Here is a 55,190-nt window from a genome sequence, read left to right on the forward strand (position 1 = left end):
CCCGGAAGTTAAGTGCCGTCGCGCTGATGGTACTGCGGCTTAAGTCGTGGGAGAGTAAGTCGCCGCCAGACCTAGTAAAGATCCAATAAAACGATGAAATCTAAGACAAAACCGGCCGCCCCAAAAGGGCGGCCGGTTTTGCATTTGGGACAGCTACTCACGCAAGCTGAGGAGCTCTCGCCTCTCGAGGCTCTGCGCTTCGCCATGTGAGTGGTCGAGGCAGAGAGCCAGGGTCTTCCTTGCCAGGCGGCTACTGTATGGGGTGCTTGCTTCCGCCGTCTCGATCAGCCCCAGTCGCCCGGCGGGCGGGCCCAGACCTGTCCTTGTCACCCTTCGGCGCCCAGAGCAGAGGCGCTGTGCGCGTCCGTGAGGGCCTGGTCGAGCGAGGGGGCGCCTTGGAGCTACTCCAACCCAGGCGATCTTACGCGGGCCGTCCCTTCAGCTCTCCGACGTCCAGCACGGGGGAGGCGTCCATCTCGTCGGCGTCCAGCATCGCCGCGACGCGCTCCAGGGACGCGATGAGCTGCGCCTGCTCCCAGTCCTCCAGAGCCTCGAACTTGCGAACGTAGCGTTGTTGTAGGGGATCGGGGGCATTGGCCAGGGTCTCCCGACCCTTCTCGGTGACCGCGATGTTCATCTGCCGGCGGTCCACCTCGCTGCGCTCGCGGCTGACCATGCCCTGGCGCTGCAGCTTGTCCAGCAGCGCGGTGACGGTGCCCTGGGTCACTCCCATCTGCACCGACAGCCCCTTGGGCGTTGTGAGGCCCTTCTCGGCCACCAGCTGCAGCACGCGGAACTGCACGGGGCTGAGCCCCGCAGCGCTCGCCAGTTCTTTTCCGAAAAGCTCTGTCGCGCGCAGGATTCGCCGGAGCGCGATCAGGCTGTCATCCGTGCGATCCATGCCGGTTAGCCCCATCTTCAAAGGTGTACCATCGTCGCACCCTGAGCTCGGGAAGGCAATTCTTTGCCTATATGTATCAAAATCATTACGCATGACTTAAGAAAAATGGCGTGTAGCCCTTAAAATCAAGAGCAAAACACCGAAAAACCCAAGAAAATATGGGTTCGGGGAAGAAAATTACTTTGAGTGGTTGAAATAATTTCTCGTGGAGTTATTTTGATTGGCGAAGCAACAAGAGTGCGAGACACATGCTTGACGGAAGTGGAACACTACGACCGACCAACCTGACGCTGCGGAAGCCGACCTCCGAGGACGGTTCCGCCATCTGGGACCTCGTGCGCGCCTGCAAGCCGCTGGACGAGAACTCGATGTATTGCAACCTGGTGCAGTGCGATCATTTCGCCGACACCTGCGTGCTGGCCGAAGAAGCCGAGAAGGGCGTCATCGGCTGGATCTCGGGCCATATGGTCCCGAGCGATCCGGGTACGCTCTTCGTCTGGCAGGTGGCCGTTTCGGCCGAGGCGCGCGGCATGGGGCTGGGGGGCAAGATGCTCTCTCATCTCGTGAACCGCGACGGGCTGGATGTGGAACGCATCAAGACCACCATCACGGCGGACAACGAGGCCTCCTGGGCGCTCTTCCGTCGCTTCTCTGACCGTATGGGCGGCGATCTGAGCCACGCGCCCCATTACACGCGGTCCGACCACTTCGATGGCGCCCACGCCACCGAACACATGGTCACGATTGAGCTCGGCTCCGAAGCAGGCTCGGCGGCGAAGAAAGCCGCCTGAGCCCGCGCGCTCGACCCCCCATCCCCCAATCCCCCGAGGTACCCCCAATGACGACTGTTACGACAGGCGACAAATCGATCTTTACCCGACGTGAGTCCGAGGCGCGCAGCTACTGCCGCAGCTTCGACACCGTCTTCACCAAGGCCAGCGGCTCGATCATGACCGACGCCGAAGGGCGCGAGTACATCGACTTCCTGGCCGGCTGCTCCTCGCTGAACTACGGGCATAATGACCCGGACATGAAGCAGGCGCTGATCGAGCATATCTCGGCCGATGGCATCACCCATGGCCTGGACATGTACACCCAGACCAAGGCCGACTTCCTGCAGAGCTTCGAGGACAACATCCTCAAGCCGCGCGGCATGGACCACAAGGTGATGATGGTCGGCCCGACCGGCACCAATGCCGTTGAAGCTGCCATGAAGCTGGCCCGCAAGGTCACTGGCCGCTCCAACATCGTGGCCTTCACCAACGGTTTCCACGGCATGACCCTGGGCGCCCTGGCGGCGACCGGCAACGAAGGCAAGCGCGGCGGTGCAGGCATGGACCTGCACGGCGTGACCCGCATGCCCTACGAAGGCGCCTTCGGTGAAGACGTCGACACGCTGTCGATCATCGAACAGATGCTGGACAACCCCAGCTCGGGCATCGACGCCCCCGCGGCCTTCCTGCTGGAGCCCGTGCAGGGCGAAGGCGGCCTGAACGCCGCGTCGAAGGAATGGATCGAAGGGATCGCCAAGCTGGCCAAGAAGCATGGCTCGCTGCTGATCCTCGACGATATCCAGGCCGGTATCGGCCGCACCGGCACCTTCTTCTCGTTCGAGGAGATGGACGTGCAGCCCGACCTGATCCCGATGGCAAAAAGCCTCTCGGGCATGGGCCTGCCCTTCGCCGCGCTGCTGGTGCGTCCGCAGCATGACGTCTGGAAGCCCGCCGAGCACAACGGCACCTTCCGCGGCAACACCCATGCCTTCGTCACCGCCCGCGTGGCGATCGAGAAGTTCTGGGCCGACGATGCCTTCCAGAAGGAGATCGAGACCAAGTCCGCGATCCTCTCGGAAGCGATGCATGAGCTGGCCAAGGAGATTCCCGGTGCAACGGTCAAGGGCCGTGGCATGATGATGGGTGTCGACGTGGGCTCCGGCGATCTTGCCGCCGAGATCTGCGCCGAATCCTTCCGTCAGGGCCTGATCATCGAAACCTCGGGTGCCGAGGACGAGGTGGTCAAGGTGCTGGCCCCTCTCACCACGCCGGTGGAAACCTTCCGCAAGGGTCTGAAGATCCTGCTGGAAGCCGCCGCCAAACAGAACCAGATGCAAATCGCTGCGGAGTAATCCCCATGATCGTTCGTGACTTCAACAAGATCACCACTGAAGAAAAAGACCGCGTCGTTTCCGATGCCAATTGGACCTCGGTCCGCATGCTGCTGGCCGACGACGGCATGGGCTTTTCCTTCCACATCACCTTCCTGGAAGCCGGTTCGGAGCACACGTTCCACTACAAGAACCACTTCGAGAGCGTCTACTGCATGAAGGGCAAGGGCCGGATCACCGACCTGGCCACCGGCGAGACGCACGAAATCCACCCCGGTGTCATGTACGCGCTCAACGAGCACGACAAGCACACCCTGGTCGCCGATGAAGAGCTGGTCATGGCCTGCTGCTTCAACCCGCCGGTGACCGGCAACGAAGTGCACCGCGAAGACGGCTCCTACGCGCTGGAAGACGCCTGAGGCGCGGGCCGGGCGTTCTGCCCGGCCCCCTCTCTTCCCCCCATAACAAGGAGCCCGGCTGGACAGGGCCGGGAGACCCCCAAGTGACTTTTGCAAACCATACCGTTGAAAAGATCGGCGGCACCTCGATGTCGAAGGTGCACGAGCTGCGTGACAGCCTGCTGATCGGCGATTCCGAGAACCCCTATGGCCGGGTCTTTGTCGTCTCGGCCTTCGGCGGCATTACCAACCTGCTGCTCGAGCACAAGAAATCCGGTCAGCCCGGTGTCTATGCGCTGTTCTCCAACGACGACAACGCGCACGGCTGGCTCGACGCTCTGTCGGATGTGGCGCAGGCCATGCGCGAGGCGCACGGCGTCGTGCTGGACCACCCCGCCGACATCCACGCCGCGGATGAATTTGTCCGCGAGCGGATCGAGGGCGCACGCTCCTGCCTGTTCGACCTGCAGCGTCTATGCTCTTACGGCCACTTCCGCCTCAGCGACCACATGATGGACATCCGCGAGCTGCTGTCGGGGCTGGGCGAGAGCCATTCGGCCTATGTCACCACCCTGATGCTGCAACGCGCTGGCGTGAACGCCCGCTGCGTCGATCTCTCGGGCTGGCGCGACGAGAGCGAGCTGACCCTGGAAGAGCGCATCACCGCCGGTTTCGACCAGGTGGATTTCGCCACCGAGCTGCCCATCGTCACCGGCTATGCCCAGTGTACCGAAGGCCTGATGCGCGAGTTCGACCGCGGCTATTCCGAGGTGACCTTCGCCAATATCGCCGCGCTGACCAAGGCGCATGAGGCGATCATCCACAAGGAATTCCACCTCTCCTCTGCCGACCCGAAGCTGGTCGGTGCGGACGCGGTGCGCAAGCTGGGCCACACCAACTACGACGTGGCCGACCAGCTGTCGAACCTCGGCATGGAAGCGATCCATCCCAAGGCCGCCAAGATCCTGCGCAAGGCGGGCATCTCGCTGCGCGTCGCCAATGCCTTCGAGCCGAAGGACCCCGGTACGCTGATCGACGAAGAGGCCGCCGAGACCGCTTCGGTCGATATCGTCACCGGCCTCGGTGTCGTGGCGCTGGAGGTCTTCGAGCAGGACATGGTGGGCGTGAAGGGTTACGACCAGCAGATCCTGGAAGTGCTGGCCCGCCACAAGGTGCGCATCGTCTCCAAGGGCTCGAACGCCAACACGATCACCCACTACCTGGACGCGCCGCTGAAGGCGATCCGCCGCGTCGAGCGTGACCTGGTGAAGGCCTTCCCGAACGCCCAGGTCCGTATCAATCGCCTGGCGCTGGTGTCGGTTATCGGCCGCTCGCTCGATGGCCTGGAAGTCACTGAACGCGGCCTGGCCGCCCTGCGCGAGGGTGGGGTGAAATGCCTGGCCGTGCAGCATGTGCCGGGTTCGGTCGACGTGCAGTTCCTGGCCGCCTCGGATGCCGAGGACAAGGCCACGACGCTGCTGCACCGCGCCCTGGTCGAGGATCAGGCAGAGGCGCCGTCAAAGCAGCTGAAAGCTGCCTGAGAAATTCCGGCCCCGTGACACTCGGGGGCCGGTCCGGTTGGGGGAGAAGCCGTCCGCAGCGCCGCAAGGCCGCGGGCGGCTTCATTATTTCCGCTGATCTTCGCCGCCGTCACGTTTCGTTGTCCTGGACGCTCTGCCCCACGGCTTTTGTCATCGAGGTCGAGGCCCGCTGGTCGATCAGCGAGATCGTCAGCCCGGTCAGATCCGACTTGCCATCGGCATAGGGCGAGAAGGCCAGCCGGTAGTTGGCCTCTGCCGTGTCGATGGTGAATTCCTTCGGCTGGCGCAGGTTGAAGACCTCTGCCGCGGGGCTGGAAAGCGAGGGGAAGCCCTCGGGGATGGTCAGCTGCGACAGGTGCAATCCGATGGTCGGGATCTCTCCGATCTTAAAGAACTCGCGCGCCAGGTCCGAAGCGCGGCGCACCATCAGTGCCGGGTCCACCGCCAGCACCACGAAGGGCACGTCGGTCAGGATCGCATCCAGATCCGCCAGCACCGCCTGCAGCTCGGCCGAGTTGATCTGCAGCTCTTCGTTCACCGTGATCAGCTCTTCATTGGCCGACTGAAGCTCCTCGTTCGAGGTCTCGAGCTCTTCGTTGGTGGCCTGCAACTCTTCGTTGGTCGACTGCATCTCTTCGTTGACCGATTGCAGCTCTTCGTTGGTGGTCTGCAATTCCTCGACCGTCTGCTGCAAGGCCTCCTGGGTCGAGCGCATGTCGGCTTCCATCCGTTCGACATAGGCGCGGTCGTCGCTGTCCAGCCCCTGGCGCTCGTGCAGCGCTTCGTCGACATGGCGGGTCTCGATGGCAATCAGGCAGTTGTCGGCCTTCGAGGCCTGGGCGCTCATCGGGTAGCAGCGGAAGCGTACGCGATTGGTTTCGGCCAGCTCGAAGCTGTGCCAGCGAGAGCTGCGCTGGCAGCGCCCCTTGAGAGCGATGGCAATCAGGCTCATCACCTCGTCGCGCAGGGGGCGGCGCAGCAGGCGGGTGTTCATCGCCAGCGGGCCGCTTTCATTCAGCTCGATGAAGGGAGAGATATCGCCGATGATCCGCAGGATGTCGCCGCCGCGGGTGGCGATGAAGCCGGTCGGCGCGACCGATTTCACCAGCGCGTCGAACATGCCGTCTTCGCTGTCCGTACCCTCTCGCGCCGGCGGTCGTTCCCCGGCCTCGGCCACGCCCTGGCGGTAGCCCCCGGACGAGAGTTCGGGGAAACGGTAGTTCGCCACCCGGCTTGTGCGGCGCTTGGCATAGATCTTCTCGCTGCCGTGGAAGGGTTCAAAATGCGCCTCAAGCGCGCCGACGGTCTCTGAGGTGCCGAGGAACAGCATCCCCTGGGGCGCCAGTGCGTAGTGGATGCGATAGAGGACGCGCTCCTGCAACGGGGCCTCGAAGTAGATCAGGAGGTTGCGGATCGAAACGAGGTCGAGATTGATGAAGGGCGGATCCTGGAAGATGTTGTGGCGCGAGAACAGCGTCACGTCGCGCAGCTCGCGCGTCACATGCAGCTCATTGCCCGAGATATCGAAGTAGCGGGCCAGCAGGTGGCTGGGAATGTCCTGCGCCGCCGACACCGGGTATACCCCGCGCCGCGCCACGTCGAGGGCGCGGTCGTCGATATCCGTGGCGAAGATCTGCACCTGCCGCTTCTTCAGCGCCTTTGGGCCGCCCAGGGCCTCGGCAAAGAGGATGGCGATGGAATAGGCCTCTTCGCCGGTGGCGCAGCCGGTAACCCAGACCCGCAGCTGCCGTCCGCCCTCGCGGGCCACCAGCTCGTCGATCTGGATCTTGAGCTGATCGAACTGCAGCGGGTCGCGGAAGAACCGGGTGACCGAGATCAGCAGATCCTTGTAGAGCGCATCGACCTCTTCCTGCGCGGTGCGGCAATGGTCGACGTACTCGGCATAGGTCTCCAGTTGCAGCGCGGCCATCCGCCGGGCGATGCGGCGGTTGATCGTGGTTTCCTTGTAGCCGCGGAAATCCACGCCGGTGCGCGCCAGGAGGATCTGCAGAAGATCGGCCAGCTTGGTCGGGTGCTGGGCGGTGATCTTCAGGTCGTCGAAATTGCGCGGATGCACCAGGATGCGCTCGAACTGCTGACCGATCCGCTCGGGCGTCTGGGTCAGGTCGATGCAGCCGGTGGCGATGGCCGAGGCCGGCATGCCGTCGTATTTCGCCGAATCCACGTCCTGGGCGATGGTGATGCCCCCGGCCTCGCGGATCGCCTGCACCCCGTAGCTGCCATCCGAGCCGGTGCCCGACAGCACGATCCCCACGCTGCGCTCGCCGAACTGGTCCGCCAGGCTCTGGAACAGCCGGTCCGCCGAGGGCTTGGGGGTGGCGGGATGTCCGAAGGGTTCGGCCAGGCAGAGCTGGCCATCGCGGGCGATGACATCGGAATTGGGCGGGGTGACATAGATCGTGCCGGGCTCGGGCGTGACGCTGCCGCGCAGCTCGACCACCGGCAGCCTGGTCTCGCGCGAGATCAGCGAGGTCAGCAGGCTCTTGTGGGTCGGGGACATGTGCTGCGCGATCACATAGGTCGCCGGCACCTTGTCCGAGAGGTTCTGGACCAGCAGCGTCGTGGCCTCAAGCCCGCCGGCCGAGGCGGCGATACCCACCACGGTCAGCGCCGGAGGCGCGTTCTCTTCGCTGCCCTCGGGCGGGGTCCGGGCTTCCGGCGAAATCTCCGAGGTATCAGCAGCCTGCTCTAGCTTGTCCGCATCATCATCCATGGCAGCCCCCTACCGGCATGAGACTATCAAAACAGCCGTGCGTGGTGAAATACAACTAAAATTCAATGATTTACCACGAACCCGTATAAACTCGTCTGGTCTCGGGCAGGCCAGGGTAAGGACAGGTGCGGGGGCAGCTGTTGACGACAGTGTTGAATTTATCTTGCCGGGCCCGTCGCCCTTAATCTTGTCTTAAGGGTTCGGTTCAATTCTGCGGGCGCGGCGAAGCCGTGGAACCCAACCTGAGCAGGAGCGGCAAGTGGCGACACGGGCTGAGCAGACGAAATTCGCCGGATACCTGGGCTGCGACGAGGCGACGGGTCGCTATCGCGTCCGCTCCATCGACATTTCCCACACGGGTCTGCTGCACAAGCTGACCTTTCCGGACCAACCCGCCCTTGAAGAGGTCTTCGTCGAGCCCCTGGCGCTGGAGATCTGCGACACTCTCGAGGGGATGGACAGCCAGGGAGAGATGCTGTCGCGTTCGGATTACGAGCTGTTGCTGCCCGGCGCGACCTTTCGCAAGCTGCGGCTGCACACCAGCTTTCACCCGACGCGAGGCTGCGAGGCCAGCTTCTGGTTCAGCTCCTTCGAGGGCCAGCCGCTGGTGGCCCTCCGGCACTACACGGAGGCGCTGTCGCGGCTGCCCGAGATGGCCCAGGTCGGCAAGCTGGCGATCGAGACCATCGACCGGGTGCTGATCCCGGCGCTCAACGTGATCTCTTCGATCCGCGCCTCGGGGGCGCAGCATAACCTGCAGGTCTACGCCGATTACACCACGCGGCTGGTGCAGGAGGCCGATGACCTGATCCTCTACGCCGAGCTGGTCAAGCGACTGGTGCAGAACCAGGACATGTCCGGCGAGACCCTGGAGGCCGCCGAGGGCTTCCTGCCAGAGCAGCTGCGCCGGATCGCCCGCGGCGGTTAGACGTTCAGCGCCCCTTGCAGGCCAGGAAGCTCCGGGCCACGCTCTCCAGCAGTGCGGGGTAAAGCGCCGGACCGGCCTCGAGCGCGCTGCCAAGGGGGTCGATCACCTCGACCCGCAGGGCTGCATCCTCGGACAGGCTCCTTGCCAGGCCGGTGTTGAACTGGGGTTCGGCGAAGATGCAATCCACCCCGTGTTCCAGAAGTTCATCCCGCAGCTCTGCCACCCGCGCGGCACCGGGCGAAGAGGCCGCGCCGTCCGAGATGGCACCGAGGTTCTTCAGCCCGAAGCGGCTCTCGAAATACTGGTAGGCATCGTGGAAGACCATGAAGCGCACGGGACCTGCGGCCTCCAGCGATGCCGCCAGCTGCCGGCTCTGTTCGGCAAGCTCGGTCCGCGCCGCCTCGGCATTGGCGCGGTAGAGCGCGGCATGTTCGGGATCGGCCGCGGCCAGGGTCTCGGCGATGACGCTTAGCCAGGCGCGGGCGTTCTCGGGGTCCAGCCATGCGTGGGGGTCGAGGCCTTCGTGGAAATGGCCCTCGTGGCCCTCGTGCTCTTCGGCTTCGGCATCGCCCTCTTCCAGCGTTGCGCCGTGGCGGAACTGCAGTTGGGTGGTGCCGGGGGCTTCGACCAGCTCGATCAGCTGGGCCTGGCTGGCCAGGCTCTCGAGCGGCGTTTCCAGCCAGGGGGTCAGGGCCTCGCCGATCCAGAAGACGATCTGTGCCTGCTGCAGGTCCCGCGCCAGCGAGGGGCGCAGCGCATAGCCATGCGGCGATGCACCGGGCGGCAGGATCACGTCGGGGGTGCCCGCCCCCTGCATGACCTGTGCCACCAGGGAATGGACCGGGGCGATATCGGTGACCACCCGCGGCGCCTCGGCACGCAGGGGCAGGGCCCCAAGAGCCAGTGCCATCAGTCCAGCTGCCATCCGTGTCAGGATCATATCGGCCTCGATCTTGTGATAATGTAACAGAGGGCGGCTTGATAGCGGAGATACTATAACATATCAAGGGCACAAAGTTCACGAAGGAGCACGCCATGGAAACGACCGGATTCGCCCGCCATGACCACGGGGCCTGCATCCGCGACGGGGTCACCGCGGTGGCCGAGCATTGCCGCGCCGAGGGGCTGCAATTCACCCCGGTCCGTCGCCGCGTGCTCGAGCTCCTGCTGGAGGGCCACCGGGCGCTTGGCGCCTATGACATCCTCGACCGGCTGCGCGAAGAGGGGCTGGGCAGCCAGCCGCCGGTGGCCTACAGGGCGCTGGATTTCCTGGTGAAGAACGGCTTTGCCCACAAGATCGAGCGGCTGAATGCCTTTGTGGCCTGCGCCTGTCCGGGCGAGAGCCACATGCCCGCCTTCCTGATCTGCCGCAAATGCGACAAGGTGGCCGAGGCCGAGGCCGACATGCGCGAGGGCAAGCTGGCCCAGAGCGCTGCCGAGGCCGGGTTCCATATCGAACGCGCCGTGGTCGAGGCCGAAGGGCTCTGCCCCAATTGCAGCGGAGCCGCCGCGTGACCAGCCTCGTCGAGCTGCGCGGCGCGCGGGCCTCCCTGGGGGGGCGCGAGGTTCTGACCGGGGTCGACATGACCCTCGAGCGCGGAGAGATCGTCACCATCGTCGGCCCCAACGGCTCTGGCAAGTCGACGCTGATGCGGCTGATCATCGGTGCCGTACCCCTGCAGGGCGGCAGCCTGACCAGGGCGCCGGGCCTGCGCATCGGCTATGTGCCGCAGAAGTTGCAGATCGACCCGACGCTGCCGCTCTCGGTGCGCCGCTTCCTGTCGCTGCCCGCGCGGGTCAGTGACGCGGCCGCCGCCGAAGCACTGGAACACGCAGGCGGCACCGGGCTGGAGCAACGCCAGATGGCCGATCTCTCGGGCGGGCAATTCCAGCGCGTGCTGCTGGCCCGCGCCCTGTTGACCCGGCCCGACCTGCTGATCCTCGACGAGGCGACGCAGGGCCTCGACCAGCCCGGCTCGGCCCGCTTCTACCGCCTGATCGAACAGCTCCGGCAGGAGCTGGGCTGCGGCGTGCTGATGGTCAGCCACGAGCTGCACGTGGTCATGGCGGCCTCGGACCGGGTGCTGTGCCTCAACGGCCATGTCTGCTGCGAAGGTGCGCCCGAGCACGTGGCCAGCGCGCCCGAGTACCGGGCGCTCTTCGGCAGCGGCACCCAGGGGGCACTGGCGCTCTACCGGCACCAGCATGATCACGATCACGGGGTGGCCTGCGATCATGATCATGACCACGGGCATGCGCATCACGACCACCACGACCATGGAAGCCACTCCGATGCTTGACGATTTTCTTGTCCGTGCCGCCCTCGCCGGGCTTGGCGTGGGGCTGGCGGCCGCGCCGCTCGGCTGCCTCGTGGTCTGGCGCCGCATGGCCTATTTCGGCGATGCCACCGCCCATGCGGCGATCCTCGGCGTGGCGCTGTCGCTGGCCTTCGACATGTCGATCTTCACCGGCGTCCTGGTGATCGCGCTGAGCATGGCCATGCTGGTCTCGACGCTGTCGGGCAAGGGCTATGCCATGGACACCCTGCTGGGCGTCATGGCCCATTCGGCCATCGCCTTCGGCCTGGTCGCGGTCTCTTTCGTCTCGGGCGTCAGGATCGACCTCATGGCCTATCTCTTCGGAGACATCCTGGCCGTCGGAAAGACGGATCTGCTGGTGATCTGGGGCGGCGCGGCGATGGTGCTGGTGCTACTGGTCTGGCGCTGGCAGGCGCTGCTGACGGCAACGCTCAGCCCCGACCTGGCCCGAGCCTCGGGCATCAACCCCGAGCGCGAGCGCCTGGTGCTGACCCTGGCCCTGGCGCTGGTGGTGGCGGTAGCGATCAAGGTCGTGGGCACCCTGCTGATCGCGGCCATGCTGCTGATCCCGGCCGCCGCCGCGCGGCCCTTCGCCCGCACGCCCGAGGCCATGGCGCTGATCGCGGCGGTCTTCGGCGGGGTCTCGGCGCTTGGCGGGCTGCAGGCCTCGCTCTGGTTCGACACGCCGACCGGGCCCTCGGTGGTCTGCCTGGCGGCGCTGATCTTCCTCGGCGCCTCGTTTATCGACCTGCTACGACGCGGGCTGAGCGCTCAGGCGAAGTAGTCCCTGGCCGAGAGCGCGCGGTCGTAGTCCAGATAGAACTCATCCAGCTGCGGCGGCAGCACGCCGGTGGTCTGCAGCTGCACATGGGCCTGGCCCCGGTGGTGGATCTGGTGCTGGAAGACATGCAGCAGCAGGGCCTCGACCTTTTCCTCGACCGGGCCGCAATCGCGCAGGGTCACGCGGGTCTCGTCCAGGGTCTCGGGCGTCATCTCGTGGCAGAAGGTGGTCAGTGCCATGTCCACCTCGGCCTGGGCCGCCGCAAGGCTGGGCACGTCCGCCAGGTCGGGCAGATCGCGCAGGGCCTGGCCCTTGCCGCCGCCGGTAAGGGCGTCGACGTAGTAGCGATCCACCTGCAGGATGTGGTTCAGCGTCTTCTTCAGCGAGGGGAAGAACCCCGGCCGCTTCAGCGACAGCTCGACCGGGCCGACGCCCGCGAGACGGCGGTAGAAGGTGGCATTCGCCCAGGCGTTGTTCAGGGACATCAGGCGATAGGAACGGGTGGCGTCGGACATTCTTGCCTCCTTCGGGAACGGGGGTCGTGTCTTAGAAGTCTACCTTCACGCCCGGAAGGTCCAGAGCCTTGATCAGGTCGCGCATCTCCTGCCGGGCCGCGATGTTCGAGATATTGAGGCTGGAGACCCCCATATCCTTCAGGTCCAGCAGGGTCAGGCCACGCGGGAAGAGCTCACGGAAGATCACCCGCTCCGAGAAACCTGGTGCGACACGGAAGCCGATGCGCTTGGCCAGCTTCTGGATCGCGCTCTCCATCTTCTTCTTGTTGGTCATGTTCTGCGCACCCACGCGGTTGCGCAGCACCACCCAGTCGATGGGCTTCAGCCCGGCCTTGGCGCGCAGCTGGCGCGCCGCCCAGACCATCTCGGAGTAGACCGAGGGGCCGAGGATCTTCTCGCCCTCGCTGTCGATCCGCGCCAGCAGGTCGAAGTCGACGAAACTGTCGTTGAGCGGCGTGACCAGGGTATCGGCCAGCGCATGGGCGTCCTGGCTGAGACGGGTATGCGAGCCGGGGCAGTCGATCAGGATGAAGTCCGAGATCGGGTCCAGCATGTCCATGGCACGGGCCATGCGCGCATCGTTGATGTTCTCGCCCGGCTTCAGCTCCGAGGGGTCGACCTCGGGGAGGTCATGGAAGACCGGGCTGGGCAGGTTCTTGCCCTCTTTCTGCAGGGTGTGCTCCCGGTTCGAGGCATAGCGCGCGAAGCTGCGCTGGCGCAGGTCGAGGTCGAGCGCATTGACCCGGTGCCCCATGCGTGCAAGCGCCGTGGCGATATGCATGGAGACGGTGGACTTGCCCGCTCCGCCCTTTTCGTTTCCGACGACGATGATATGTGGCACGTTGGGTTCCCGGAGAAATGAGCCCCCCGGCGAGCGCCGCAGGGTGTTGCGGCAGGTCTACGGGAAAGCGGGGGCGGGCGGCAAGATATTGCCGTGCGGCAGTGCCTGAATGCGCCGGATCTGCAACGCGCGGCGCGTGGTTTTTCCGCTCCCGCGAAGCCGACCCTCACGCAGCCATTTTCGGGGCGGGGCGAAAGGCGGTGCCTAGCCCTCGACCGGCTGGCCGGTGATTGCGATGGCCAGGGCCAGCAGCATCAGCGCGCCCCAGAGCAGGCGGCGCGGCCCCTGTCCGTGGCGGGCGGCGATGGCACATTGCGCGGCGTAGTAGAGGGCGAAGGCCCGCGAGGCGAGAGAGATGATCTGGAAGACATCCGCCGTCCAGGTCAGCGCGATCCCGGCGAGGCACAGCACCAGGTAGCCCTGGCGCGGCGTGATGCGGTGATGCGAGAGCTCTGCCACCAGCCCGCCCGCGCCGCCGGTATCGGCCACGGCGGCGCTGAATTGCGCCGCCAGCGCCGCCGCGATCAGCATCAGCGGCAGCAGCGGAGAGACCTGCTGCATCATGGCGATCACGGCGGTTTCGCTGAGGTCGCCGTCAGGGATGGGCAGGGCGTAGACCAGCAGCGCGACATAGACCATGTAGATCGCCGCCGAGAGCAGCTGCGCCTGGCGCATGGAGGCGATCCGGGTGCGGGCGTTGTAGCTTTGCCCCAGGTAGCGGGCGGTCTCGAAACCCTGCACCGTCACCAGCAGGCCGAAGCCCAGGGTCAGCGCCCCGAGGCCCTGCTGGGCGGGGTCAGGCAGGATCAGCGCGTCCTGGCGGGCGGCACCGGTGAAGAACAGCGCCAGCCCGGCCAGAAGCCCGGCGATGATGGCCAGCTTCAGCGTCACGGTGATGTATTCCGCCCGCTCCAGCATCTTGAAGCCGCGCGTGTAGCCCAGCCCCAGGATCACCGCGAAGACCGCCGTGGTGACGAGGCGCGCCGGGGTGTGGCCCTGCCAGGGCGAGAGCTCGACCGCGAAGGCCCCAAAGAGGTTCAGGTAATAGGAGACCGAGATCACATAGGCGAAGGCCAGCAGGCCCGAGGCGATCTGCTCGGGCAGCGAGGCGCGGGCGGGGGCGTCTCCGATGCGGGCGATATTGGCGCGGATGGCGGCGCCGAAGCCCCAGGCGGCTAGGCAGAGCAGCGCCATGGCCAGCGGGGCCCAGGTGCCATAGCCATGGGCCAGGATCGGCCCCAGCACCAGGAAGCCCGACCCGATGATCGAGGCCAGCGGCGTGATCATCGCCCGCCAGTTGTCGTGGCGACGCAGGCCAGGCAGCCATAGCAGTGCCCCTGCGGCAAGGGCGGTGATCAGGATCAGTGGGGTCATCGGCAGGCATCCGTCAGGCGGTCCGGCCTTGAACTAGTCCCAGGGTCGCATGGGGGCAAGTCTCCGGCCGCGCGGCGTCCCGCAAGGCAAGCGCCCCCAAAGCAAAAGGGCCCGCCTGAGGCGAGCCCTTCCGTAACGCATCTGGCAGGGGCGATCAGAAGCCCAGGCCGGCGTACTTGTTCTTGAACTTCGACACGCGGCCGCCGGCATCCATCAGGCGCGAGGTGCCGCCGGTCCATGCGGGGTGCACGGTCGGGTCGATGTCGAGCGACAGGGTTTCGCCTTCGGAGCCCCAGGTGGAGCGCATCTTGATGATGGTGCCATCGGTCATCTTGACGTCGATGAAGTGGTAGTCGGGATGGGTATCCGTTTTCATGACGACTCTCCTCAGGCTTCTGCTTTGGTTTCGGCTTTGGGCTTGTAGTTCGTGACTTCCGCGATACGAGCGGATTTGCCACGACGCGAGCGCAGGTAGTACAGCTTGGCGCGACGGACGCGGCCACGGCGGACAACCTCGATGCTGTCGATGTTGGTCGAGTAGAGGGGGAACACACGTTCCACGCCTTCACCGAAGGAAATCTTGCGGACGGTGAACGAGCCGGCAATGCCCGAACCGTTCTTGCGCGAGATGCAGACGCCTTCGTAGTTCTGAACGCGGCTACGGGTGCCTTCGGTCACTTTGTAGCCGACGCGAATGGTGTCACCGGCTTTGAAATCGGGGATGTTTTTCCCCAGGGAAGCGATTTGCTCGGCTTCCAGCTGTGCGATCAGGTCCATCGCATATCTCCTAACTGCTCGCGGTTGTTCCGCGAAGGTCATTTCCGCCCCAGAGCTCCGCTCTTCGTCCGGGTCCCGCGTGATGCAGCCCGGCGGAGGTACAGGTCGCCGTTTTTATGTGTCCGTTTCTGCCCGACCGCACCGAAGACGCGAGGCCATGAGCAATTGAAACAGGTCCGGCTGGCCGATTCCGGCCCCGGACGAGCGGCGTATATGGGAATTCGCCCAACAGGGCAAGGCCGAAGGCGCTGTACACTGCTTTGCCGGCATGCGCGCCGGGCGGGTCATCGGCCCCTGTCTTCGCGGCGGGCGGGCTCAGCGCGGCTTGTGGACGTGGGCGCTCTGGATCAGGCCGAAGGCCAGCATCAGAACCAGCATCGCCGAACCGCCGTAGCTGACCAGCGGCAGCGGCACGCCCACGACCGGGGCAAGCCCCATGACCATCGACATGTTGACCGCCAGGAAGAGGAAGAATGTCGTGGAAATGCCGAGGGTCAGCAGCGCGGCATAGCGGTTCTGGTTGGTCATCGCCGAAGAGACGCAGAAGACCAGCACCAGCGCATAGAGCGCCAGCAGCGAGACCGAGCCGATGAAGCCGAACTCCTCGGCCAGGGTGGTGAAGATGAAGTCGGTGTGCTTCTCGGGCAGGAAGTTCAGCCGCGATTGGGTGCCCTGCATGTAGCCGCGCCCGGTCCAGCCGCCCGAGCCGAGGGCGATCTTCGACTGGGTGATGTGGTAGCCCGCCCCCAGCGGATCCTTCGAGGGGTCGAGGAAGGTGTCGATGCGGCGGAACTGGTAGTCCTTGATCAGCTGCCAGTCGGTGCCCCGGCTCTGGAAGACCGCGTAGACCAGGCCGACGGCTCCGGTGATCACGGTGGCGAAATAGGCCCAGTGGACCCCGGCCAGGAACATCACCGCGCCGCCGCCGGTCAGCAGCAGGATCGCGGTGCCCAGGTCGGGCTGTTTCAGCACCAGGAAGGTGGGCACCAGGATGATGATCACCGGGATCATGACGAAGACCGGGTGACTGACCTTTCGCAGGGGCAGCCAGTCGTAATAGGCCGCCAGGAACATCACCAGGCCGATCTTCATCAGCTCCGAGGGTTGCAGGCGCATGAAACCAAGGTCGATCCAGCGCTGCGCGCCCATGCCGACGGCGCCGAAGAACTCGACCAGCACCAGCAGCAGCAGGCAGGCCCCATAGGCCACGCCCGACACATTGCGCCAGAACCACACCGGCACCATGGCAACGATGAACATGGCCAGCAGGCCGATGGCGAAGCGCTTCATCTGCGGTTCGGCCCAGGGGCTGAAGCTGCCGCCGGCGACCGAGTAGAGCTGCAGGAACCCCACAGAGGCCACCGCCGTCAGGAGCAGCGCCAGCGGCCAGTTCAGGAAGAGGACCTTGCGCAGCCCGGAGGGCGTCGTCTTTACGGCATACTCTAGATAGCTCATGCGCGGCTCTTTGCCTCCCGACCCAGATCGGGGCGCAGGGCGCGCAGGCGCTCCTGCTGCTTGGCGATACGGTCACGGTCCTTGGCCGGGTAGGCCTCCAGCGGCGGGTCGCCCTGGTAAAGCGCCTGCAGGGTGATGTCGCGGGCGATGGGCGCCGCGGCGGAAGAGCCGCCGCCGCCATGTTCCACCACCACCGCCACGGCGATCTTAGGATCGTCGAAGGGCGCGAAATCGACCCAGAGCGCGTGGTCGCGGCGCTCCCAGGGAAGATCCTCGTTCGAGGTCACCCCGGCGGCGCGTTCGGCGGCCGAGATGTTGCGCACCTGGCTGGTGCCGGACTTGCCGGCCATGCGCTTGTCCTCGGCGATGATGCGGCTGGAATAGCCGGTGCCCTTGCGGTTGTTCGAGACCTCGTACATGCCATCGCGCACATAGGCGAGATGGACCGGGTTCAGGCCAAGGCTCTCGCCCGCGCCCGAGGGTTCCTCGACCCCGTCGATGGACTTGATCAGCCGCGGCGACACGGCCCGGCCCGAGGCGATGCGGGCGGTCATCACCGCCAGTTGCAGCGGTGAGGCCAGCACGTAGCCCTGGCCGATGGCGGCGTTGACGGTGTCGCCGATCAGCCAGTCCTGGTCATGCACTTCACGCTTCCAGGCCTTGGTCGGCGCCAGGCCTCCGGCGACGGCCGAGAGGGGCAGCTCGTGGCGCACCCCCAGCCCCAGCCGGTTGGCCATGGCGGTGATCTTCTCGATGCCGACCCGCGAGGCCAGCTCGTAGTAGTAGACATCGCAGCTCTCGCGCAGGGACTGGGCCATGTTCACATGGCCATGGCCGCCGCGTTTCCAGCAGTGGAAGCGCCGGTTCGAGACCTCAAGGTAGCCGCCGCACCAATAGGTGTCCTCGGGCGTGATCAAGCCCGCGTCGAGTCCGGCCAGCGCCACCACCATCTTGAAGGTCGACCCCGGCGGGTAGATGCCCTGCACGGATTTCGCCGCCAGCGGGCGATGGTTGTTCTGGGTCAGGGCGCGGTAGTCCGAGACCGAGATGCCGCGCACGAAGAGGTTGGGATCGAAGGAGGGGGCAGAGCCGACGGCCAGCAGGTCGCCGTTGGTGGTGTCGATCACCACGGCGGCCGCGCTCTCGTCGCCCAGGCGGGCCTGCACGTAGTTCTGCAGCATGACATCGGTGGTCAGCTGCAGGTTGGCGCCCGGCTCTCCCTCGCGGCGGTCGAGCTCGCGCATGACCCGGCCGACGGCGTTGACCTCGACCCGGCGGGTGCCGGCCGAACCGCGCAGCTTGTCCTCCATCTTGGCTTCCAGCCCGACCTTGCCGATCTGGAACCGCGGGATGCGCAGCAGCTGGTCCGGGTCGTCGATCTTCGACAGGTCGTAGTCCGAGACCGGGCCGACATAGCCCACGACATGGGCGAAGTCCTTCTCCAGCGGGTAGAAGCGCGACAGGCCCACGTCCGGGGTGATGCCGGGCAGGGCAGGGGTGTTGACGGCGATCTTGCTGACGTCTTCCCAGCTCACACGTTCGGCCAGGGTGATCGGCAGGAAGGGGGCAGAGCGCTTCATCTCGGACATGGCGCGCTCGATGTCCTCGGGCTCCAGCCGAATCAGCTGCGCCAGACGAGAGATGACCTCTTCCACGTTGCCGGCGTCCTCGCGGACGATGGTGATGCGGTAGGCGGGTTCGTTGCGGGCGATGGGCAGGCCGTTGCGGTCGAAGATCTCGCCCCGCGCCGGCGGGATCAGGCGCAGGTTGATGCGGTTCTCTTCCGCCAGCATGCGGAACTGGTCGGCCTGGTCGACCTGCAGGTGACGCATGCGGCCGGCGAGCAGGCCCATGAAGGCCAGCTGCGCGCCTCCCAGCACCGCCGCGCGGCGGGTGATCTTGCGGGTCGAGGCCGGGGTATCGCGGGGATTGCGGCTCATAGCCTGTGCCCCAGGCTGTCGACCTCGCCCAGAGCTGCCCGGCGCAGGCCGAAGAGCGCCGCCGAAAGCCCGGCGAGCAGCGGGTAGACGAGGATCGTGGCCGCCAGTTGCGACAGCATCACCGGCAGCGGCGGACGGTCGAGCAGGAAGAGGCCAAGGATCACCCAATAGCCCATCAGGACCAGCATGATCCCCAGCGAGGCAGTGACCCATTCGGTCATGAAGGCGCGGTCGCGCATCCGCCGGGCGCGGCGCTGCATGCGGTGGACGACGAAGGTGGCAAGGGCCGCCATCAGCCCCGGCGGGCGCATCTGCAGCAGGTCGGCAAGAAAGAAGATCCCGGCGATCACCGGCAGCGGTGCCAGCTCGGGACGGCGCAGCGACCAGACCATGGTCAGGCACAGCAGCAGGTCGGGCCCGGCCCAGAGCGCCGGGCGGGTCTGCAGCGGCAGCAGCGACCCCATGATCAGCACCAGGCAGAGCCCCGCGTAGGCGGCGCGCAGGGCCCAGCGTCGCGGGGCAGAGGCGCGGATCGGCTCAGCCATCGACGCCTCCCGCGGCCAGCGGCACCTCTGGTTGCAGCAGCGGGCCCTGCAGCGGGCCGGGCTCGGGCAGGATCAGGCCTCCGGGCTGGCTCAATTTCTCGGTGCCGAGGTGGCGCAGCACGCGCAGGAACTCCAGTCGCTCGTAATCGGCGGCGAGGCGGACGCGCATGCGGCCCTGCTTGTCCTCGGCCACCTGGCCGACCAGCAGCCCGGCGGGGAAGACCCCGCCATCGCCCGAGCTCACCACCCGGTCGCCGGGCCGCACCAGATCCGGGTCCTCGATGAAGTCGAGCGCCGGTGCCGCGGTATTGTCGCCCACCACCATGGCGGTCTGCCCCGACGGCTGGATCGTCACCGGCATCCGCGAGGAGGTATCCGTCAGCAGGATGACACGCGAGATCTTCTGCCCGACGCCCGAGATCCGCCCCACGAGGCCGATTCCGTCCATAGCCGCCCAGCCATCGACGATCCCGTCACGGGCCCCGATGTTGAGCAGCACCGACTGCCGGTAGGGCGAGCCTGCATCGGCCATCACCACGCCGGTGATATAGGTCAGCCGGGGGTCGAGCTGCACGTTGTTGAGGTCCAGCAGCCGGGCGTTCTCCTGCTCCAGCTGCAGGGCGGCCTCTTTCCAGGCCTTCATCTGCTGCAGCTCGCGGCGCAGTTCCTGGTTCTGCTGGACGATGCGCTGGTAGCTCTGGAAATCGCGCACGAGGTTCACCGCCCCGGTGACCGGCGCCATGGCCCAGTCCATCTGCGGTACCACGCGGTCGATGACCTGGGCGCGGAAACGCTCGACCCGCGGGCTGTCGATGCGCCAGACGAGGAAGATGGCGAAAAGCACAAGCACCAGCACCGACAGGATCAACCGTCGGAGCGGGGTGAGATAGTCCTCGTCCTGTGTTCTGTCCCTGGCCATCAAGCCCCCGGAAAGCTCGGAGGCGGGCCGGAAACCGGCCCCCTCTCAGGTGCCAAGCCTGAAAGGCTCAGCTGTCGTAGTCAATCGCGTGACGCAGTTGCTTTTCGTATTCCAGCGCCTTGCCGGTGCCCAGAGCCACGCAGTTCAAGCTTTCGTCAGCGATCGAGACACCAAGGCCGGTCTGCTCGCGCAGGGCAAGGTCCAGGTCGCCCAGCAGGGCACCGCCGCCGGTCAGCATGACGCCGCGGTCGACGATATCGGCGGCCAGGTCCGGCGGAGTGGCTTCCAGCGCGGTCATCACCGCTTCGCAGATCTGCTGCACCGGCTCGGCCAGCGCCTCGGCCACCTGGGCCTGGGTGATCTCGGTTTCCTTGGGCACGCCGTTCAGCAGGTCGCGGCCACGCACCTGCATCGAGGCGCCGCGTCCGTCGTCGGGCATGCGCGCCGTACCGATGGAGGTCTTGATGCGCTCGGCGGTCGATTCGCCGATCAGCAGGTTCTGCTGGCGGCGCAGGTAGCTGATGATCGCCTCGTCCATGCGGTCACCACCGACGCGCACCGAACGGGCATAGACGATGTCGCCAAGGGACAGCACGGCCACCTCGGTCGTACCGCCGCCGATGTCGACGACCATGTTGCCGGTGGGATCGGTGATCGGCATGCCGGCCCCGATGGCCGCGGCGATGGGTTCGGCGATCAGGCCGGCGCGGCGGGCGCCTGCCGACAGGACCGACTGGCGGATCGCGCGCTTTTCGACCGGGGTCGCACCATGGGGGACGCAGACGATGATCTTCGGCTTGGAGAAGGTCGAGCGCTTGTGAACCTTGCGGATGAAGTGCTTGATCATCTCTTCGGCGACGTCGAAGTCGGCGATCACGCCTTCGCGCATCGGCCGGATCGCCTCGATCGAGCCGGGGGTCCGGCCAAGCATCAGCTTGGCGTCCTCACCGACGGCCAGGACCTTCTTGACCCCATCCTTGACGTGATAGGCGACCACGGAAGGTTCCGACAGGATCACGCCCCGACCTTTCACGTAGACCAGCGTATTCGCCGTGCCGAGGTCGATCGCCATGTCCGAGGAGAAGAGCCCCGGCATCTTGTCAAAAATTCCCATGTCCTGTCCCGATATCCTTACCCGACAGCCCCGTCCCCCCGAGGCACATTATTGTTCGCCTTATATGCAGTGCAGGCGCAGTAGAAAAGGGGCGCGACGACAAGGATAAGCGCCATTTCGCCACGGAACGGGTTGTTGCGTCGTCAATGATCACTACGCGGGCCGCGTTTTGCTCCGGCAAGCGATTGGGATTGCCCGAAGGCCGGGCAGGGCGTATCGGAGACAGATGCTGTCGTACCAACATATCTACCACGCCGGGAACCCCGCTGATCTGCACAAGCATGCACTGCTGGCCGTCATGCTGGCACGCCTGACGGAAAAGCCCAAGCCCTTGAGTTACTTGGAAACCCACGCGGGCCGCGCGCTCTATGACCTTGCCTCGGACGAGGCGCGCAAGACCGGAGAGGCCGAGGCCGGGATCGGCGCGCTCTCGGGCCTCTTCGCCCCCGACCACCCCTTTGCGGAGGTGCTGTCGCGGGTCCGGGCACGCGAGGGCCGGACGGCCTACCCCGGCTCGCCCCTGATCGCCTCCGAGCTGCTGCGGGAGGGTGATTCCCTGCACCTGGCAGAGCTGCATCCGCAGGAGCAGGCGGCGCTGGCCCAGGCCATGGGGCGGCGCGCCAAGGTGCATCGCCAGGACGGCTACGAAATGGCCCTGTCGCTCTGCCCGCCCGAGCCGCGCCGGGGGCTTCTGATGATCGACCCCTCCTATGAGGTGAAGACCGAATACGACCGCGTTCCCCAGGTCATCCGGCAGCTTCATCGCGCCTGGAACGTGGGCGTGCTGGTGGTCTGGTACCCGATCCTCAAGGACGCCCGTCACCGCCCGATGCTGCGGGCGCTCGAGGCGCTGGACCTGCCCAAGGTGCTGCGCTCCGAGGTCTCCTTCCCGCCGGTGCGGGCGGGGCATGGCATGGTGGGCTCTGGCATGTTCGTGGTGAACACGCCCTATGGCACCGAGGACGAAGCCGCCCGCCTGGCGGCAGCCTTCAGGGAGATCGCATGACCGAGCTCGAGAAAATGCGCGCAGGCGAGTGGTTCGACACCCTGGACCCCGAGATCGACGACCTGCGCAGCGTCACGCGCCACGCGGTCTGGCAGCACAACCAGCTGCCCCCCGCAGAGCGCGGCCATTGCGGCCCGCTGCTGCGCGAGATGTGCGGGGCCTTCGACGACAGCGCCTATCTGGAGGCGCCGTTCCACTGCGCCTATGGTTTCAACCTGTTCCTGGGGCCGATGGTCTACCTCAACGTGGGCTGCGTGGTGCTGGACAGCGCGCCGGTGCGGATCGGCGCGCGCAGCATGCTGGGCCCGCAGGTCAAGCTGCTCTGCCCCGAGCATCACCACGATCCCAAGCTGCGCGGCGAAGGCCAGGAGATCGCCCGTCCGATCACCCTGGGCGAGGATGTCTGGATCGGTGGCGGCGCCACGGTCCTGGGCGGTGTGACGGTGGGCGATGGCGCGATCATCGGCGCGGGCGCGGTGGTGACCCGCGACGTGCCCGCGGGCGGCAAGGTGGCAGGTGTGCCCGCGCGCCCGCTCTGAGCCCCGGCTCTTCAACTTTCCCGTGGTCTGCGGCCACGGTCACGCTATCTTGCCCGGAGGCAGGAAAGGGAACTTCATGAGCGGACTTCTGGCGCTTCTCGACGACGTGGCGGCGATTGCCAAGGTGGCGGCCTCCTCGGTGGACGACGTGGTGGGGCAGGCGGTGAAGGCCTCCTCCAAGGCGGCGGGCGCGGTGATCGACGATGCCGCCGTGACGCCTAAATACGTGCAGGGCTTCTCTGCCAAGCGCGAGCTGCCGATCGTCTGGAAGATCGCCCGAGGCTCTCTTTTCAACAAGCTGGTGCTGCTCTTGCCGGTGGCCCTTCTGCTGGCCTCCTTCGCGCCCGGCCTGATCTCTCCGCTCTTGATGCTGGGCGGCTCCTACCTGTGTTTCGAGGGCGCCGAGAAGATATGGCACGTGCTGTCACCCTCCCATCATGACGTCGAAGAGCAGGTGCAGAAGAAGACCCATGGCGAGATCGGACTGGAAGAGCAGAAGGTGAAGGGGGCGATCAAGACCGACTTCATCCTCTCGGCCGAGATCATGACGATCACCCTGTCCGCCCTGCCGCCCGAACTGAACTTCTGGATCGAGGCCGGGGCGCTGGCGGTGGCCGGCATCATCATCACCCTGGTGGTCTATGGCGCGGTGGCCATCATCGTGAAGGCCGATGACCTGGGCCTGCTGATGGCCTCTTCCGGGCGGCTGGGCCTGACCCGCTGGCTGGGCCGGATGATCGTGCGCGGCATGCCCTTCCTGTTAAAATTGCTGACCATCATCGGCACGGCGGCGATGATCTGGGTCGGCGGTTCGATCATCGTGCATGGACTGCATGACCTGGGTTGGCATCTGCCCTACGAGGCGATCCACGACCTGGCCGTCAGCACCGCGGCCGGTGTCTCGGAGGCGCTGCACGGCGCGGTGGAATGGGCGGTGACGGCGGGGCTCGACGGCCTGGTGGGCCTGGCCTGGGGCGCGGTGCTGGTGGTGCTGTGGAACGGGCTGCGCGGGCTGAAGCCGGGCAAGGCGCATTGAGCAGCCCGCTGACGCCCGAGGCGCTGGGGCAAGAGCTCGCCCGGCGCGCGGGCGCGGCCTCCAGGCGCATGGTGGTGGCCATCGCCGGGCCTCCGGGGGCCGGCAAGTCCACCCTGGTGGACCAGCTTCAGGCAGCGCTGCGCGCAGATGGGCTGCCGACGCAGATCCTGCCGATGGACGGTTTCCACTACGACAACGCGATCCTCGACGCCCGTGGCCTGCGCCACCGCAAGGGTGCGCCAGAGAGCTTCGATGCCTGCGGCCTGATCCGCCTGTTGCAGGCGCTCGCCAATCCCGAGGCGCCGGATATCGCCGTGCCGGTCTTCGACCGCGCCGCCGACCTGTCGCGCGGCTCTGCCCGGATCATTCCCGCCCAGACCCGTGTGCTGCTGGCCGAGGGCAACTACCTGCTGCTGGACCGCGCGCCCTGGAATGCCCTGCGCCCCCTCGCGGATGTGACGGTGATGCTCGACTGCCCGCTGGAGGTGCTCGAGGCACGGCTGATGCGCCGCTGGCTCGCGCTTGGCCTGCCCGAGACCGAGGCCCGCGCCAGGGTCGAGGGCAACGACCTGCCCAATGCCCGCCTCGTGCTGGCCGAAAGCGCCCCGGCGGCGCTGCGGGTCTCGACCCGCTAGAATGCAGAAAGCCGCCCCGAAGGGCGGCTTTCGCAGGTCCTGCAAGGGCCTGGCGTCTCAGCCCGCGTCCTTGTAGCTGATCTCGCGCGCGTCGGTGCCGGTCTTCTCGCGGCGCACGATGAGGCGGTTCAGCGCGTGGATATAGGCCTTCACCGAGGCCACCACGGTATCGGTATCGGCGTTGGAGCCGGTGACGATCCGCCCCTCCTCGTTCAGCCGGACCGAAACGGTGGCCTGGGCATCGGTGCCCTTGGTCACGGCCGAAACCTGGTAGAGCTCGAGCTTGGCGTCATGCGGGAAGATCTCCTTCACCGCGTTGAAGGCCGCATCGACCGGGCCGTCGCCGGTGGTCTTGGCGGTCTTCTCGACGCCATCCACGGTCATCGTCATCTCGGCGGACTGGCCGCCGGTGCCGCAGACCACGACAAGATCCTTCAGCTGCAGGCTGTCCGGGGTGGCATCGTCCGAAACCCGCACCAGCGCGAGGATGTCGTCGTCGTAGACCTCCTTCTTGCGGTCGGCCAGGTCCTTGAACCGCACGAAGATGTCCTTGAGCTGGTTGTCTCCCACCTCGACGCCCAGCTGGCGCAGCTTGTCGCGCAGTGCGGCCCGGCCCGAGTGCTTGCCCATCACCAGGTTGGTGGCGGCAAGCCCCACGTCCTCGGGGCGCATGATCTCGAAGGTCTCGGCGTTCTTGAGCATCCCATCCTGGTGGATGCCGCTCTCATGCGCGAAGGCGTTCTTGCCGACGATGGCCTTGTTGAACTGCACCGGGAAGCCCGAGACAGCGGCCACGCGGCGCGAGATGTTCATCAGCTTGGTCGACTCGACGCCGGTCGTGTAGGGCATGATGTCGTGACGCACCTTGAGCGCCATCACCACTTCTTCCAGCGCCGTGTTGCCGGCACGCTCGCCCAGGCCGTTGATGGTGCATTCCACCTGGCGCGCGCCCGCTTCCACGGCGGCCAGCGAGTTGGCCGTCGCCATGCCGAGGTCGTTGTGGCAATGGGTGGCGAAGATGATCTCGTCGGCGCCCGGCACCCGCTCCAGCAACATGCGGATCAGCTCGGCGCTTTCCTTGGGCGCGGTATAGCCCACGGTGTCGGGAATGTTGATGGTGGTGGCACCGGCCTTGATGGCGATCTCCACCACGCGGCAAAGGTAATCATGCTCGGTCCGGGTGGCATCCATCGGCGACCACTGCACGTTGTCGCAGAGGTTGCGGGCATGGGTCACCGTCTCGTGAATGCGATCGGCCATCTCGTCCATCGAGAGGTTGGGAATGGCGCGGTGCAGCGGCGAGGTGCCGATAAAGGTATGGATGCGCGGGGATTTGGCGTGTTTCACGGCCTCCCAGCAGCGGTCGATATCCTTGAAGTTGGCGCGGCTCAGACCGCAGATCGTGGCGCTCTTGGACAGCTGCGCGATCTCGCTGACGGCACGGAAGTCACCCTCCGAGGCAATCGGGAAACCGGCCTCGATGATATCCACGCCCATCTCGTCGAGCAGCTGGGCGATCTCCAGCTTTTCCTCGTGGGACATGGTGGCGCCGGGGCTCTGTTCGCCGTCGCGCAGGGTGGTATCGAAGATGAGGACACGACCGGGGTCGGCGGGCACGATATTGGAAGTCATTGGAATCTCTCTTTCATTCTCCTGAGGCCTTGGCGCGATAGGCATCCTCTGAGCAGCTCGCGCCGAAACGGCACGCTCAGAGGCGAATTAGGAGAAGCAGGCCGGCAACACGAAGAGCGCCCGGAAGCGGGCGCGCAGCGTCAAGGATATGGGCCTGGGTCATCATGGGGACTTCCTTAGCGGAAGAGCCGGGGGCTTGCCAAGCCAAAATCCCCGCGAGGGGCGGCAGATTGCTTGAGAGATCAGAAAGCCCGAGAGCCGCAAGGCGGTCCCGGCGCGGGGCCGGCCCGCCAATCGCGGCCTACTTTGGCCCCAGGCGGGCCCGAGGGATGCCAGCGAGGCGGACGCCCGCCACACCGGGAAGAACCCGGCATCATCACCAGGCTGAAAGTACTCCGGGGGAGTCTCCGCAGGAGACGGGGGCAGAGCCCCCACCTCCCGCGGTGAACGCGCGCCGGTCAGGCGATCTCGGTGACCAGCTCGTCCAGGGGCTTGCGGATCTTCTTCATCGGCAGCAGCCAGTCGGCATCGGCCTGGCGATAGCCCAGGGGCAGGGTCAGCACCGCGTGCAGGCCCTTTTCCTTCAGGCCGAGGATCTCGTCGAAGCGATCGGCGTCAAAGCCCTCCATCGGGGTGCTGTCGACTTCCAGTTCGGCGGCCACGGCCAGGGCGAAGCCCAGGGCGATATAGGCCTGGCGCGCGGCGTGGTCGTGGTTGGTGCCGGCGTCGCGGGGCAGGTACATGGATTTCAGCTTGGTATAATAGTCGCGCAGGCCGGCGTTCTCACCGCGCTCGGCGATGTTGTGGTCCAGCACGGCGTCCAGGCGCTCTTCCGAGTAATTGTCCCAGGCGGCGAAAACCAGCACGTGGGAGCCGTCGGTCAGCTGCGACTGGTCGTAGGCCGCTTCACGCAGCTGGGCGCGGATCTCGGGGTTCTTCACCACGAAGAGCTCGAAGGGCTGCACGCCCGACGAGGTCGGCGCCATCTGGATGGCCTCGACGATCTGGGCGACCTTGTCCTCGGACACGGGGCGCGAGGGGTCCATTTTCTTGGTGGCATAGCGCCAGGAGAGTTTCTCGTTCAGCATTGTCTTGTTCCTTGAATCTGCTTTGGCACCCGATTTGACAATTGAACTGCCGAGTTCAAGTTTCCCCCGAGAAACCGCTGTCCCGGACGGCTCCCTTTAACCAATTGAAATAGATTGAAAAATCGCAAGATCGCGCGCCATCGCACAGTATCTTGTGCGCGAAAACCACCTCGAAACGCAGGTTTTTCACGCGCCTTCCGCAGGGGAAAGGTCGCCTCCGGGGGCATCGAGCCCCCGAAGGCGACGGGGCCCGGCCAGCGTTGCACATGGGGCAGAGAGCCGGGCAGGGCCCCATCAAATGGAGCGGCCGTAGCGCCGGCAGGGCGGCCGCGCGGGCCCTGACCTCAGTCCTGCCGCGAGGCCCGGATGATCTCGCAGGCGCGGGCCACCGCATCCTCGATCGACATCTCGGAGGTATCCAGCAGCACCGCATCCACGGCGGGCCGCAGCGGCGCGGTGGCGCGGGCCTGGTCGCGGGCGTCGCGTTCGCGCAGGTCGGCCAGCACTGCCTCGGGCGAGGTGGTGGCCCCTTTCGACACCAGCTCGCGCCAGCGCCGGTTGGCACGGATATTGTCCGAGGCGGTGACATAGAGCTTCACCTCGGCCTCGGGGCAGATCACCGTGCCGATGTCGCGCCCGTCCAGCACCGCGCCGCCCTGGCGGCGGGCGAAGGCGCGCTGGAAATCGACCAGCGCCGCGCGCACCTCGGGAATGGCGGCCACCTCGGAGGCAGCGCGGGCCACGTCGGCACTGCGCAGGTCCTCGCGCTCCAGGTCCTCGGGACGCAGCGCCTCGGCGGCCTCGATGGGGGACATGCCCTCCAGCCGCCTGGCCCCGGTGGCGCGGTAAAGCAGCCCGGTGTCCAGATGCGCCAGGCCGAAGATCCGCGCGACCTCCTTCGAGATCGTGCCCTTGCCCGCCGCGGCGGGGCCGTCGATGGCGATGGTGAAGCTCATGTCGCTCTCCCGATGGTGGATTTCCGTTCTAGCGGGGATGCGGGCATGAGGCCAGAGGGGGCGTCAGCGCTCGGTCGAAGGGCGCGGGTGCCGCAGGCGACGCACCCCCGCACGGACCAGCAGCGCGGTCATCAGCAGGGCCGAGACGGTGACCGACAGGGTCTTGATCACGGTCGCGGCCTGCAGGGCCTGCAGCAGCGCGTGGCTGGGCCCTTCGGCTGTCAGCGCAAGCCGCACCATCAGGTTTTCAGCGTAATCGGCCAGCAAGCCGCTGGCCACGGGGATCAGCGCCAGGTTCAGCCAGCGGCCCGCCAGCTGCGCCCGGAACCCCGCCGCGAAGGCCCCGGCCAGCAGGGCCGGATAGAACAGGTCCAGCAGGTGCTGTGGCCCGAGGTAGAGCGCGCGCTGATCGTCGGACAGCAGTGCCACGTAACCGAGGGCTTCGCGCAGCGGATAGCCAAGGGGCCGCATGTCGAAGGGCGGCATGGTGGCCGCGTAGAGATGCGGGATGGTCCAGATGTGCATGGCGACGAAGAGCGCCGCCGATGCCGCAAGCAGGATCCAGAACTGCCGCATCAGTCGGTTTCGAGCGTGGCGCCCAGCCCGGTCATCAGCGGGACGAAGATCGGGAAGGAGGTCGAGATCGGCCCCGAGTCGTCGATGCCCACGGGCTCTTTCGTCGACAGGCCAAGGCACATGAAGGACATGGCGATGCGGTGATCGAGGAAGGTCTCGCAGGTGAAACCACCGGGGACATTGCCGGGGCCCATGCCCTCGACGGCCCACCAGTCCTCGCCCTCTTCGACGCTCACGCCATTGCCGCGCAGCCCGCGCGCCATGGCGTCGATCCGGTCGCTTTCCTTGACCCGCAGCTCCTTGACGCCGGTCATCTCGGTGCGGCCCGTGGCATTGGCGGCGACGACCGACAGCACCGGGTATTCGTCGATCATCGAGGCGGCGCGGGCGGGCGGCACGGAAATGCCCTTCATGTCGGGCGAGTAGCGGGCGCGCAGGTCGGCGACGGGCTCACCACCCTCTTCGCGCAGGTTCTCGTAGGTCAGGTCGGCGCCCATCTCCTGCAACGTGGTGAAGAGACCGGCGCGGGTGGGGTTGAGGCCGATGTTGGGCACCAGCACGTCCGAGCCGGGCGTGATCAGTGCGGCGCAGACCGGGAAGGCGGCCGAGGACGGGTCACGCGGCACCACGATGGTCTGCGGCTTCAGCTCGGGCTGGCCCTTGAGGGTGATGACGCGGCCCTCTTCGGTGACCTCGGTGCTGATCTCGGCACCGAAGCCCGCAAGCATGCGCTCGGTATGGTCGCGGGTGGCTTCCTTCTCGATCACCACGGTCTCGCCGGGGGTGTTGAGACCGGCCAGCAGTACGGCGGATTTCACCTGGGCCGAGGGGACGGGGGTCTCGTAGCGCACCGGCACGGGGTTTTCCGCGCCGACCAGGGTCAGCGGCAAGCGGCCGCCCGAACGTCCGACGGCACGGGTTCCGAAGAGCGCCAGCGGATCGGTGACCCGCGCCATGGGGCGCGAGTTCAGCGAGGCATCGCCGGTGAAGGTGACAGAGATCGGGCAGGTCGCCACGGCGCCCATGATCAGCCGCACGCCGGTGCCGGAATTGCCGCAGTCGATGACGTGATCGGGCTCGGCGAAACCACCCGTTCCCACGCCATGGACCCGCCAGTTGCCGTCGCCGAGGTTCTCGACCGTGGCGCCGAAGCTCTGCATGGCCTTCGCGGTGTCCAGCACGTCCTGGCCTTCCAGCAGGCCCGAGATATTGGTCTCTCCCACCGCCATGGCGCCGAAGATCAGCGCGCGGTGGCTGATGGACTTGTCGCCGGGCACATGGGCCTCGCCCTTGAGGGGGCCTTTGGCATGGGACTTCATCGGGACGGGGGCGCCGTGGGACGACATGACTTCTCCTCGCGTGTTGCGCGGATCTGATAGCGCAAGCGGCAGGCGGGGTCACGTGCAAAGGCAGGCGGGCAAAGGCGAAGTGCCGGAAGGGGGCTAGAAGGGAACCGGCAGCCCGTGCTGGTCGTAGAAGCCGCCACTGTCATCCGGGGTCAGGCCCGCCAGGACATGAAGCAGCCGCCGCGCGGCCTCCGGCGCAGAGACGGCGGGATGCCGCGTGAGGTATCGGCGCGTCAGGCCGGTCTCCACGGTGCCCGGATGCAGGGCGACGCAGATCGCCTGCGGATGGCTGCGCGCCAGCTCGATGGCGCCGCAGCGGATCACCTGGTTCAGCGCGGCCTTGGCGGCCCGGTAGGAGGTCCAGCCGCCCAGCCTGTTGTCCCCGATGGACCCGACACGGGCAGAGAGCGCCGCAAAGCGCGCTGGCCTGTCCCTTGGCAGCAGGCGCAGGGCATGTTTCAGCACCAGCGCCGGGCCGATGCAATTGACCGCGAACTGCACCGCCATGGCCTCGGGCGTGAGCTGGCGCAGCGACTTCTCGGGCCCCTGCCCATTGATCTCGAGCGCCCCGCTGGCGCAGAAGACAAGGTCGAAACCGGGCGAGAGCTGCCCCAGGTGATGGGCCACCGAGGCCTCGTCGGTGATATCCAGCCCATCTTCGCGCCGCGACAACGTGGTAACCTGCACGCGCTCTTCCTGCAGCGCGGCCACCAGGGCCGCGCCGATCCCGCCGGAAGCGCCGATGATCAGGGCACGTGTCATGAAGTCTCTACGCATCGGACAGCCGGCAGGTTCACTTTTCGGGCGCGCGCCCTCGGGGGCTTCGAGCCCCCCTCGGCCGCCGGGGGCTGCGCCCCCGTAGGGCGCCCTCCTTCGGACCGGGGCACTTGGACCCTAGGCAGATCGCGCCCCGGTGCCTCGCTGGCCCTCCCCAATCGCATCACCAGGCTGGAAATACTCCGGGGGACTCCGCGTCAGCGGAGGGGGGCAGAGCCCCCGCGCCGCCTCGTGCCAGGGGCAGGCGTTGCCGTTTGAGTATTTTCAGCCTGGTGATGACATGGGCGCAGCGCCCGGATCTCAGAGCGAGAGCTTCTTGAAGAGCGGCTCGGGGATGGCGCGGATAATGGCCATGATCAGCCGCCAGACGGGGCGGGTGTAGATCACGTTGCGCCGCCGCGTGACCGCGCGCACCACGGCCGCGCCCAGCTCTTCGGGCTGGGCGGTGAGCGGCGCGGGCAGGTCCAGGCCTTCGGTCATCGCGGTCGCGACGAAGCCCGGCTTGACGGTCAGCACATGCACGCCCTCGCCCGCCAGGCGATTGCGCAACCCGGCCAGGTAGGCGGTGAAACCCGCCTTCGCCGCGCCGTAGATGTAGTTCGAGCCGCGCCCGCGATCGCCAGCGACAGAGGAGATACCGACGATCACCCCCTCGCCCTCGGCGGCAAAGAGGTTCGCCACATGGCCCAGCACCGAGGCCGGCCCCTCGAAATTGCTGCGGATGACGCGGGTGGCGGCCTCCATGTCGCGCTCGTCCTCCTGCTGGTCGCCCAGCAGACCCACGGCGCAGACCACCACGCCGGGGCGGGGCTCGAGCCCCGTCACGAAAGCCGCGTGGGTCTCCAGCGCCAGGGCGTCGAATTCATGCAGGCTGACCTCGACCCGGTGGCGCAGCGAGAGGTCCTTGCCCTGCAGCTCAAGCCCCTGCGCGTTGCGGGCGGCCAGCATGATCGGGTGGCCTTCGGCGGCAAAGGCATGGGCGATGGCCAGCCCGATATCACTGCGGCCGCCAAGGATCAGGACGGGGTCTTTCATGAAGGTCTCCGGGGGTCAGAGTTGCAGGCGGCGTGATTGGGCAGAGGCAAAGCGACTGTCCCAGCCTTCGGCCCGGCGTGTTTCGGACAGGGTGGTCAGGCGGGGATCGGCGGCATGCAGGGTCTGCGCCTTGAGGCGCGAATCCTTGGCCAGGTAGAAGCGCCCGCCGTGATCGAGGGTGATCCGGTCGAGCCGGTCGAGCAGGGCCAGGGCGGTGGGCGTGACGGGGAAGTCCAGCGCCAGCGTGTAGCCTTCCATCGGGAAGCTATGCGCCGTGGTGTCGGGGCCGAGGCGTTTCAGCACTGCCAGGAAAGAGCCCTGTCCGGCCTCGGATATCGCGGCCAGAAGCGTCTCGAGGCCCGCCCGCGCCCCGGCCAGCGGCAGCACGCATTGAAACTGCGCAAAGCCGCGCCGCCCGTAGATGCGGTTCCAGTTGGCGATGGCGTCGAGCGGGTAGAAGTAGCTGTCCCAGTCGACCAGCGAGGGCCCGGCCTTGCGCGCCCCGGCGCGGTAGTAGAGCCCGTTGAAGGCACGCAGCGTATAGCGGTTGAGCGCCAGGCCCGGCGCATCCAGCGGCACGTTGAGGCGGCGCTTCTCGGGTGTCACGAAGGGCCGGGCGCGGCGGCGCGGTTCCAGCTGCTCCAGCCGGGCGTGATCGCCCAGCATCACCAGCGAGCGGCCAAGCGTCTCGCCCTGGCCCAGGCAGTCGAACCAGGCCACCGAATAGGTGGGGCCATCCGCATCGGCGGCGGCTTCCTCGAAGATCGCCATGGCTTCGGCCAGGTCACGGGCCGGGCGCATGTCCTGGGCGATCCAGCCGGTTTCCACGGGGCGCAGGTAGAGGCCCGCGCGCAGGATCACGCCCGTCAGCCCCATGCCGCCGATGGTCTGCTGGAAGAGGCCCGAGTTGCTGGCCTTCGTGCAGCGCAGCACCTCTCCTTCCGCCGTCATGATCTCGATCCAGGCCAGGTGGTGCCCGAAAGAGCCGTCGCGCAGGTGGTTCTTGCCATGCACGTCCGAGGCAATGGCCCCGCCAAGCGTCACCAGCTTGGTGCCCGGCGTGACGAAGGGAAAGAAGCCAAGCGGCAGGAAGGCGGCGATCAGGTCGCCCAGAAGCACCCCGGCTTCGGCCTCGACGAGGCCGGTCTCGGGATCGAAGCCCAGGATGTGGCGGAAGCCGGTCATGTCCAGCACCTGCCCCTCGGAGAGGGCGGAATCGCCATAGCTGCGGCCATTGCCACGGGCGATCAGCGGCCCCCTTGCCATGGCTTCGGCCACGGCCACCTCGCTGCGCGGGCGCGAGAGGGTCTCGGGCGTGATGCGGGGATAGCGGCCCCAGCCTGACAACGGGCGGCTCATGCCGGTGCGGTCCGGAAGGTGAAGCGCCGGTCGAGGCGGTATTTCACCACGTAGCCGATGGCCAGGCCCAGCACGGCGCCGGCCTCGCGGGCGAAATCGGTCTGCCATGTCATCCAGGCCAGGGTCTCGAAGCCCCAGAAGATCGCCGTCGTCACCAGCCCCATGGCGGTATAGAGGCCGAACTTGCGCGAATGGGCGCGGGCGCCGGTCTCGCGGTCCTCGAAGATCCAGCGCTTGTCGAGCAGGTACTTCAGCACCAGCCCCACCCCGGTCCCCACCAGGACGGCCAGGGCAAAACCTGCATCCCCGAGCAGCGCCAGCACGAGGCGTTGCGCGGCCAGGTTGGCCAGGATGGCCAGGACGGCGAAGGCGGTATAGAGCGCGGCAAGGCGCATTCAGAAGCTCCCGGCGGTGAAGAGACCCAGGATCAGGACCATGCAGACCTGGCTGGTGCGGTCGCGCAGGGCGAAGACCACCGGGTCATCATGCATCTCTCCGCGATGGGTAAGCAAGACGCAGCGCGACAGCCAGTAGAGCAGCACGCCGCAGGCCCCCCAAAGCGCCTGGGGCGTGGCATAAAGGCCCTGCACCGCCTCGCTTTCCACGTAAAGCGCCATCACCAGCACCGAGAGGTAGCCCGAGGCCACGGCCATCATCGAGACAAGCATCAGGTCCTCGGTGCGGTAGCCCCGCCCGGCGGCGGCCTCGCGCCCGCTGGCCTGGTTGTCGACCAGCTCGGCCTGGCGCTTTACCGCGGCCAGAGAGAAGAAGAGGAAGATGGTGAAGGCCAGAAGCCAGGCGGAAAGCTCGATCCCCGTGGCGGCGCCCCCGGCGACCACGCGCATGGCGTAGAGCGCGGCCAGGGTGCAGATGTCGAGGATGGCCAGCCGCTTCAGGCGGAAGGAATATGCCGTGGTCAGCGCGTAATAGAGTGCCATGACCGCAAGGAAGACCGGGCCCAGGGTCAGCGCAAGGGCAAAGCCCGCCAGCACCAGCCCCGGCGCAAGCCAGAACCCGGTGCGCAGCGGCAGCGCGCCCGATGCGAAGGGCCGGTGGCGCTTGCGCGGGTGGGCGCGGTCGGCGGCCAGGTCCAGAAGGTCGTTCAGCACATAGACCGAAGAGGCCACCAGGCTGAAGGCGACGAAGGCCACGAGGCTTTGCAGGAAGGTCGAAAGCTCCAGCGCATGGGCGGCCAGCATGGGCAGGAAGATCAGCAGGTTCTTCAGCCATTGATGCGGCCGCAGCGCGCGCAGCAGCGGCGGCAGGCGGTGGCCGGTCTCGGGCGGGGCTGTCTCCATGTGCAGGATCTGCGCCGGGGTCGCCTCGGCCTTCCTGCGCAGGGCCTGCGGGGCGGCGACGGTGATGCCGCGCTCGACGCTCTGCCAGACTGCCAGGTCGGCGGCGCTGTCGCCCACGTAGGTGACCTGCGCCCCGTAATGCTCGAGGATGAAGGCGGCCTTGGCGGCGCCTTTCAGGTTCTGCCCGGCCGTCGAGCCATGCACGGCGTCGAAGAGGCCCAGGTGGTCGGCGATGGCGCGGGCGATGCGCTCGTCCGAGGCGGTGACCAGGGCGCAGCGCCCCCCGGCGGCACGCCAGCTTTCCAGAAGCTCCAGCACCGGGGCGCGGTAGGGCAGCACCTCGGGGGCGACGGTGGTAAGCCCGGCCAGCTGCGCCTTGAGGCCCGAGCGCCCGCCCGAAGCCAGCGCCCTGGCAGCACCAAGCGGCGCCAGCGGGTTGTGCGCCGAGGCGGCCCAGAAGCTTTCATCCAGCATGTCCGAGGCGATCAGCGTGCCGTCGAGATCGCAAAGCAGCCATTCGCCCTGGAGCGGCTGCGGCTGGCCCCCGCTGAATGCCGCCGCATCATCCTGCTTCATCTGCGTCCCCATGTCCTTAACGCCTCTGTCCGGGTCTGCTGCCCGCTCGTGCTTTTTCCGGTGCCCTCATCTTCCAGATGATCGCCCCGGATGCGAGGAGAATTTGCCCGCAAAATCAGGTCAGAGTGTGACCGGAAGGGGGAAAGACGCGGTTTCGGGCGGCCCCCTGCCGCGGCTATCGCAATGTGGCAAGTGAATTTATTTGCATTGCGATTTTGCTCAATGCAATATCGCCTCATTGAATTGAGACTATTTACATTGTCGACCAATTGAATTGAGGCATTGCCATGAGGTTCTTGTGTCTGCCCCTGGCGGTATTGATTCCCCTCACGCTCATGGGCTGTTCCACGTCCGGCGTCGCTCCGAAGATCACGGATTTTGCCAAGGCAACCTCGGAGGCCGCGAAGGCGGGAGAGGCCCCCGGCAGCGGGCTCAGCGTGACCGAGGCCGAGCTCCGGGATGCGCGCCGCCGCACGCTGGTCGCCCATCAGGCGATCTATCTGGGGTTCGAGGGCTCGAAATGCGAGCTGACCGCGATTGCCGCGCAATGGGATTTCAAACCGCTCTCAGAAACCTGCAAGCTTGAGCCGGTGATCCTCGACAATGGCCGCGAAACCATCGTGGCCACGCCCTTCGACACGCCCGAGGCGCAGAACGCGGCAGAGCGTATCCTTCCGGCATTGGAACGCGACCAGCCCCTGCGCCGGCGCTATGCCGCAAGCCTGCTGCTGAAGGAGCTGGGCACCTATGCCGCCGCCCTCGGCAGTCTCGCCACCAGCGACGCGCCCGAGACGGTCGCCACCGAGGTCAGCGCGTCCATCGGGTCGCTCTCGGACCTGCATGCCGCCATCGCCGCGCTCGACAAGGCCAGGGGCAAGCCCGCCCCGGCCCAGCCCGCCTACAAGACCCTGGGCAAGCTGTTGCAGAACCTGACCGCAGAGGCGCTCGAGACCCGGCGCTATGCCTTGCTGAAGTCCCTGGTCGAGGCCAACAACGATACGGTGCGGCTCGCTTCGATCCAGCTGGCCCTGATCTCTGCCGAGACGGCCAAGCTGTCGGATCTCGACAAGGCGCTGGAAGACCTGAGCTACCGCGAGGACTTCGGCAGCCTCACCTGGATGAAGGATGTCGAGGCGGCCCATGCCGCGCTCATCGCCGCCGATGCCAAGGCAGACTACCGGGCCTATTCCGATATCGGTGCGGCCCATGTGGCGATCCTGGAAAGCCTCAGGGCGCCGGCCTCGGCAGAGCAGTTGCTGGAGGCCAACAAGCGCATTCAGTCGCTGGTGAGCTCGGTCGAGAATTACAAGACGGCACGGAACTGACGCGAACCTGGGGAGGAGCCTCCATGTCACCGCCAAATGTGAAGGCCCGCGATTTCGAGCGACTGCTGAAGCTGCTTGAGGTGCTGCGGACCCATTACGACAAGATCGACCGCAAGGCGCTGATCCTGATGGTCGAATGCCGCCGGGCCGGCAGGCACGCCGAGGCGGCGCAGGTCATCGAGGTGCGGCGCGGGCTGCGCGACGCCTTTGAAACCGCCGCGGAACGGATCGCCTCCGAGCTGACGACGCCAGAGGCGCTGCGCGACACCCGGAGAGAGCTCGAGGCGGCGCGCCGCAAGGCCAATGGCTTCGTCAGGGATCTGGAAAGCACCGGCGCGACGCTCGAGAAGCTGCAGAAGGCGCTCTCGGTGATGACGGCGACGGTGGCGACGATCACCGGGATACTGACCTAGGCGCTTGCCGCCACGGGCCGGGTGCGGGGTCGGATGGAGCCGGCGCATGGGCTCCTGAATCCGCTCGGCATGGCTTTTGTCCTTGATTTGCGCGCTCCGGGGGACTATTCCCGCCCGCGTCGACAGGCGAAAACGCCGCGCAATGAAGAATCGAGCAGGGGTCGGACAAACTATCCGGCCCTCTTTGTTTTGCGGCGCCCTAAATGACCAACCCCAAGACCGGCGGAGACAACCGCTCGGCCAGCATAGTGTATACGTTAGGAACCCAGAGACCACATGGCTCAGAACACATCGATGGAGGAATTCGAAGCCCTCCTTAACGAAAGCTTCGAAATGGACACCCCCGAAGAGGGTTCGGTTGTCAAAGGCAAGGTCATCGCAGTCGAAGCGGGCCAGGCCATCATCGACGTCGGCTACAAGATGGAAGGCCGCGTTGATCTGAAAGAATTCGCAAATCCCGGCGAGGCTCCCGAGATCACCGTTGGTGACGAAGTGGAAGTCTTCCTGCGTTCCGCAGAGAACGCCCGTGGCGAAGCCGTCATCTCGCGCGAGATGGCCCGCCGCGAAGAAGCCTGGGATCGCCTGGAGAAGGCATATGCCGACGACGCTCGCGTCGAAGGTGCCATCTTCGGCCGCGTCAAGGGTGGCTTCACCGTCGATCTCGGCGGCGCAGTGGCCTTCCTGCCCGGCTCCCAGGTTGACGTCCGCCCCGTGCGTGACGCTGGCCCGCTGATGGGGCTCAAGCAGCCCTTCCAGATCCTGAAGATGGACCGCCGCCGCGGTAACATCGTGGTGTCGCGTCGCGCGATCCTGGAAGAATCCCGTGCCGAGCAGCGCGCCGAAGTCATCGCCAACCTCTCCGAAGGTCAGGCTGTTGACGGCGTGGTCAAGAACATCACCGAGTACGGCGCATTCGTCGACCTGGGCGGTGTGGACGGCCTGCTGCACGTCACCGACATGGCATGGCGCCGTGTGAACCACCCCTCCGAGATCCTGTCGATCGGCGAGACCGTGAAGGTCCAGGTCATCAAGATCAACAAGGAAACCCACCGTATCTCCCTCGGCATGAAGCAGCTGCAGGAAGACCCGTGGGATCTGGTGGCCGCCAAGTACCCGCTCTCCTCGGTCCACACCGGCCGCGTCACGAACATCACCGACTACGGTGCATTCGTGGAACTGGAGCCCGGCGTCGAAGGCCTGGTTCACGTGTCCGAAATGTCCTGGACCAAGAAGAACGTGCACCCCGGCAAGATCGTCTCGACCTCCCAGGAAGTCGAAGTCATGGTGCTGGAAATCGACGCCGCCAAGCGTCGCGTTTCGCTGGGTCTCAAGCAGACCATGCGCAACCCGTGGGAAGTCTTCTCCGAGACCCACCCCGAGGGCACCGTTGTCGAAGGCGAAGTCAAGAACATCACCGAGTTCGGTCTGTTCGTTGGCCTGCCCGGCGACATCGACGGCATGGTTCACCTCTCCGACCTGTCGTGGGACGAGCGCGGTGAAGACGCCATCCAGAACTACCGCAAGGGCGACATGGTCCAGGCGGTTGTCTCGGAAGTCGACATCGACAAGGAGCGTATCTCGCTCTCGATCAAGAACGTCGGCGGCGACAAGTTCGCTGAAGCCGTTGGTGGCGTGAAGCGCGGTTCCATCGTGACCGTCGAAGTCACCGCCATCGAAGACGGCGGCGTCGAAGTGGAATACGAAGGCATGAAGTCCTTCATCCGCCGCTCCGACCTGTCGCGTGATCGTGCAGAGCAGCGCCCCGAGCGTTTCTCGGTCGGTGACAAGATCGACGTGCGCGTGACCAACGTGGACAGCAAGACCCGTCGTCTGGGCCTGTCCATCAAGGCGCGCGAGATCGCGGAAGAGAAAGAGGCCGTCGAACAGTACGGTTCCTCCGACTCCGGCGCATCGCTCGGCGATATCCTCGGTGCAGCGCTCAAGGGCGACAACGAGTGATAGCTGCGGCGGGCCCCGGTCCGCGCAGCACGTCAGGAACATCGAAAGGGCCTCGCAATCGCGGGGCCCTTTTGCCATGGGGCGCGCCGTGAAAGGTCAGGGCTATTGCTCCATAGTGCTTGCGAATCAACTCCTTGGCCGCAGCGCAGCAAAGTGATGAATTCCGCGCCAAGCCCGCCACGAGGGGGCAAAAGGCGGCGGGGATTTCCGCCGTCGGGCCTGTTTTTGTCGGAATTCGGGGTCAGAGCGACATTTGGGGATGTTCCCGAGAGGGCAGAAAGCTCTTATATTCCCGGAACATGGTGTCATCAGCAGACCAGTGCCGGGGAGACAGAACAATATGATCCGCTCTGAATTGATCCAGAAGATCGCCGACGAGAACCCGCATCTTTACCAGCGCGACGTCGAGCGGATCGTGAACACGATCTTCGAGGAAATCACCGAGGCCATGGCCAAGGGCAACCGGGTCGAGCTGCGCGGTTTCGGCGCCTTCTCGGTGAAGAAGCGCGAGGCCCGCACCGGGCGCAACCCGCGCACCGGCGCCGCGGTGGATGTCGAAGAGAAACACGTCCCCTTCTTCAAGACCGGCAAGCTGCTGCGAGACCGGCTGAACGGTAACGACTGATGAAATATATTCGCTACGCCATCCTGGCGGCCATCGCCGTGGTGCTGATCTCGGTGGCGCTCGCCAACCGGCAGATCGTCGAGCTGGCGCTCCTGCCCGAGGGGCTGGCCGAGATCGCCGGAATGAACTTCTCCGTTAGCCTGCCGCTCTACATGGTGATCTTCGCCGGTATCGGCCTCGGGCTGCTGATCGGCTTCCTCTGGGAGTGGCGGCGCGAGCACAAGCACCGCGTCGAGATGCGCCGGCAATCGCGCGAGGCCCACAAGCTGAAGCGCGAAGTGAAGAAGCTGAAGGGCGAGAAGCACGGACAGGACGACGTCCTGGCACTGCTGGACTGACCAGATGCCCGTTCTTGTACAGCCAAACCGCGCGCCCCGGCGCCGCGTGAAGATCTGCGGTCTGAAGACGCCCGAGGATATCGCCGTGGTGGCGCGCTCGGGCGCGGTCTACGCCGGCCTCGTCTTCTTTCCCAAGAGCCCGCGCAATATCGACATTCCCACGGCCCGCGCCCTGGCGCTTGAGGCCCCGGTGGGGCTGGCCAAGGTGGCGCTGCTGGTGAACCCCGATGATGCGCTGCTGGACGCGGTCACTGCCGAGGTGCCGCTGGACATGCTGCAGCTCCACGGGAGCGAAACCCCCGAACGCCTGTCCGAGATCCGCGCCCGCACCGGCCTGCCGGTGATGAAGGCCCTGGGTGTCGCCGACGCGGGCGACCTCTCGGCGATTGCCGATTACGAAGAGGTGGCCGACCAGCTGCTGATCGACGCCAAGCCCCCGAAGGAGGCACCGCTGCCCGGCGGCAATGGCCTGTCCTTCGACTGGCGGCTTCTCGAGGGGCGCGCGTGGAAGCGGCCCTGGATGCTGGCCGGTGGCCTGACGCCGGAGAATGTCGCCGAGGCGATCCGCCTGACGGGGGCGCAGCAGGTCGATGTCTCCAGCGGGGTCGAAAGCGCACCGGGTGTGAAGGACCCCGACAGGATCCTCGCCTTCGTCCAGTCCGCTCTCGCGGTCTGAACGAAGACCCCTGCGGGGAGCGGGGGAGGGGGCGCTGCCCCCTCTTGGTCCCGTGCCGGGCCCAATTCACCCCCGGAGTACTTTCAGCCTGGTGATGGACATGGGGCCTGTGCCCCTTATCCGTCCGACGGCGCCAAATACTCTGGCCGGAAGCATGTCGCCGCAGGCGCGATCCCTTGCCCGAGGGGCACCTTCCCGCTACATCACTCTGGACCTACAGCCCGGAAACAGGAGCTTTCCATGGACGATCTTCTCAACAGCTTCATGACCGGCCCCGACGAGAAAGGCCGTTTCGGCCTGCACGGCGGACGTTTCGTCTCCGAGACGCTGATGCCGCTGATCCTCGAACTCGAGGCCGAATACGAAAAGGCCAAGACCGACGAGGGCTTCTGGGAAGAGATGCGGGAGCTGTGGAAGAACTACGTCGGGCGGCCCAGCCCGCTCTATTTCGCGCCGCGGCTCACCGAGGAGCTGGGCGGGGCGAAGATCTACCTGAAGCGGGAAGAGCTGAACCACACCGGCGCCCACAAGATCAACAACGTGCTGGGGCAGATCCTGCTGGCGCGGCGCATGGGCAAGACCCGCATCATCGCCGAGACCGGCGCCGGCCAGCACGGCGTGGCCACCGCCACCGTCTGTGCCAAGTTCGGCCTGAAGTGCATCGTCTACATGGGCGCCACCGACGTGAAGCGCCAGGCGCCCAACGTCTTCCGCATGCGCCTGCTGGGCGCCGAGGTGGTGCCTGTCACCTCGGGCCGCGGCACCCTGAAGGATGCGATGAACGATGCCCTGCGCGACTGGGTGACCAACGTCCGCGACACCTTCTACTGCATCGGCACCGTCGCCGGCCCGCACCCCTATCCGGCCATGGTCCGTGATTTCCAGGCCATCATCGGCCAGGAGACTCGCTGGCAGCTGGAAGAGCAGGAAGGCAAGGGCCGCCTGCCCGACACCGTGGTCGCCGCCGTCGGCGGGGGCTCGAACGCCATGGGCCTGTTCCACCCCTTCCTTGATGACAAGGAGGTCGCCATCATCGGCGTCGAGGCGGGCGGCAAGGGCGTCGACGACAAGATGGAGCATTGCGCCTCGCTGACCGGCGGCCGTCCCGGCGTGCTGCATGGCAACCGCACCTACCTGCTGCAGGACGACGACGGGCAGATCCTGGAAGGCCATTCGATCTCGGCCGGTCTCGATTACCCCGGTATCGGGCCTGAGCATTCCTGGCTGCATGACATCGGCCGGGCGAAATATGTCTCGGTCACCGATTACGAGGCGCTGGAGGCCTTCCAGCTCTGCTGCCGCACCGAGGGCATCATCCCGGCGCTCGAGAGCTCCCATGCGGTGGCCCACGTGACGAAGATCGCGGGTGACCTGCCGAAGGACCATATCATCGTCATCAACCTCTCGGGGCGTGGCGACAAGGACATCTACACCGTGGCCGATCACCTCGGCTTCGACATGTCCGACACCGGCGCCGTCTCGGAAGGCCGCAAGGTCGAGTGACCCGGCAGCGCCCGGAGGTCTTCTCCGGGCCTGCCCGCTGCGAGGCGGAGGCGAGCCATGGCGCTGAAGGCGCGGTTGCAATCCCTCTACGAGGGCGAGAGCCAGGCGGCGCATCGGTTCCGCTACGGGCTGCTGGCCTTCGACCTGGTGACGGTGCTCTTCGTCATCGTCACCTCCTTCTTCCCCCATACGCCCCTGGTCGAGGGGCTGGACGTGATCTTCGGCGTGCTGATCCTGGGGGATTTCGCGGTGCGGCTGTGGATCACCCCGCGACCGGCGCGGCTGTTCCTGCGCCTGGCCACCTGGGCCGACCTGGTGGCGGTGCTGTCCTTCCTGGCGCCGATCGCCGGCGAGGGGCTGGGCTTCCTGCGCATCCTGCGCACGCTGCGGCTGCTGCATTCCTACCAGATCCTGCGCCGCCTCAGGCAGGACTTCGCGGGCTTCCGGGCGCGGGAAGAGATCGTGCTGGCGGCCACCAACCTGACGGTCTTCCTCTTCGTGATGACCGGGCTGATCTACGCCAGCCAATACGGCGTGAACCCCGAGATCCGAAACTATGCCGACGCGCTCTATTTCACCGTCACCACGCTGACCACGACTGGGTTCGGGGATATCACCCCCATGGGCTCCTGGGGGCGGATGCTGGCGGTCTTCGTGATGATCTTCGGCGTCTCGCTGTTCCTGCGCCTGCTGCAGGTGCTGTTCCGGCCGCCCAAGGTGCGCGAGACCTGCCAGAGCTGCGGGCTGGAGCTGCATGACGCCGATGCCGTGCATTGCAAGCACTGCGGCGAACTGATCCACATCCGCACCGAGGGCGAGCTGTAGGGCGGGGGTGCACCCCGCCGCGACGTCCCAATCCGCCACCTGACTGGCGCAGGAGAGCGCAAGGCGGGGTGAACCCCACCTCACGCTTGGCGCGCGGGATCAGGCCTCTTCTAGAACGGCGTCAAAGCCCTCGAACTGCGGCGGGCCCATCAGGGCCTCCCTGGTGCGGCTGTTGCCGGCGTTCTTGTGGGCGTCGCGGAATTGCTCGGACCGGGTCCAGGCCTCGAAATCTTCCTTGCTCGACCAGAGCGTATGGGTGGCATAGAGGACGTGGTCCTCGGCCTCGGCCCCTTTCAGCAGGCTGAAGCCCCGGAACCCCTCGAGCTCCTTCAGGCGGCTTTCGCGGCTCTTCCAGATATCCTCGAAGGTGGCCTCGTGGCCCGGACGGACCTTGAAACGGTTCATGGCGATGTAGGACATGGTGATACTCTCGTTGCGGGGGAAAGGCGGGCGAAGCGCATCCCCTGCGCCGGCTGGCATCGGCGCGGAATAGACGCCAGTGGCGAAGTGGGGTCAAGGGGGGTAAGGGGGGCCGGCAACCGGGACCAGCACCCCGCGCCGCTGCCGCATGAGCCCGCCCGGGACCTCTGACGGGACGGCGCTCGGGCTGAGGGCCGCGACCCGCGACGATTCCGGCTTTCCTTTGCAGGGGAATCCGTGTACTCGCGCGGGACTTGAACGCGGGCATACAGCCTTGGAGGATGCCCGCCCTTACTAGGAGAATTAAAATGGCTGGTGAAATTCCTGATTTCGTCGCCCAGGAACGTGCGGGGACGGGCAAGGGCGCCGCTCGCGCAGCACGTCGTGCTGGCATGGTTCCGGGTGTTGTCTACGGTGGCGATGCAGAGCCTCTCGCGATCGAGATGCCCTTCAACGCGCTGCTGAAGCAGCTCAAGCAGGGCCGCTTCCTGGCAACCCTGTTCAACCTGAAGGTCGAAGGCCACGAAGACGTCCGCGTCATCTGCCGCGGCGTTCAGCGTGACGTGGTGAAGGACCTGCCGACCCACGTCGACTTCATGCGCCTGCGTCGCACCTCGCGCGTGAACCTGCACATCCCCGTGGAGTTCATCAACCACGAGGCGGCTCCCGGCCTGAAGAAGGGTGGCGTGCTGACCGTGGTTCGTGCCGACGTCGACCTGTCGGTCATCGCCGGTGACATCCCCGAGAAGCTGACCGTCGACCTGACCGGCTACGAGATCGGTGACACCATCACCATCAGCGCCGTCACCCTGCCCGAAGGCGCCAAGCCGGTCATCGACCGTGACTTCGTGATCGCCAATATCGCAGCGCCCTCCGGCCTGAAGTCGGCTGGCGACGACGAAGAAGCAGAGACCACCGAGGAAGCCGCAGAGGAGTAATCCTCGCGCCCTTGGGCCTCTTGCCGAAATCCGAACGGCCCCGCCCCCGGCGGGGCCGTTTGCCTTTGCGGCCCCCGGTTGCCGGGCGAGCGCCCCCGGATCGTCTCTTCGGCCTGTCCGCCGCCCCGCTTGCCCCTGCCTGCCTGCCGCCGCCCCCCTGACTGGCCCCCGACTGGCGCCCGACTGGACCGCGATGCTGCACTGCGGTACTCCCTTGGCGGAATGGCCACTAGCGGAGGTCCCATGCAGCTCTTCGTCGGTCTCGGGAATCCCGGGACGAAATACGCCGGCAACCGGCACAACATCGGCTTCATGGCGCTGGACCGGATCGCCGAGGATCACCACTTCGCCCCCTGGCGAAGCAAGTTCCAGGGCGAGCTCTGCGAAGGCACGCTCGGCGGTGAGAAGGTGCTGCTGCTGAAGCCCATGACCTTCATGAACAACTCGGGCCAGTCCGTCGGCGAGGCGATGCGCTTCTACAAGCTGACGCCCGACGATGTGACCGTCTTCCATGACGAGCTGGACCTGGCGCCGGGCAAGCTGCGCGTCAAGCAGGGCGGCGGCCATGCGGGGCATAACGGGCTGCGCTCGATCCACCAGCATATCGGGGCCGAATACCAGCGCATCCGCATGGGCGTGGGCCACCCCGGACACAAGGACCGCGTGGCGGGCTACGTGCTGTCGGATTTCGCCAAGGCCGAAGAGGGCTGGCTGGACGACATGATGCGCGGCTGCTCCGACGGGGCGGCGGATCTTGCCAAGGGCGATGCCGGGCGCTTCCAGAACGCCGTGGCGCTGCGCGTGAACCCGCCGCGCAACAAGGACAAACCGGCGAAGGAGGCCCCCTCGGGCAGCCAGCAGGCCGTGGCGCAGAAGGCCGCCGCCATGAAGGCCCAGGCGGACCGCAAGGACAGCCGCACGCCGCTGCAGAAGCTGAAGGACAAGTTCCGGTGACCGCGCCCTGGCAGGCGCATTTCCTCAGGCAGGCGGAGGCCTGCGACGGCCTCGGCTCTCCCTTCACCGCCGCGCTGCTCAGGACGCTGGCCCATGACATGCCGCCGGGCGCCGTGGCCGCACGCATCGCCGCCTGGCCGGTCGAGACCCTCTCCCCCGATGCCCTGGCCCTGCGCCTGGCCGGGGGGTTGCACGCGCTGGTGCTGCAGGGGCGGGATGCCGCGCTTGCCGCCTGCTACCCGCCACATCAGGGCGCTCTCTCGGAGGTGCTGCCAGGGACACTGGCCACCCATGAGGCGCATCTGCTGCACTGGCTCGACAGCGCGCCGCAGACCAACGAGATCCGCCGCTCCGCCGCGCTGATCCTGGCCGCCGGCCTGCTGGCCGAGCGCTTCCCCGATCAGCCCCTGCAGCTCTCCGAGCTGGGCGCCTCTGCCGGGCTCAACCTGCAGTTTGACCGCTACGGGATGGAGGTCGCGGGCCAGCGCTTCGGTGCGGCCGCGCCGCTCCTGACGCTGACGCCCGACTGGCAGGGAGAGCTGCCGCCCCGCGCCGCCTATCGCGTCGCCGAGGCGCGCGGCGTCGACCTGAACCCGCTCGATCCGGGCTCGCCCGCCGACATGCTGCGCCTGCGCTCCTACACCTGGGCCGACCAGCCCGACCGCATGGCGCGGCTCGACGCGGCCCTGGCCGGAGAGATCCCCGCCGTCGATCGCGGCGATGCCGCCGCCTGGCTGGAAGACCGGCTGGCCGCACCGGCCAGGGGCCGGGTGCATCTGGTTTATCACACCATCGCCTGGCAGTATTTCCCCGCAGAGACCAAGGCCCGATGCGAGGCGGCGCTGGCAAGGGCGGGGGCCCTGGCCACCCCCGAGGCCCCGCTGGCGCGGCTCTCCTTCGAGGCGGATGCGTCGGAACGTCCGGGCGCGGCGCTGCGCCTGACCACCTGGCCCGGTGGCGAGACGCAGGAGCTGGGGCGGGTGGATTTCCACGGTCGCTGGCTGCACCGCGCCTGAGCATCGCGCTCTCGGGCGCTGTCGCGGGCCGGGCAGGGGGCTGCCCCGCCGGCCCTGCTTGCGCCGCCGCACCGCCTTGCTATTCTGGCCGGGAAACGCTGACCCTGCGTCAGGACATGCGAGGCCGTGAATGGAAAAGGACCCGTCGACCAACGCCCTTGGTGGCGCGCTCGAGCCCTGCTCGACCCATCCGATGACCGGGTTCTTCCGCGACGGCCATTGCAACACCTGCGCCCAGGATCAGGGCTCTCATACGGTCTGCGCGGTGATGACGGCAGAGTTCCTGGCCTATTCCAAATACGTCGGCAACGACCTCTCGACCCCGATCCCGCAGTTCAACTTCCCCGGCCTGCGCCCCGGCGACCGCTGGTGCCTCTGCGCGGCACGCTTCCTGCAGGCCCATGACGAGGGCTGCGCCCCGCTGGTGCGTCTGGAGGCCACCCATGTCCGCGCGCTGGAGGTGGTGCCGCTGGAGGTGTTGGAGCTCTACGCCGAAAAGGCCCCGTAGGGCGGGGTTTCCCCCGCCATCCACCAAGCCCGACTCAGTCCTTCCAGCGGCCCGAGAAATCCTCGGGGATCAGCAGGTCGCCGCGCCCCATGTCCTTGATGTCGCGCTTGCCGCAGAGCGCCATCGAGATATCCATCTCCTTGGCGATCACCTCCAGCGCGCGGGTCACGCCTTCTTCGCCCATGGCGCCCAGGCCATGCACGAAGGCGCGGCCGATGAAGGTGCCCTTGGCGCCCATCGAGACGGCCTTCAGCACGTCCTGGCCAGAGCGGATGCCGCTGTCGAGATGCACTTCGACCTCGTCGCCGACCGCATCCAGGATCGGGTCCAGCATGCGGATCGAGGAAAGCGCCCCGTCAAGCTGCCGCCCGCCGTGGTTCGACACCAGGATCGCGTCGCAGCCCACCTTGGCGGCCATCTTGGCATCCTCGGGGTCCAGCACCCCCTTCAGGATCACCTTGCCGCCCCACATCTTCTTGATCTCTTCGATCTTGCCCCAGTCGAGCTGCGGATCGAATTGCTCGGCCGTCCAGGAGAAGAGCGAGCTGGGATCGGTCACCCCCTTCGCATGGCCGACGATATTGCCGAAGCTGCGGCGCTTGGTGCCCAGCATTTCCAGCCCCCAGGTCCATTTGGTCGCCAGGTCGGCCAGCACCTTGGGCGTCAGCTTGGGCGGGGCAGAGAGGCCGTTCTTCAGGTCCATGTGTCGCTGGCCCAGGATCTGCAGGTCCAGCGTGATCACCAGCGCCGAGCACTTGGCCGCCTTGGCGCGTTCGATCAGGCGGCGCAGGTAATCCTGGTCCTTCATCGTGTAGAGCTGGAACCAGAAGGGCGCCGAGGTATGCTCGGCCACGTCCTCGATCGAGCAGATCGACATGGTGGACAGGGTGAAGGGCACGCCGAACTTCTCGGCCGCCTTGGCCGCCTTGATCTCTCCGTCCGCGCGCTGCATGCCGGTCAGGCCCACGGGGGCCAGGGCCACCGGCATGGCGACCTTCTGGCCGATCATCTCGGTTTCCAGGGTGCGGTTGGTCATGTCCACCGCGACCCGCTGCTTCAGCCGGATCTTCTGGAAGTCCGAGGTGTTCTCGCGGAAGGTCTGTTCCGTCCACGAGCCGCTCTCGCAGTAATCGTAGAACATCTTCGGCGTGCGTTTCCGGTGCAGGCGCTTCAGATCGTCGATGCAGGTGATGACGGGCATGGCTCAATCCTCTTCGCGGTCCCGGTGGTCAGGTTTTCTTACCAATTGCTCCGGGGCGCGGCAAGCCGGATGCGGACCGCCCGCTGTGCGCTATCGGCGCAGGTTGGGCGCAAGCGGGCAGGGGGCGCAAGGTGGGGGCAACCCACCTCTCCCGGCCCCGTCCCCGCGCGGCTGATTGTTGACTATCTTCGCGGGATCGCGCAGGCCGATGCTTGCCGCCAGGGCTCCGGCATCGCCGGGCCGCGAGAGGGCCGCAGATTTCGACATGTTCCGCGACCCTCGGGCCCCGGAGCGGAACGACCCCGGAGGGAATGACGACGTGAACAAGCTGAAGCGCCTCGGTATCGATACCTACATGATCCTGCTCTTCGTGATGGTGCTGGCGGGGGCCTTCCTGCCCGCCCGCGGCATGGCGGCAGACGCGCTGTCCCATGCCAGTTTCTGGGCCGTCACGCTGCTCTTCCTGCTCTACGGGGCCAAGCTGGACCCTTCGGCGGTGAAGGCGGGCTTTCTCAACTGGCGCCTGCAGGGGCTGACCTTTGCGGCGACCTACCTGCTGTTCCCGGCGCTCGGCCTGCTGCTGGCGGCGATCTTCGGCCCGGTGCTGGGGCCCGAGATGACCACCGGCCTGCTCTTCCTCTCCATCCTGCCCTCGACGGTGCAGAGCTCCATCGCCTTCACCTCGATCGCCGGGGGCAATGTGCCGGGGGCGATCTGTGCGGCCTCGGTGTCGAACATGGTCGGGGTGGTGCTCACCCCGCTGCTGGCGGCACTGGTGCTGCACCAGGACGGCGGAGGCATTTCACTCGATGCCGTGGCGCGGATCGCCACGCAGATCGTGCTGCCCTTCGTGCTGGGCCAGCTCCTGCGGCGCTGGATCGGTGGCTTCGTGCAAAGGCACAAGCTGCTGACCACCGTGGTGGATCGCGGTGCCATCCTGCTGATCGTCTACTCGGCCTTCGGGGCGGGCACGGTGGCGGGGCTCTGGACCCAGATCCCGGCGGCAAGCCTGCTGCTGCTGCTGGCCGTCGTCTGGCTCTTCCTGGCGCTGACCTTCCTCATCATGGCCAAGGGCGGCCGCCGCCTGGGCCTGCCCGAAGAGGACCGCACCGTGCTGCTCTTCTGCGGCTCGACGAAAAGCCTGGCCTCGGGTCTGCCGATTGCCACGGCGCTCTTCCCGGCCGCCACCCTGGGCGCCATCGTGCTGCCCACGATGCTCTTCCACCTCTCCCAGCTGCTGCTCTGCTCGATCCTGGCGCAGCGCAAGGCACGGGCGCTGGCCGAGGCCGAAGCCTAGGCCGGCAGGCGCGCAGAACGGAGCATCTGGCAGAGGCGGCGGGGGCGGCCCGGCCGCCTCCGGCCTCTCCGCCGAAGCGCCGCTCATCCGGGATTTCCCAGCTTTTTTCGCAACCTGTGGGCCGGGCACCCTGAGGCGTCTCGACCACAAGTGTGTCTAAACAGCCATTGGTCATTTGCAGCGCCAGCTCAGCCGCGCCAAGGTAGGCGCGATGTTGGAAGGCGCGTCTTGGGTGCCGATTCTGAGGTGTCCCGAGCCTTCCTGCCTCGCTGCGATCATCGGTATCGCAAGCATATGTGCGATTTTGGGACATTCCGCCTGCCCTGTGCGGGGGAATCTCCATGAGTGACAGGAACCGGGACCACCCTGGCGGGGCTTCGCCTGAAGAAGCGCCACTTGCTGCTGGCCGGTTGGGACGAGACGAATAAAGGGACGAGACATGGCACTCGATCACCCGGCGAAGCCACTGGCGGAAACCGAGCGGACACGACTACTGGCCATTGCGGCCGAGCTTGGGCCAAAGATGGTTGAGCTGGCGCAAGGCCTCTGGGAAAACCCCGAACTGGGCTATCTGGAAGAGAAGAGCTCGGCGCTGCTGGCGGCGGCCTGCGAAGAGGCGGGCTTCGAGGTCAAGCGCGGCGTGGGCGGGCTGCCGACGGCCTTCCTGGCGACGCGCAAGCGCGGCGAGGGGCCGGTGATCGGCTTCCTGGCCGAGATGGATGCGCTGCCCGGCTTCAGCCAGGACGCGAGCCCCCGGCGCAGCCCGATCCCGGATCAGAACAAGGGTCATGCCTGCGGGCATCACCTCTTCGGCGCGGCCTCGCTGGGCGCAGGGCTGGCGCTGGCCACCTGGCAGGACGAGGCAGGCCTGGACGGAGAGATCCGCATCTACGGCTGCCCGGCGGAAGAGGGCGGCGCGGGCAAGGTCTTCATGGCGCGGGCCGGGCTCTTCGAGGGGCTCGACATCGCGCTGCACTGGCATCCCGACGATTGCAACACCGTGTGGCAAAGCCGCTCGCTGGCCTCGATCAACGCCAAGGTGCGTTTCCACGGGCGCACGGCCCATGCGGCGATGTCGCCCGAGAAGGGGCGCTCGTCCCTGCATGCGCTGGAAGCCTTCCACCACATGGCCTCGCTGATGCGCGAGGTGGTGCCGCAGGATACCCACATCCACTACGTCACCCTCAGCGGGGGCGAGGCGCCCAACGTGATCCCCGATTTCGCCGAAAGCCATATCGGCGTCCGCCACCCCGACCCGGGCGCGGCCGCCGAGGTCTTCGAGCGGATCGAGAAGGCGGCGGAAGGGGCCGCACTGGGCACCGGCACCAGGGTCGAGGTCGAACGCCTGGGCGCCGTGCATTCGCTGCTGCCCAACTCGGTGGTTGGCGCGGTGATGCTGGCCAACATGGAGGTGCTGCCCCGGATCACCTGGAGCAACGAGGAATACACCTGGGCCGCCGAGCTGCAGGAAAGCTTCGAGGCCCCGCCCGAGCTGTCGCAGATCGGCCGGCTGAACCCCTACAACTACAACGCCCTCGGGCCCTTCTCGACCGATGTGGGCGATGTCAGCTGGCTGGTGCCGACGGGCATGCTGGGCACTGCCACCTGGGTGCCGGGCACCCGGCCCCACACCTGGCAGGCCGTGGCCGCCGGTGGCATGTCGATCGGCTGGAAGGGGATGCAGGCGGCGGCCGAGGGCCTAGCGGTCTCTGGTGCCAGCTTCCTGGCGGACCCGGCGCTGGTTGCCCGCGCCTGGGACGAACACCGCGCGCAGCGCGGCGAAGGCTATCGCTACAAGGCCCTCGTGGGTGATGCGGAGCCGCCCTTCGACTACCAGGTCGGCAAGGGCTGAGAGGTCTGGGAAAGGGACGGTGGCGCCTGCGGACCCACCGTCCGGGCCCGGCCTCGGGCACCCAACTCAGGCGCCCGACCCAGGCGCCCGAGACTCAGGCTTCCGATTCAGGCGCTATGTGCGCCGTCGGCGAGGCTCTTGACGAAATCGAGGATCTCGGAGACCGGCTTGCCGGCGGCGATCTGGCTGACGATGGCAGAGCCCACGACGCAGCCATCCGCCACGGCGGCCACTTCTCGGGCCTTGTCGCCGCTGTTGATGCCGAAGCCCACGATCACCGGCAGATCGGTCTGCGCCTTGATCCGTGCGACCTCGGGGGCAACCATCTCGGCCGAAGCCTCGGCAGAGCCGGTGATCCCGGTGATCGAGACGTAGTAGACGAAGCCCGAGGTATTCTGCAGCACCGTCGGCAGACGCTTGTCGTCGGTGGTGGGGGTGGCCAGGCGGATGAAGTTCAGCCCGGCCTTCTGGGCCGGAATGCAGAGCTCGTCATCCTCTTCGGGCGGCAGGTCGACGATGATCAGCCCGTCGATGCCGGCGTCCTTGGCATCGGCCAGGAAGCGATCGACACCGCGCGAATAGATCGGGTTGTAGTAGCCCATCATGACGATCGGGGTCTCGTTGTCGCCTTCCCGGAAGGCGCGCACCATGTCGAGCGTCCGGTCCAGGTTCATGCCGTGCTCCAGCGCCCGCTGACCGGCCAGCTGGATGGTCGGACCATCGGCCATGGGATCGGTGAAGGGCAGGCCCAGCTCGATCACGTCGACCCCGGCACCCGGCAGCCCCTTCATCACCTCGAGCGAGATATCGGTGTCCGGGTCACCGGCCATGATATAGGCCACGAAACCCTTCTTTCCGGCGGCTTTCAGGCTGGCAAACTTGGCGTCGATCCGGCTCATTCTCTTCCCCTTCGCTGGTCGGAAAGGGTTTGGCGGAAATCTTCGGATGGCGCAAGGCCGCAGGGGAACCTCGGGCCAACCTGGGGCCATCCTCGGGCCATCCTCGGGCCATGCGGCCCGCTAGAGAGGCCGCTGCACCGAAAGCTCGCGCTCCAGCAGCGCCCAGGTGGCATCCTCGAAGGCCTCGGGCCAGTGGATGCCCCGCGCCTCGGCCAGCGCGCGGGCCCGCGGCAGGAAGGCCTGGGCCATGGCCATATGGGCCATCACCAGGGACGCCATCTCGGGCTGCGGCGGGTCGAGCTCCGCCACCTCGGCCTGCTGCGCCTCGCTCAGAAGCCGGTTCACATGCAGCGCACCGCCGCGCTCCGGGGCGGCGGTCTCCTCGATCATCAGGTCGATGAGCATGCCGCGCAGCAGGAACCAGCCGGTGACGCCGTTCAGGTATTCCTGCCGCCCCGCCACCAGGTGCAGCAGGCCGAGCACCCGGATGAATTCGTCGATCAGATAGGCCAGCCGGGGCGCGCTCATGCCCTGCGGCGCGGGGCCGGCGGCCAGGGTCCCGTGGATGCCGTCGCGGTCGATCAGCGGCGCCAGGGCCTCCTGCCGCTGGCCGCCCAGCTGGTCCGGTTTCAGGATCACCAGGTCGAAGCGGGTCCAGTCGGCGGTGATCGCATTGATCAGCGCGGGCCGCACGATCCGGTCGCGCCACATGACGATCTCGCCGCAGGCCGAGACCGCCTCGCGGAAGACCTCGGCCATGGCATCGCTTGCGCCCTCGGGCGAGACCATCAGGAAATCCAGATCGCTCCAGGCATCCGCCCGCCCGTTGCCATGGCTGCCCGAGAGGAAGAGCCCGCGAATGCGGTCGTCCCCGGAAAGCGCTTCGGTGATGGTGGCAATCTGGGCTTGGTGATCCATGGCGCGCTCCTCTTCGCAGGAGAAGCTAGGCAGGTCGGGCAGGGTGGTCAAACCTGGCCCGGCGGATTGTCGCCCGAACGAGGGATCTACCTGAGCCAGGGCAAGCCCTTTCCAGGCCCCTTGCCGCGCATGAGCTTGCGAAGACCGACCAGATCATCCGGGCTTTGCAGCCTATGTATGAGCCGGTGACAGGTTGCGCAGAGCACGGCGAAGTCGTCGGTCGAGACCTCACGGCCGCCTTCGGGCATGTCGGCCACGGGCACGAGGTGATGCGCCTCCATCGCGCTCATCGCCAGGTCGCGCCCGAAGGCCGCCTCGCCGTCAAGGCCGCAGCCGGCGCAGGTCAGGCCTTGGGATTGTTTTACCAAACGGGCGTTCTGACCAAGGCGTTCGAAGGCTAGGTGCCACCTTGCGACGCGAGATTCATAGAACCTCAAGTCTGAAGCCACCTCTGGTCCGTCTTGACGATCAGGGGTCCGTGCAGTCCCAAACCAATTCCTAAACGTCGTACCATTCGAACGATGTAGCATATGTGCTGCTTCTAACTCGACCGGATCGAAACCGGCTACGCCAAGCGCACGTTGTGCCTGCTCTTCAAAAACAAGGAGAGAAAAGCCGGCCCTCTTGAGGTCAGTACGGTATCGATGCGTCGTGTAGCCTGGAAGGAGCGTTCTATCTGTGATGTGCTCAAGTGCCTGAAGCACTTGCTTCAAGTCGCATAGCCATTCGTCGCGCGGATCAACAATATATGCGTTCCGCGATCTTCCGGTCGGCTCGATCAGTCCGAACCGCAGGGCATCGATCGCCTCCAGCACATCCCTGCGCCCAATCCCCAAATCGTTGAAGCTGTACCCCATCCCGATTGCTACCGCCCCCCGCTTTCTGTATCCACGCCGCCAAAGCCTTATCACCCAGTTCAGGGAGAGCCTCATGGCCGCCTACCAGTATGTCTACCACATGTCCGGTGTCTCGAAGACCTACCCCGGCGGGAAGAAGTGTTTCGAGAACATCCACCTGAACTTCCTGCCCGGCGTGAAGATCGGCGTCGTCGGCGTCAACGGCGCCGGTAAGTCCACGCTGCTGAAGATCATGGCCGGCTGGGACAAGGACTTTCAGGGCGAGGCCTGGCACGCCGAGGGTGCCAAGGTCGGCTACCTGCCGCAGGAGCCCGAGCTCGACCCGGCCCTGACCGTGCGCGAGAACGTCATGCTGGGCGTCGCGGCCAAGAAGGACATCCTGGACCGTTACAACGACCTGGCGATGAACTACTCGGACGAGACCGCCGACGAGATGGCCAAGCTGCAGGACGAGATCGACGCCCAGAACCTCTGGGACCTCGACGCGCAGGTCGACATCTCGATGGAGGCCCTGCGCTGCCCGCCGGACGATGCCGATGTCACCAGCCTCTCGGGCGGCGAGAAGCGCCGTGTCGCGCTCTGCAAGCTGCTGCTGGAAGCGCCCGACATGCTGCTGCTCGACGAACCGACCAACCACCTCGACGCCGAGACCATCGCCTGGCTGCAGAACCACCTGATCGAATACAAGGGCACCATCCTGATCGTCACCCACGACCGCTACTTCCTGGATGACATCACCGGCTGGATTCTCGAGCTCGACCGTGGCCAGGGCATCCCCTACGAGGGCAATTATTCCTCCTGGCTGGAACAGAAGGCCAAGCGGCTGGAACAGGAAGCCCGCGAGGACAAGTCCAAGCAGAAGACCCTGGCCCGAGAGCTGGAGTGGATGCGCCAGGGCGCCAAGGCCCGCCAGGCCAAGTCCAAGGCCCGGATCAAGTCCTACAACGAGCTGGCCAACCAGTCCGAGCGCGAGAAGCTGGCCAATGCCCAGATCGTCATCCCGAACGGCCCGCGCCTGGGCTCGAAGGTGATCGAGGTCGAGGGTCTGAAGAAGGCCATGGGCGACAAGCTCCTGATCGAGGATCTCTCCTTCTCGCTGCCGCCGGGCGGTATCGTCGGCGTCATCGGCCCCAACGGTGCCGGCAAGACGACGCTGTTCAAGATGCTGACCGGCCAGGAGACCCCGGACGAGGGCTCGGTGGAATACGGCGACACGGTGAAACTGTCCTACGTCGACCAGTCCCGCGATGACCTGGACCCGAACGCCACTGTCTGGGAAGCCATCGCCGATGGCCAGGACATCATCAAGCTGGGCGATGCCGAGGTGAATGCACGGGCCTATTGCTCGGCCTTCAACTTCAAGGGCGGCGACCAGCAGAAGAAGGTCAGCCTGCTGTCAGGCGGTGAGCGCAACCGCGTCCACATGGCCCGCCTGCTGCGCTCGGGCGGCAACGTGCTGCTGCTCGACGAACCGACCAACGACCTTGACGTGGAAACCCTGCGCGCGCTGGAAGACGCGCTGACCGAGTTCGCCGGCTGCGCCGTGGTGATCTCGCACGACCGCTTCTTCCTCGACCGGATCTGCACCCACATGCTGGCCTTCGAGGGCGATGCCCACGTGG

Annotated in this window: 55 protein-coding genes and 1 rRNA gene (1 of these 56 running past the window's edge); 28 read left to right on the forward strand and 28 right to left on the reverse strand. The window is 66.7% G+C overall.

The window, feature by feature from the left end:
• A 5S ribosomal RNA gene (gene rrf / locus CRO50_RS20525) occupies window positions 1-71 on the forward strand; the annotation flags it as partial.
• 350 nt (window positions 72-421) lie between these two features.
• Here the strand turns inward: rrf and CRO50_RS04535 are convergent.
• A complete protein-coding gene (locus tag CRO50_RS04535) occupies window positions 422-901 on the reverse strand; it encodes a MarR family winged helix-turn-helix transcriptional regulator (protein ID WP_097144716.1) in 480 nt (159 codons plus the stop codon).
• Between the two features lie 248 nt (window positions 902-1,149).
• On the opposite strand from CRO50_RS04535, the gene ectA reads away from it, so the two are divergent.
• From ectA to CRO50_RS04555, 4 genes are all read left to right on the forward strand, one after another.
• A complete protein-coding gene (gene ectA / locus CRO50_RS04540; protein WP_097144717.1) occupies window positions 1,150-1,692 on the forward strand; it encodes a diaminobutyrate acetyltransferase in 543 nt (180 codons plus the stop codon).
• Between the two features lie 47 nt (window positions 1,693-1,739).
• A complete protein-coding gene (gene ectB, locus CRO50_RS04545; protein WP_097144718.1) occupies window positions 1,740-3,026 on the forward strand; it encodes a diaminobutyrate--2-oxoglutarate transaminase in 1,287 nt (428 codons plus the stop codon).
• Window positions 3,027-3,031: 5 nt separating this feature from the next.
• On the forward strand, window positions 3,032-3,424 hold the full coding sequence (locus CRO50_RS04550; protein WP_097144719.1) for an ectoine synthase: 393 nt from the start codon (window positions 3,032-3,034) through the stop codon (window positions 3,422-3,424).
• Window positions 3,425-3,507: 83 nt separating this feature from the next.
• The gene (locus CRO50_RS04555) at window positions 3,508-4,944 is read left to right on the forward strand and encodes an aspartate kinase (protein ID WP_097144720.1); all 1,437 of its coding nucleotides are present in this window, start codon (window positions 3,508-3,510) and stop codon (window positions 4,942-4,944) included.
• A 109-nt stretch (window positions 4,945-5,053) separates the two neighbouring features.
• On the opposite strand, the gene CRO50_RS04560 is transcribed toward CRO50_RS04555, so the two are convergent.
• Window positions 5,054-7,678: a chemotaxis protein CheB gene (locus CRO50_RS04560; RefSeq protein ID WP_097144721.1), complete on the reverse strand. Its 2,625-nt coding sequence runs from the start codon at window positions 7,676-7,678 to the stop codon at window positions 5,054-5,056.
• 259 nt (window positions 7,679-7,937) lie between these two features.
• Here CRO50_RS04560 and CRO50_RS04565 point away from each other — a divergent pair, with 259 nt between their 5' ends.
• Entirely contained in the window at window positions 7,938-8,606 is a 669-nt protein-coding gene (locus CRO50_RS04565; protein ID WP_097144722.1) for a hypothetical protein, read from the forward strand.
• Between the two features lie 4 nt (window positions 8,607-8,610).
• Here CRO50_RS04565 and CRO50_RS04570 read toward each other — a convergent pair whose 3' ends face one another.
• Window positions 8,611-9,516 carry a zinc ABC transporter substrate-binding protein gene (locus CRO50_RS04570; RefSeq protein WP_232617760.1) on the reverse strand — a complete coding sequence of 302 codons (906 nt, stop codon included), beginning with the start codon at window positions 9,514-9,516 and terminating at the stop codon, window positions 8,611-8,613.
• A gap of 125 nt (window positions 9,517-9,641) precedes the next feature.
• On the opposite strand from CRO50_RS04570, the gene CRO50_RS04575 reads away from it, so the two are divergent.
• From CRO50_RS04575 to CRO50_RS04585, 3 genes are read left to right on the forward strand one after another with little or no spacing between them, the layout of a single operon-like run.
• Entirely contained in the window at window positions 9,642-10,121 is a 480-nt protein-coding gene (locus tag CRO50_RS04575; protein ID WP_097144724.1) for a Fur family transcriptional regulator, read from the forward strand.
• Window positions 10,118-10,906 carry an ATP-binding cassette domain-containing protein gene (locus CRO50_RS04580; RefSeq protein ID WP_232617759.1) on the forward strand — a complete coding sequence of 263 codons (789 nt, stop codon included), beginning with the start codon at window positions 10,118-10,120 and terminating at the stop codon, window positions 10,904-10,906. Before CRO50_RS04575 ends, CRO50_RS04580 begins: the two co-directional genes overlap by 4 nt.
• Window positions 10,899-11,708, forward strand: coding sequence for an iron chelate uptake ABC transporter family permease subunit (locus tag CRO50_RS04585; RefSeq protein WP_097145330.1), 810 nt, complete (start codon window positions 10,899-10,901; stop codon window positions 11,706-11,708). The genes CRO50_RS04580 and CRO50_RS04585 overlap by 8 nt, the downstream gene beginning before the upstream one ends.
• Here the strand turns inward: CRO50_RS04585 and CRO50_RS04590 are convergent.
• The 10 genes from CRO50_RS04590 to CRO50_RS04635 all read right to left on the reverse strand — a co-directional run bounded on the left by CRO50_RS04590 (window position 11,696) and on the right by CRO50_RS04635 (window position 21,185).
• Window positions 11,696-12,220 carry a DinB family protein gene (locus tag CRO50_RS04590; RefSeq protein WP_097144725.1) on the reverse strand — a complete coding sequence of 175 codons (525 nt, stop codon included), beginning with the start codon at window positions 12,218-12,220 and terminating at the stop codon, window positions 11,696-11,698. The genes CRO50_RS04585 and CRO50_RS04590 overlap by 13 nt on opposite strands.
• Window positions 12,221-12,251: 31 nt before the next feature.
• A complete protein-coding gene (locus tag CRO50_RS04595; protein ID WP_097144726.1) occupies window positions 12,252-13,061 on the reverse strand; it encodes a division plane positioning ATPase MipZ in 810 nt (269 codons plus the stop codon).
• Window positions 13,062-13,265: 204 nt separating this feature from the next.
• Window positions 13,266-14,435 carry a hypothetical protein gene (locus tag CRO50_RS04600; RefSeq protein WP_097144727.1) on the reverse strand — a complete coding sequence of 390 codons (1,170 nt, stop codon included), beginning with the start codon at window positions 14,433-14,435 and terminating at the stop codon, window positions 13,266-13,268.
• A 154-nt stretch (window positions 14,436-14,589) separates the two neighbouring features.
• The gene (gene rpmE / locus CRO50_RS04605) at window positions 14,590-14,811 is read right to left on the reverse strand and encodes a 50S ribosomal protein L31 (protein WP_097144728.1); all 222 of its coding nucleotides are present in this window, start codon (window positions 14,809-14,811) and stop codon (window positions 14,590-14,592) included.
• 11 nt (window positions 14,812-14,822) lie between these two features.
• A complete protein-coding gene (gene rplS, locus CRO50_RS04610; protein ID WP_097144729.1) occupies window positions 14,823-15,212 on the reverse strand; it encodes a 50S ribosomal protein L19 in 390 nt (129 codons plus the stop codon).
• 315 nt (window positions 15,213-15,527) lie between these two features.
• The gene (rodA, locus tag CRO50_RS04615; RefSeq protein ID WP_097144730.1) at window positions 15,528-16,667 is read right to left on the reverse strand and encodes a rod shape-determining protein RodA; all 1,140 of its coding nucleotides are present in this window, start codon (window positions 16,665-16,667) and stop codon (window positions 15,528-15,530) included.
• Entirely contained in the window at window positions 16,664-18,607 is a 1,944-nt protein-coding gene (gene mrdA / locus CRO50_RS04620; RefSeq protein WP_097144731.1) for a penicillin-binding protein 2, read from the reverse strand. Before mrdA ends, rodA begins: the two co-directional genes overlap by 4 nt.
• Window positions 18,604-19,152 (reverse strand): rod shape-determining protein MreD, encoded by a 549-nt coding sequence (locus tag CRO50_RS04625; RefSeq protein WP_097144732.1) that lies wholly within the window; start codon window positions 19,150-19,152, stop codon window positions 18,604-18,606. The genes mrdA and CRO50_RS04625 overlap by 4 nt, the downstream gene beginning before the upstream one ends.
• Entirely contained in the window at window positions 19,145-20,071 is a 927-nt protein-coding gene (mreC, locus tag CRO50_RS04630) for a rod shape-determining protein MreC (protein WP_097144733.1), read from the reverse strand. The genes CRO50_RS04625 and mreC overlap by 8 nt, the downstream gene beginning before the upstream one ends.
• Before the next feature lie 67 nt (window positions 20,072-20,138).
• Window positions 20,139-21,185 (reverse strand): rod shape-determining protein, encoded by a 1,047-nt coding sequence (locus tag CRO50_RS04635; RefSeq protein WP_085889242.1) that lies wholly within the window; start codon window positions 21,183-21,185, stop codon window positions 20,139-20,141.
• A 226-nt stretch (window positions 21,186-21,411) separates the two neighbouring features.
• On the opposite strand from CRO50_RS04635, the gene CRO50_RS04640 reads away from it, so the two are divergent.
• The 4 genes from CRO50_RS04640 (at window position 21,412) to CRO50_RS04655 (ending at window position 24,401) form a co-directional block, all read left to right on the forward strand.
• Window positions 21,412-22,191, forward strand: a complete 780-nt coding sequence (locus CRO50_RS04640) for a 23S rRNA (adenine(2030)-N(6))-methyltransferase RlmJ (RefSeq protein WP_097144734.1) — start codon at window positions 21,412-21,414, stop codon at window positions 22,189-22,191.
• On the forward strand, window positions 22,188-22,730 hold the full coding sequence (locus CRO50_RS04645; RefSeq protein ID WP_097144735.1) for a sugar O-acetyltransferase: 543 nt from the start codon (window positions 22,188-22,190) through the stop codon (window positions 22,728-22,730). The genes CRO50_RS04640 and CRO50_RS04645 overlap by 4 nt, the downstream gene beginning before the upstream one ends.
• A 76-nt stretch (window positions 22,731-22,806) precedes the next feature.
• Window positions 22,807-23,766, forward strand: coding sequence for a DUF808 domain-containing protein (locus tag CRO50_RS04650; RefSeq protein ID WP_097144736.1), 960 nt, complete (start codon window positions 22,807-22,809; stop codon window positions 23,764-23,766).
• Window positions 23,763-24,401, forward strand: a complete 639-nt coding sequence (locus CRO50_RS04655) for a nucleoside/nucleotide kinase family protein (RefSeq protein WP_232617758.1) — start codon at window positions 23,763-23,765, stop codon at window positions 24,399-24,401. Before CRO50_RS04650 ends, CRO50_RS04655 begins: the two co-directional genes overlap by 4 nt.
• Window positions 24,402-24,458: 57 nt before the next feature.
• Here the strand turns inward: CRO50_RS04655 and CRO50_RS04660 are convergent, their stop codons facing one another.
• The 10 genes from CRO50_RS04660 to CRO50_RS04705 form a co-directional block, all read right to left on the reverse strand.
• On the reverse strand, window positions 24,459-26,033 hold the full coding sequence (locus CRO50_RS04660) for a 2-isopropylmalate synthase (protein WP_097144737.1): 1,575 nt from the start codon (window positions 26,031-26,033) through the stop codon (window positions 24,459-24,461).
• 458 nt (window positions 26,034-26,491) lie between these two features.
• Window positions 26,492-27,121, reverse strand: a complete 630-nt coding sequence (locus CRO50_RS04665) for an NAD(P)H-dependent oxidoreductase (RefSeq protein WP_097144738.1) — start codon at window positions 27,119-27,121, stop codon at window positions 26,492-26,494.
• Between the two features lie 344 nt (window positions 27,122-27,465).
• Window positions 27,466-28,077: a (d)CMP kinase gene (locus tag CRO50_RS04670; protein ID WP_097144739.1), complete on the reverse strand. Its 612-nt coding sequence runs from the start codon at window positions 28,075-28,077 to the stop codon at window positions 27,466-27,468.
• A 63-nt stretch (window positions 28,078-28,140) separates the two neighbouring features.
• Window positions 28,141-28,653 (reverse strand): hypothetical protein, encoded by a 513-nt coding sequence (locus CRO50_RS04675; RefSeq protein ID WP_097144740.1) that lies wholly within the window; start codon window positions 28,651-28,653, stop codon window positions 28,141-28,143.
• Window positions 28,653-29,999 carry a 3-phosphoshikimate 1-carboxyvinyltransferase gene (gene aroA / locus CRO50_RS04680; protein WP_097144741.1) on the reverse strand — a complete coding sequence of 449 codons (1,347 nt, stop codon included), beginning with the start codon at window positions 29,997-29,999 and terminating at the stop codon, window positions 28,653-28,655. Before aroA ends, CRO50_RS04675 begins: the two co-directional genes overlap by 1 nt.
• A gap of 96 nt (window positions 30,000-30,095) precedes the next feature.
• Complete coding sequence (locus tag CRO50_RS04685) at window positions 30,096-30,761, reverse strand: SDR family NAD(P)-dependent oxidoreductase (protein ID WP_097144742.1); 666 nt, start codon at window positions 30,759-30,761, stop codon at window positions 30,096-30,098.
• Window positions 30,762-31,076: 315 nt separating this feature from the next.
• A complete protein-coding gene (locus CRO50_RS04690; RefSeq protein WP_097144743.1) occupies window positions 31,077-31,811 on the reverse strand; it encodes an SDR family oxidoreductase in 735 nt (244 codons plus the stop codon).
• 15 nt (window positions 31,812-31,826) lie between these two features.
• Complete coding sequence (locus tag CRO50_RS04695) at window positions 31,827-33,170, reverse strand: FAD-binding oxidoreductase (protein WP_097144744.1); 1,344 nt, start codon at window positions 33,168-33,170, stop codon at window positions 31,827-31,829.
• A complete protein-coding gene (locus CRO50_RS04700; protein WP_097144745.1) occupies window positions 33,167-33,565 on the reverse strand; it encodes a GtrA family protein in 399 nt (132 codons plus the stop codon). The genes CRO50_RS04695 and CRO50_RS04700 overlap by 4 nt, the downstream gene beginning before the upstream one ends.
• On the reverse strand, window positions 33,566-35,044 hold the full coding sequence (locus CRO50_RS04705; RefSeq protein WP_097145332.1) for a UbiA family prenyltransferase: 1,479 nt from the start codon (window positions 35,042-35,044) through the stop codon (window positions 33,566-33,568). It abuts the gene before it with no gap.
• Window positions 35,045-35,379: 335 nt separating this feature from the next.
• Between CRO50_RS04705 and CRO50_RS04710 the strand changes: the two genes are divergently transcribed.
• From CRO50_RS04710 to CRO50_RS04745, 8 genes are all read left to right on the forward strand, one after another.
• Entirely contained in the window at window positions 35,380-36,369 is a 990-nt protein-coding gene (locus CRO50_RS04710; protein ID WP_157791740.1) for a hypothetical protein, read from the forward strand.
• 23 nt (window positions 36,370-36,392) lie between these two features.
• A complete protein-coding gene (locus tag CRO50_RS04715) occupies window positions 36,393-36,782 on the forward strand; it encodes a hypothetical protein (RefSeq protein WP_143516856.1) in 390 nt (129 codons plus the stop codon).
• Window positions 36,783-37,058: 276 nt separating this feature from the next.
• Window positions 37,059-38,741, forward strand: a complete 1,683-nt coding sequence (gene rpsA / locus CRO50_RS04720; protein ID WP_097144748.1) for a 30S ribosomal protein S1 — start codon at window positions 37,059-37,061, stop codon at window positions 38,739-38,741.
• Between the two features lie 340 nt (window positions 38,742-39,081).
• Window positions 39,082-39,366 carry an integration host factor subunit beta gene (ihfB, locus tag CRO50_RS04725; protein ID WP_097144749.1) on the forward strand — a complete coding sequence of 95 codons (285 nt, stop codon included), beginning with the start codon at window positions 39,082-39,084 and terminating at the stop codon, window positions 39,364-39,366.
• On the forward strand, window positions 39,366-39,704 hold the full coding sequence (locus CRO50_RS04730) for a LapA family protein (RefSeq protein WP_097144750.1): 339 nt from the start codon (window positions 39,366-39,368) through the stop codon (window positions 39,702-39,704). The genes ihfB and CRO50_RS04730 overlap by 1 nt, the downstream gene beginning before the upstream one ends.
• Window positions 39,705-39,708: 4 nt before the next feature.
• Window positions 39,709-40,380, forward strand: coding sequence for a phosphoribosylanthranilate isomerase (locus tag CRO50_RS04735; protein ID WP_097144751.1), 672 nt, complete (start codon window positions 39,709-39,711; stop codon window positions 40,378-40,380).
• A gap of 240 nt (window positions 40,381-40,620) precedes the next feature.
• Complete coding sequence (gene trpB, locus CRO50_RS04740; protein ID WP_097144752.1) at window positions 40,621-41,883, forward strand: tryptophan synthase subunit beta; 1,263 nt, start codon at window positions 40,621-40,623, stop codon at window positions 41,881-41,883.
• 57 nt (window positions 41,884-41,940) lie between these two features.
• Window positions 41,941-42,708: a potassium channel family protein gene (locus tag CRO50_RS04745; RefSeq protein ID WP_097144753.1), complete on the forward strand. Its 768-nt coding sequence runs from the start codon at window positions 41,941-41,943 to the stop codon at window positions 42,706-42,708.
• 99 nt (window positions 42,709-42,807) lie between these two features.
• Here the strand turns inward: CRO50_RS04745 and hmuQ are convergent, their stop codons facing one another.
• Window positions 42,808-43,128, reverse strand: a complete 321-nt coding sequence (gene hmuQ / locus CRO50_RS04750) for a heme-degrading protein HmuQ (RefSeq protein WP_097144754.1) — start codon at window positions 43,126-43,128, stop codon at window positions 42,808-42,810.
• A 308-nt stretch (window positions 43,129-43,436) separates the two neighbouring features.
• On the opposite strand from hmuQ, the gene CRO50_RS04755 reads away from it, so the two are divergent.
• From CRO50_RS04755 to CRO50_RS04770, 4 genes are all read left to right on the forward strand, one after another.
• Complete coding sequence (locus CRO50_RS04755; protein ID WP_097144755.1) at window positions 43,437-44,066, forward strand: 50S ribosomal protein L25/general stress protein Ctc; 630 nt, start codon at window positions 43,437-43,439, stop codon at window positions 44,064-44,066.
• 243 nt (window positions 44,067-44,309) lie between these two features.
• Entirely contained in the window at window positions 44,310-45,020 is a 711-nt protein-coding gene (gene pth, locus CRO50_RS04760) for an aminoacyl-tRNA hydrolase (RefSeq protein ID WP_097144756.1), read from the forward strand.
• The gene (locus CRO50_RS04765) at window positions 45,017-46,036 is read left to right on the forward strand and encodes a DUF2332 domain-containing protein (protein ID WP_097144757.1); all 1,020 of its coding nucleotides are present in this window, start codon (window positions 45,017-45,019) and stop codon (window positions 46,034-46,036) included. Before pth ends, CRO50_RS04765 begins: the two co-directional genes overlap by 4 nt.
• 130 nt (window positions 46,037-46,166) lie before the next feature.
• Window positions 46,167-46,544, forward strand: coding sequence for a DUF2237 family protein (locus tag CRO50_RS04770; RefSeq protein WP_097144758.1), 378 nt, complete (start codon window positions 46,167-46,169; stop codon window positions 46,542-46,544).
• A 34-nt stretch (window positions 46,545-46,578) separates the two neighbouring features.
• Here the strand turns inward: CRO50_RS04770 and CRO50_RS04775 are convergent, their stop codons facing one another.
• Entirely contained in the window at window positions 46,579-47,745 is a 1,167-nt protein-coding gene (locus tag CRO50_RS04775; RefSeq protein WP_097144759.1) for an alpha-hydroxy acid oxidase, read from the reverse strand.
• A 319-nt stretch (window positions 47,746-48,064) separates the two neighbouring features.
• Between CRO50_RS04775 and CRO50_RS04780 the strand changes: the two genes are divergently transcribed.
• Window positions 48,065-49,042, forward strand: a complete 978-nt coding sequence (locus tag CRO50_RS04780; RefSeq protein ID WP_097144760.1) for a bile acid:sodium symporter family protein — start codon at window positions 48,065-48,067, stop codon at window positions 49,040-49,042.
• Between the two features lie 439 nt (window positions 49,043-49,481).
• Entirely contained in the window at window positions 49,482-50,894 is a 1,413-nt protein-coding gene (locus CRO50_RS04785) for an amidohydrolase (protein WP_097144761.1), read from the forward strand.
• Window positions 50,895-51,001: 107 nt separating this feature from the next.
• On the opposite strand, the gene trpA is transcribed toward CRO50_RS04785, so the two are convergent.
• The 3 genes from trpA to CRO50_RS04800 all read right to left on the reverse strand — a co-directional run bounded on the left by trpA (window position 51,002) and on the right by CRO50_RS04800 (window position 53,568).
• Window positions 51,002-51,793 (reverse strand): tryptophan synthase subunit alpha, encoded by a 792-nt coding sequence (gene trpA, locus CRO50_RS04790; protein WP_097144762.1) that lies wholly within the window; start codon window positions 51,791-51,793, stop codon window positions 51,002-51,004.
• Window positions 51,794-51,913: 120 nt separating this feature from the next.
• On the reverse strand, window positions 51,914-52,711 hold the full coding sequence (locus tag CRO50_RS04795) for a nucleotidyltransferase domain-containing protein (protein WP_097144763.1): 798 nt from the start codon (window positions 52,709-52,711) through the stop codon (window positions 51,914-51,916).
• Between the two features lie 86 nt (window positions 52,712-52,797).
• On the reverse strand, window positions 52,798-53,568 hold the full coding sequence (locus CRO50_RS04800) for an HNH endonuclease (protein ID WP_157791739.1): 771 nt from the start codon (window positions 53,566-53,568) through the stop codon (window positions 52,798-52,800).
• Window positions 53,569-53,641: 73 nt separating this feature from the next.
• Here CRO50_RS04800 and ettA point away from each other — a divergent pair, with 73 nt between their 5' ends.
• Window positions 53,642-55,190: the 5' portion of an energy-dependent translational throttle protein EttA gene (ettA, locus tag CRO50_RS04805; protein ID WP_097144765.1), read on the forward strand. 107 nt of this gene lie beyond the right edge of the window; the window shows 1,549 of its 1,656 coding nt (coding positions 1-1,549); its start codon is at window positions 53,642-53,644; its stop codon lies beyond the right edge, outside the window.

The organism is Pseudooceanicola antarcticus (assembly GCF_900215355.1).
In the GTDB taxonomy this organism is placed as follows: domain Bacteria; phylum Pseudomonadota; class Alphaproteobacteria; order Rhodobacterales; family Rhodobacteraceae; genus Pseudooceanicola; species Pseudooceanicola antarcticus.

What these genes read in the sequence shown, in the direction of transcription:
- trpA (WP_097144762.1), bottom strand. Translation starts at nt 51,793, where the DNA reads ATGAGCCGGATCGACGCCAAGTTTGCCAGCCTGAAAGCCGCCGGAAAG.
- aroA (WP_097144741.1), bottom strand. Translation starts at nt 29,999, where the DNA reads ATGTCGTCCCACGGCGCCCCCGTCCCGATGAAGTCCCATGCCAAAGGC.
- CRO50_RS04710 (WP_157791740.1), top strand. Translation starts at nt 35,380, where the DNA reads ATGGGCTGTTCCACGTCCGGCGTCGCTCCGAAGATCACGGATTTTGCC.
- CRO50_RS04635 (WP_085889242.1), bottom strand. Translation starts at nt 21,185, where the DNA reads ATGGGAATTTTTGACAAGATGCCGGGGCTCTTCTCCTCGGACATGGCG.
- CRO50_RS04550 (WP_097144719.1), top strand. Translation starts at nt 3,032, where the DNA reads ATGATCGTTCGTGACTTCAACAAGATCACCACTGAAGAAAAAGACCGC.
- CRO50_RS04745 (WP_097144753.1), top strand. Translation starts at nt 41,941, where the DNA reads ATGGCGCTGAAGGCGCGGTTGCAATCCCTCTACGAGGGCGAGAGCCAG.
- CRO50_RS04625 (WP_097144732.1), bottom strand. Translation starts at nt 19,152, where the DNA reads ATGGCTGAGCCGATCCGCGCCTCTGCCCCGCGACGCTGGGCCCTGCGC.
- CRO50_RS04735 (WP_097144751.1), top strand. Translation starts at nt 39,709, where the DNA reads ATGCCCGTTCTTGTACAGCCAAACCGCGCGCCCCGGCGCCGCGTGAAG.
- CRO50_RS04590 (WP_097144725.1), bottom strand. Translation starts at nt 12,220, where the DNA reads ATGTCCGACGCCACCCGTTCCTATCGCCTGATGTCCCTGAACAACGCC.
- CRO50_RS04670 (WP_097144739.1), bottom strand. Translation starts at nt 28,077, where the DNA reads ATGAGCTTCACCATCGCCATCGACGGCCCCGCCGCGGCGGGCAAGGGC.
- rodA (WP_097144730.1), bottom strand. Translation starts at nt 16,667, where the DNA reads ATGAGCTATCTAGAGTATGCCGTAAAGACGACGCCCTCCGGGCTGCGC.
- ihfB (WP_097144749.1), top strand. Translation starts at nt 39,082, where the DNA reads ATGATCCGCTCTGAATTGATCCAGAAGATCGCCGACGAGAACCCGCAT.
- CRO50_RS04640 (WP_097144734.1), top strand. Translation starts at nt 21,412, where the DNA reads ATGCTGTCGTACCAACATATCTACCACGCCGGGAACCCCGCTGATCTG.
- CRO50_RS04650 (WP_097144736.1), top strand. Translation starts at nt 22,807, where the DNA reads ATGAGCGGACTTCTGGCGCTTCTCGACGACGTGGCGGCGATTGCCAAG.
- CRO50_RS04575 (WP_097144724.1), top strand. Translation starts at nt 9,642, where the DNA reads ATGGAAACGACCGGATTCGCCCGCCATGACCACGGGGCCTGCATCCGC.
- hmuQ (WP_097144754.1), bottom strand. Translation starts at nt 43,128, where the DNA reads ATGTCCTACATCGCCATGAACCGTTTCAAGGTCCGTCCGGGCCACGAG.
- CRO50_RS04785 (WP_097144761.1), top strand. Translation starts at nt 49,482, where the DNA reads ATGGCACTCGATCACCCGGCGAAGCCACTGGCGGAAACCGAGCGGACA.
- CRO50_RS04570 (WP_232617760.1), bottom strand. Translation starts at nt 9,516, where the DNA reads ATGGCACTGGCTCTTGGGGCCCTGCCCCTGCGTGCCGAGGCGCCGCGG.
- CRO50_RS04715 (WP_143516856.1), top strand. Translation starts at nt 36,393, where the DNA reads ATGTCACCGCCAAATGTGAAGGCCCGCGATTTCGAGCGACTGCTGAAG.
- CRO50_RS04795 (WP_097144763.1), bottom strand. Translation starts at nt 52,711, where the DNA reads ATGGATCACCAAGCCCAGATTGCCACCATCACCGAAGCGCTTTCCGGG.
- CRO50_RS04705 (WP_097145332.1), bottom strand. Translation starts at nt 35,044, where the DNA reads ATGAAGCAGGATGATGCGGCGGCATTCAGCGGGGGCCAGCCGCAGCCG.
- pth (WP_097144756.1), top strand. Translation starts at nt 44,310, where the DNA reads ATGCAGCTCTTCGTCGGTCTCGGGAATCCCGGGACGAAATACGCCGGC.
- CRO50_RS04535 (WP_097144716.1), bottom strand. Translation starts at nt 901, where the DNA reads ATGGATCGCACGGATGACAGCCTGATCGCGCTCCGGCGAATCCTGCGC.
- rpsA (WP_097144748.1), top strand. Translation starts at nt 37,059, where the DNA reads ATGGCTCAGAACACATCGATGGAGGAATTCGAAGCCCTCCTTAACGAA.
- CRO50_RS04585 (WP_097145330.1), top strand. Translation starts at nt 10,899, where the DNA reads ATGCTTGACGATTTTCTTGTCCGTGCCGCCCTCGCCGGGCTTGGCGTG.
- CRO50_RS04685 (WP_097144742.1), bottom strand. Translation starts at nt 30,761, where the DNA reads ATGACACGTGCCCTGATCATCGGCGCTTCCGGCGGGATCGGCGCGGCC.
- CRO50_RS04660 (WP_097144737.1), bottom strand. Translation starts at nt 26,033, where the DNA reads ATGACTTCCAATATCGTGCCCGCCGACCCCGGTCGTGTCCTCATCTTC.
- CRO50_RS04690 (WP_097144743.1), bottom strand. Translation starts at nt 31,811, where the DNA reads ATGAAAGACCCCGTCCTGATCCTTGGCGGCCGCAGTGATATCGGGCTG.
- CRO50_RS04755 (WP_097144755.1), top strand. Translation starts at nt 43,437, where the DNA reads ATGGCTGGTGAAATTCCTGATTTCGTCGCCCAGGAACGTGCGGGGACG.
- CRO50_RS04600 (WP_097144727.1), bottom strand. Translation starts at nt 14,435, where the DNA reads ATGACCCCACTGATCCTGATCACCGCCCTTGCCGCAGGGGCACTGCTA.
- ectB (WP_097144718.1), top strand. Translation starts at nt 1,740, where the DNA reads ATGACGACTGTTACGACAGGCGACAAATCGATCTTTACCCGACGTGAG.
- ectA (WP_097144717.1), top strand. Translation starts at nt 1,150, where the DNA reads ATGCTTGACGGAAGTGGAACACTACGACCGACCAACCTGACGCTGCGG.
- CRO50_RS04560 (WP_097144721.1), bottom strand. Translation starts at nt 7,678, where the DNA reads ATGGATGATGATGCGGACAAGCTAGAGCAGGCTGCTGATACCTCGGAG.
- CRO50_RS04665 (WP_097144738.1), bottom strand. Translation starts at nt 27,121, where the DNA reads ATGCTGAACGAGAAACTCTCCTGGCGCTATGCCACCAAGAAAATGGAC.
- CRO50_RS04730 (WP_097144750.1), top strand. Translation starts at nt 39,366, where the DNA reads ATGAAATATATTCGCTACGCCATCCTGGCGGCCATCGCCGTGGTGCTG.
- trpB (WP_097144752.1), top strand. Translation starts at nt 40,621, where the DNA reads ATGGACGATCTTCTCAACAGCTTCATGACCGGCCCCGACGAGAAAGGC.
- mreC (WP_097144733.1), bottom strand. Translation starts at nt 20,071, where the DNA reads ATGGCCAGGGACAGAACACAGGACGAGGACTATCTCACCCCGCTCCGA.
- rpmE (WP_097144728.1), bottom strand. Translation starts at nt 14,811, where the DNA reads ATGAAAACGGATACCCATCCCGACTACCACTTCATCGACGTCAAGATG.
- CRO50_RS04770 (WP_097144758.1), top strand. Translation starts at nt 46,167, where the DNA reads ATGGAAAAGGACCCGTCGACCAACGCCCTTGGTGGCGCGCTCGAGCCC.
- CRO50_RS04800 (WP_157791739.1), bottom strand. Translation starts at nt 53,568, where the DNA reads ATGGGGTACAGCTTCAACGATTTGGGGATTGGGCGCAGGGATGTGCTG.
- CRO50_RS04645 (WP_097144735.1), top strand. Translation starts at nt 22,188, where the DNA reads ATGACCGAGCTCGAGAAAATGCGCGCAGGCGAGTGGTTCGACACCCTG.
- CRO50_RS04775 (WP_097144759.1), bottom strand. Translation starts at nt 47,745, where the DNA reads ATGCCCGTCATCACCTGCATCGACGATCTGAAGCGCCTGCACCGGAAA.
- CRO50_RS04700 (WP_097144745.1), bottom strand. Translation starts at nt 33,565, where the DNA reads ATGCGCCTTGCCGCGCTCTATACCGCCTTCGCCGTCCTGGCCATCCTG.
- rplS (WP_097144729.1), bottom strand. Translation starts at nt 15,212, where the DNA reads ATGGACCTGATCGCACAGCTGGAAGCCGAGCAAATCGCTTCCCTGGGG.
- mrdA (WP_097144731.1), bottom strand. Translation starts at nt 18,607, where the DNA reads ATGAGCCGCAATCCCCGCGATACCCCGGCCTCGACCCGCAAGATCACC.
- CRO50_RS04675 (WP_097144740.1), bottom strand. Translation starts at nt 28,653, where the DNA reads ATGCGGCAGTTCTGGATCCTGCTTGCGGCATCGGCGGCGCTCTTCGTC.
- CRO50_RS04695 (WP_097144744.1), bottom strand. Translation starts at nt 33,170, where the DNA reads ATGAGCCGCCCGTTGTCAGGCTGGGGCCGCTATCCCCGCATCACGCCC.